A 54,325-nucleotide genomic window follows, 5' to 3' on the forward strand; every position below is an offset into this window, starting at 1 on the left:
GGGGTAGGGGGTGTCCGGACGTGGCGGCGCCCGTAACGAGCGAAGCGAAGTGAAGGTCGCAGTCCGGACACCCCCTACCCCCGCGGAGGCACCGGTCGCCGGCACGACACGGCACACGGCGGAAACAGCACACACCGGCGCACCGCGCGTGGCGGCAGGCCCTACAACCCCAGCCGAGCCCGCAGCCCCCCACCCCCCGCCCGCTCGTCCGTGGCGACGGACGCCGCCCCGTCCGTGACGGTCTCGTAGACGGCCAGGATGTCCGCGCCCACCGTCGACCAGTCGAACCGCCGCACGTGTGCGGACCCGCGGGCGCGGAGTTCCTCGCGGCGGGCCTCGTCGCCGAGGAGGCGGATGGCCTGGTCGGCGAGGTCGTCGGCGTCCTCGTTGGCGAAGAGCTGCCCGGCCGCCCCCTGGTCGAGGACCTGGGCGAAGGCGTCGAGGTCGGCGGCGAGGACGGGCGCGCCGGCGGAGAGCGCCTCGACGAGGATGATGCCGAAGCTCTCGCCCCCGGTGTTGGGCGCGACGTACACGTCGACGCTGCGCAGCAGCCGCGCCTTGTCCTCGTCGCTGACCATGCCGAGGAACTCGACCCGGGCCCGCATCTCGCGGGGCAGCGAGGCCACGGCCTCCTCCTCGTCGCCGCGCCCGGCGACGAGGAGCCGCGCGTCGGGCCGCGCGGCGAGGATCTTGGGCAGGGCCCGCATGAGCACGGGCAGCCCCTTGCGGGGTTCGTCGATGCGCCCGATGAAGCCGAGGGTGCCGCCCTGCCACTCCTTCTTGGGTTCCGCGCGGGCGAAGAACTCGACGTCGACGCCGTTGGGGATGACGACGGCGTCGCCGCCGAGGTGCTCGACGAGGGTGCGCCGGGCGTACTCGCTGACCGCGATGCGGGCACTGATCTTCTCCAGGGCGGGCTGGAGGATCGGGTACGCGGCGATCATGGCGCGGGAGCGCGGGTTGGAGGTGTGGAAGGTGGCCACGATGGGCCCCTGCGCGGCCCAGCAGGTGAGGAGCCCGAGCGAGGGCGAGGTGGGTTCGTGGATGTGGACGACGTCGAAGGTGCCGTCGTGCAGCCAGCGCCGTACCCGCGCCGCGGAGAGGAAGCCGAAGTTGAGCCGGGCGACGGAGCCGTTGTACGGCACGGGCACCGCGCGGCCGGCGGACACGACGTACGGCGGCAGCGGGGTCTCGTCGTCGGCGGGGGCGAGGACGGAGACCTCGTGGCCGAGCCGGATGAGGTGCTCGGCGAGGTCGCGGATGTGGAACTGGACGCCGCCCGGCACGTCCCAGGAGTACGGGCAGACGATGCCGATCCTCACGCGGTCCGGTCCTCCGGTCGTTCTTCCAGGTCAGCGAGCCACAGTCGCTGCAGCATGTGCCAGTCCTCCGGGTGGTCCGCGATGCCCTCGGCGAAGACGTCGGCGAGGGCCTGTGTCATGGCGGACGTCTTCTCGGCCCGGGTGCCTGACTCGGGCACGTCGACGGGTGCGTGGATCTCTCCGCGCATGACGTCGGTGTCGTCGTACCAGAGGGTCACGGGCAGCAGCAGCGCCCCGGTCTGCTGGGCGAGGATCGCGGGCCCGGCGGGCATCCGGACGGGCTCGCCGAAGAAGGAGACCTCGACGCCGGACGCGGACAGGTCGCGGTCGGCGACCAGGCAGACGAGCCCGCCGGCCCGGAGCCGTCGCGCGAGGGTCCCGAAGGCGGAGCCGCCGGTGTGCGGCAGCACCTCCATGCCGAGGGACTCGCGGTAGGCGACGAACCGGTCGAACAGCGACTCGGGCTTGAGCCGCTCGGCGACGGTGGTGAAGGGCAGGCCGAGGGCGCGGGTGACCCAGACGCCGGCCAGGTCCCAGTTGCCCATGTGGGGCAGGGCCAGGACGACGCCGCGCCCGGAGGCGAGGGCGTCCTTGAGGTGGTGGACGCCCTTGGGGTCGAAGCTGGCGGCGGCCCGCTCCTTGCTCCAGGTGGGCAGCCGGAAGGATTCCATCCAGTAGCGCATGTACGAGCGCATGCCGGCCCGGGAGAGCTCCCGCAGCCGCTCCGGGGAGGCGTCGGGGACGACCCGCGCGAGGTTGGACTCCAGGCGCAGGACGCTCTTGCCGCGCCGCTTCCAGGCGGTGTCGGCGATGCGGCGTCCGAGGGCCTTGGCGACCGGCTCGGGCAGCTTCTTCACGGTGGCCCAGCCGAGCCCGTACAGACCGTCGGTGACGGCGTCCTTGAGACCGGTCTTCCCGGCCTTCCCGGACTGCTCGCCGTTCCCGCTCTTCGTGCCGTTCCCGCCGTCGCCGCTCATCCGGTCGCCTCGCTGCCCCGCGCGGCGGCGTCCGCCTCGGCGGACTCCCGGCGTACCGTCACGACCCGCTGTCCCAGGGTGACCGCCGAGCCGACGGCCACGATCCACAGGGCGATCGGCAGCAGGATCTGGATGCCGGGCACGCCGAAGGCGTGCAGTCCGGCGAGGCCGGCCGCGACGAGCGAGATCACCAGGCGTTCGGCGCGTTCGATCAGGCCGTTGACGGCCACCGGCAGGCCGATCGATTCTCCGCGCGCCTTGGTGTACGAGACGACCTGGCCGCTGGCCAGGCAGAAGATCGCGACGGCACACAGGACGTTGTCGTCGCCCTTGCCGGCGTAGTAGAGCGCAAAGCCGCCGAAGATCGCGCCGTCGGCCACCCGGTCGAGGGTGGAGTCGAGGAAGGCGCCCCAGCGGCTGGAGATGCCCGCCTGGCGGGCCATGTTGCCGTCGACGAGGTCCGAGAAGACGAACAACGTGATGACGATCGTGCCCCAGAAGAACTCCCCCCGGGGGAAGAAGACCAGCGCGCCGGCCACCACCCCGGCGGTGCCGATGAGCGTCACGGCGTCGGGGCTGACGCCCCGGCGGAGCAGAAACGCGGCGAACGGTGTGAGGACACGCGTAAAAAAGGCACGCGCGTACTTGTTCAGCATGGCCTTCCCGAGGTTCGGTGGGCCGCGCGGCCCCTACGACCACCGGCTCACCCATCGTAGCCACGCGCGCCCCCGCGGGAGCGTCGGCACCCGCCCATGACGCCCGCGCCGTCGTATCCCGGGCGCGTCCGAATACGAGTCCGGCCCGCGCCGGGCCCCGGCCGAACCGCCTCCCGGCCGACGCCGGACCGCCTCCCGGCCGACGCCGAACCGCCTCCCACCCGGCACCGGACCGCCTCCCGCCCCGCCCGCCGCGGGTACGACGTATGGACGCACCGTGACGTCGGTGCAAAGCTCGAAGGACGACCGCGGGCACCGCCGGAGCCGCACGCGGCAGCGACACGCCGCACCACTCCCCCGCGCCCGCGCCCCACCTCACCTCACCGTACGAGCAGTCGGGAGGAAGACATCATGGGCGACAAGGCGAACGCACACTCCGGGGCCGCCGGCAGGGCCCCAACGGCCGACCGGCCCTCGGCCGTGCGGAACGTGGTGCTGGTCGGCCACAGCGGATCGGGCAAGACGACCCTCGTCGAGGCCCTGGCCCAGACCGCGGGGGCGGTCAACCGGGCCGGACGCGTCGAGGACGGCGGGACGGTCTCCGACTACGACGAGATCGAGCACCGCCAGCAGCGCTCCGTACAGCTCTCCCTCGTCCCGGTCGAATGGGGCGGGTACAAGATCAACCTTCTGGACACCCCCGGATACGCCGACTTCGTCGGTGAGCTGAGGGCCGGTCTGCGCGCGGCGGACGCGGCCCTCTTCGTCGTCTCGGCGGCGCAGGAGGCCGACGCGGTCATGGGCGCCACCCACGCGGTGTGGGAGGAGTGCGCCGCCGTCGGCATGCCGCGGGCCATCGTGGTGACCCATCTCGACACGGCGCGCACCGACTTCACCCGGCTCACCGAGGTCTGCGCCGGACTGTTCGGCGGCGACGACCCCGACGCCGTGCTCCCCCTGTACCTGCCCGTGCGCGGCGCGGAGGGCGCCGACGGGCACGCTCCGGCCACCGGCCTGGTGGGGCTGCTCACGGAGCGGATCTTCGACTACGCGTCGGGGGAACGGCGGGAGGACCCGCCCGACGAGGCGCAGCGTCCGCTGATCGCGGAGGCCCGCGGCCGGCTGATCGAGGGGATCATCGCCGAGAGCGAGGACGAGACCCTGATGGACCGCTATCTCGGCGGCGAGGAGGTCGATCTGAAGACGCTCGTCGACGACCTGGAGAAGGCGGTCGCGCGCGGCACCTTCCACCCGGTGCTGGCCGCCGCCCCGGCGGCGGACGGCGGTCGGCAGGGGCTCGGCACGGTGGAGCTCCTGGAGCTGATCACCGGGGGTTTCCCCTCGCCGCTGGAACGGGCCGCGCCGGTGGTCACGAGCCCGGAGGGCGTGCCGGGGCCGGCCCTGGCCTGCGATCCGGACGGGCCGCTGGTCGCGGAGGTCGTGAAGACCTCGTCGGACCCGTACGTCGGCCGGATCTCGCTGGTCCGGGTGTTCTCGGGCACGCTGCGTCCGGACGCGACCGTGCACGTGTCGGGGCACGGGCTCACCGACCCGGACCACGGGGAGCGGGACCGGCACGACGCCGACGAGCGGGTGGGGGCGCTGACCTCGCCGTTCGGCAAGCAGCAGCGGGCGCTGGCGCAGTGCGTGGCGGGCGACCTGGCCTGCGTGGGCAAGCTGGCCCGCGCGGAGACGGGCGACACGCTGTCCGCGAAGGACGCCCCGCTCCTGATGGAGCCGTGGGCGATGCCGGAACCGCTGCTCCCGCTGGCGATCGAGGCGCACAGCAAGGCCGACGAGGACCGCCTTTCGCAGGGGCTGGCGCGGCTGGTGGCCGAGGATCCCACGATGCGGCTCGAACAGAACCGGGACACCCATCAGGTGGTCCTGTGGTGCCTGGGCGAGGCGCACGCGGACGTGGCCCTGGAGCGGCTGCGCGGCCGGTTCGGCGTGCAGGTCGACACCGTCCCGCACCGGGTGGCGCTGCGGGAGACCTTCGGCGGCGCGGCGGCGGGGCGCGGCCGGCATGTGAAGCAGTCGGGCGGGCACGGCCAGTTCGCGATCTGCGAGATCGACGTGGAGCCGCTGCCGGTGGGCAGTGGCGTCGAGTTCGTCGACAAGGTCGTCGGGGGCGCCGTGCCGCGCCAGTTCATCCCGTCCGTGGAGAAGGGCGTCCGGGCGCAGGCGGCCCGCGGGGTCGTGGCCGGTCATCCGCTGGTGGACATCCGGGTCACCCTGCGGGACGGCAAGGCGCACTCGGTGGACTCCTCGGACGCGGCCTTCCAGACGGCGGGCGCCCTGGCCCTGCGGGAGGCGGCGGCCGAGGTGCCGATCCGGGTCCTGGAGCCGGTGGCGGAGGTGTCGGTGCTGGTCCCGGACGGCTATGTGGGGCCGGTGATGAGCGATCTGTCGGGGCGGCGCGGCCGGGTGGTCGGGACCGAGCAGGCGGGGCCCGGGCGGACGCTGGTGCGGGCGGAGGTGCCGGAGATCGAGATCGGGCGGTACGCGGTCGACCTGCGGTCGGTCTCGCACGGCACGGGCAGCTTCCACCGCGCGTACGCACGGCACGAGGCGATGCCCCCGCACCTGGCGGACAAGTTGCGCGAACAGGGCGAAACCGGGTAGCTGCTGACGGGCCGTCTACCGGCCGGCCCCGGATGCCGCCCTCCCAACTCGCTTTCGGCGGGCGGCATTCGGACGCCTTCGCCCGGTCCGGTGACGCATGCGTCGTCACCCGGTTACGCTGTGGTGCCCAGCTCAGAAGGTGTGCGGGGCGCGGCAGTTGGGAACAGCCCGCACAGGGACCGTGGTGATGGGGGCGGCAGTGACGATCGGCAGTTTCGGCATCGGGGCGCAGATTCCCCTGCAGGGCTCGGACGCGCAGACGGCGGCGACCCACGCCCTCGCCTCCGCCGCGTACCGCGACAGCCCGGTCGGGGCGATCCTGGACGCCAACGGCGAGTGGCACAAGTCCACGGTGAAGGAGGGCAAGTGGCACAAGCTGTTCCGCCCCGACCTCGGTGAGGCGTTCTCCCGCGCCGTGCAGGTGCGGATGCTGGGGGGCGCCCGCAAGCCCCTGATCCAGTCCTTCGGCGCCGAGCCGCAGCCGGTCGTCGAGCACTGCCTGGCGGCCACCCGCATCCGCAAGCAGCGCGACGTGAAGCTGACGCTGGTGACGCTGGTCTGCGGCCTGCTGTTCCTGCCGGGGCTGCTGCTGTGGCTGGGCGTGATCCAGCTGCGCCGGATCGCCGCCGGCTCCGACAACAAGCGGACCAGCGCCATCGGCACGGTCGTGCTGGTCGCCGCCGGCATCTTCGCCTTCCTCGTGCTCCTGAAGCTGCCGTTCGACGGCGTGCTGCCCAACTACCTGCGCGCCATGGTGGTGGCCCCGGTGGCCGGCTGGTACCTCGCCCGCCGGATCTGCGAGAGCACCGCCCAGGACCTGCGCGAGCGCTGGACGGCCCTGCTCAGCGGCGGTGGCATCGGCGCCAAGATCCCCGAGGCGGTGCCGCAGGACCCGGGCGAGAAGACCGCCGAGGAGCTGCGGCAGAACCTGGAGAAGCTCTCCGCCGAGCAGCAGTCCAACGTCATCTTCTACGCGGGCCCCAAGGGCATACTGGGCATGGGCACCCGCTGGGGCAGCTGGACCCTCGCCGAGGAGCTGATCCCGCAGCAGGGCAAGGAGATCCACGCCTTCCGCGCCTGGGACGTGGTCCGCGAGATCCACACCCAGCTGACGCTCCTGGAGCGCGGTTCGCTGAAGACCGGCTTCCCCAAGCCGACGGTCAAGCACTGGATCGTCTCGCCCGTCGGCGAGGGCGCGGACGAGGTCGGCCGCCCCGAGGGCGAGAACATCGTCGCCTTCCAGGTGAAGCCCCACGAGATACAGCGCATCTGCAACGACCAGCAGTTCGGCAGTGGGAACCGGCACTATCTGGGCGTCCAGTTCACCCTCTGGGACGGGCAGCTGGTCCTCACCATGATGGTGACGGTCACCTCGCTCCACCACACGCTGCGCGTCGAGGTCACCGGCCACGCCCTCGGCCCGGTCCACTCGCTGTTCACCAGCAAGCCGAAGGCGAAGACCAAGGAGGTCTCCAAGACCGTCAGGTTCTGGGAGACCCGCGAGATCAAGCTGCCGCTGACCGACACCGACGAGGTGGTGCGCCAGGCCGTCCGCGCACCGCTGACCTGGTTCCCGCCGATCCTGGACTTCCTCGGCGGCAAGCTGGTCCTGCCGGAGCCCTTCGGCCTGCGCCACCCCTGGGCGAGCCCGCCCTGGAAGAACCGCTTCATGGCCGACGACGCCATCCGCACCGCGACCCCCGTCCTGCGGGCGGTGCACGCCGCGACCATCAAGGTGCTCGACGACCACGGGGTGGACACGGAACGCTTCACCAACCGCTCGCTGGCCCTCAGCGGCGGCATCCAGGACCCGGGCCCGAAGAAGGCCGACCTGTACGACGCGTAGGGCCGGGGCGGCCCCACGCGTCGGATCGGGCAGGTGCGACGGGACGGGACGGATCAGATGCCGGCCGGCCAGGCGTCGGCCAGCATCTTCCGGGTGTCGGCGAGGAGCTGCGGCAGCACCTTGGTGTGGCCGACCACCGGCATGAAGTTGGTGTCGCCGCCCCAGCGGGGCACCACGTGCTGGTGCAGATGGGCGGCGATCCCGGCGCCGGCGACGGTGCCCTGGTTCATGCCGATGTTGAAGCCGTGCGCGCCGGAGGCGGCCCGCAGGGCGCCCATGGCCCGCTTGGTGAACTCGCCGAGCTCGGCGGTCTCGGCCGTGTCGAGGTCGGTGTAGTCGGCGACGTGCCGGTACGGCACGACCATCAGATGGCCGCCGTTGTACGGGTAGAGGTTGAGGACGGCGTACACGCTCCGGCCCCGGGCGATCACCAGGCCGTCCTCGTCCGACTTCGAAGGGATCGTGCAGAAGGGACAGCCGTCGTCGGCGCCCGGCCCGGTGGGCTTGTTCTCGCCCTGGATGTAGGCCATCCGGTGAGGCGTCCACAGGCGCTGGAACGCGTCCTGCGTCCCCACTCCGATCTGCTGCTCCGGCTCAGTCGTCATGCTGTGCAGCATATTGCTTCGCCCGTTCGGATCGTGTCGCCGGGGCGGAAGATCCGTGCAGGGGCCATGCTGAACCGATGAGAGACAGGCCCTCGGTCCCGCCCGCGCAGGAGCGCTGGGACAGCGTGATGGAGACCCCGCTGACGGTGATGGCCCTGGTCTTTCTCGCCGCCTACGCGGTGCGGATCCTCGGTCACCATCTGCCGGACCTGGTGAAGGACCTCTGCCTCGCCCTGACGTTCGCCGCCTGGACGGTCTTCCTCGTCGACTATGTCGTACGGGTCAGGCTGAGCGGCATCGGCGTGCTGCGCTTCGTGCGCCACCACCTCCTCGACACGGTGGTGCTGATCCTGCCGCTGCTGCGCCCGCTGCGGGTCGTGAGCGTCTACGACCGGGTCCAGCGCCGCCGCGACAAGCCCCGGCTGACCCTGTACGCCCGGGTCATGGCGTACGGGGGGATGACGGCGGGGCTGCTCGGCTTCGCGGGGGCGCTGACCGTGTACCACTTCGAGTACGGCGCCCCCGGCGCGACGATCCGCACCTTCGGGGACTCGGTGTGGTGGGCGTGCGCGACGCTGGCGACGGTGGGCTACGGGGACGTGACCCCGGTGACCCCGATGGGGCGCCTGACGGCGGTCGGGATGATGGGCGTCGGGCTGGCCCTGCTCGGCGCGGTGACGGGTTCCTTCTCGTCCTGGCTGATCCAGGCGTTCACCCGGGAGGACGAGAAGGGGCCCCCGGGGAACTCCCCGGGGGCCTCCTGACCGTTCCTCGGGACCGTCAGACCTGGACGCGGTCCTCGACGGCCTTGGCGATCTTGGCGATGGCCTCGTCGACCGGGATGCCGTTCTCCTGCGAACCGTCGCGGTAGCGGAAGGAGACGGCACCGTTGGCCATGTCCTCGTCACCAGCGATGATCATGAACGGGACCTTCTGCTTCTGCGCGTTGCGGATCTTCTTCTGCATCCGGTCCGAGGAGGCGTCGACCTCCACCCGCAGGCCCTGCTTCTTCGCCTTGGCGGCGAACTCCTGCAGGTACGGGATGTGCGCGTCGCCGATCGGGATGCCGGTCGCCTGCACCGGGGCCAGCCAGGCCGGGAAGGCGCCCGCGTAGTGCTCCAGGAGCACCGCGAAGAACCGCTCGATCGAACCGAACAGCGCACGGTGGATCATGACCGGGCGCTGCTTGGTGCCGTCCGGGGAGGTGTACTCCAGGTCGAACCGCTCCGGCAGGTTGAAGTCGAGCTGCACGGTCGACATCTGCCAGGTCCGGCCGATGGCGTCGCGCGCCTGCACCGAGATCTTCGGGCCGTAGAACGCGGCGCCGCCCGGGTCGGGGGTGAGCGGCAGGCCCTGCTTCTCGGCGACCTGCTGGAGGACCGAGGTGGCCTCCTCCCACGCCTCGTCCGAGCCGACGTACTTCTCCGGGTCCTTGGTGGACAGCTCCAGGTAGAAGTCGGTCAGACCGTAGTCGCGCAGCAGGTTCAGGACGAAGGTGAGGGTCTTGTCCAGCTCCTCCGCCATCTGCTCGCGGGTGCAGTAGATGTGCGCGTCGTCCTGGGTGAAGCCCCGCGCCCGGGTCAGACCGTGCACGACGCCGGACTTCTCGTACCGGTACACGGTGCCGAACTCGAACAGGCGCAGCGGCAGCTCACGGTAGGACCGCCCGCGCGCGTCGAAGATCAGGTTGTGCATCGGGCAGTTCATGGGCTTGAGGTAGTAGTCCACGCCCTCGTCGAGCTGCATGGGGGGGTACATGCCCTCGGCGTACCAGTCGAGGTGACCGGACTTCTCGAACAGCTTGCCCTTGGTGGCGTGCGGGGAGTAGACGAACTCGTAACCCTCTTCCTCGTGCCGGCGGCGCGAGTAGTCCTCCATGACCCGGCGGATGATGCCGCCCTTGGGGTGGAAGACGGCGAGGCCGGAGCCGATCTCGTCCGGGATGGAGAACAGGTCCAGCTCGTTGCCCAGCTTGCGGTGGTCGCGCTTCTCGGCCTCGGCGAGGAATTCGAGGTGGGCCTTCAGCTCCTCCTTCGACGGCCACGCGGTGCCGTAGATGCGCTGGAGCATGGGATTCTTCTCGCTGCCGCGCCAGTAGGCGGCGGCGTTGCGCATCAGCTTGAACGCCGGGATGTTCCGGGTGGTGGGCAGGTGCGGGCCGCGGCAGAGGTCCTTCCAACACAGGTCGCCGGTCTTGGCGTCCAGGTTGTCGTAGATCGACAGCTCGCCGCCGCCGACCTCGACGTTGGCGCCGTCGTCGGTCGAGGCCGCGCCCTTGATGCCGATGAGCTCCAGCTTGTACGGCTCGTCCGCGAGCTCCTCGCGGGCCGCCTCGTCCGTGACGACGCGGCGCGAGAAGCGCTGGCCGCGCTTCTGGATCTCCTGCATCTTCTTCTCGATGACCTTGAGGTCCTCGGGAGTGAAGGGCTTCTCGACGTCGAAGTCGTAGTAGAAGCCGTCCCGGACCGGCGGGCCGATGCCCAGCTTGGCCTCGGGGAACAGCTCCTGCACGGCCTGGGCCATGACGTGGGCGGTGGAGTGGCGGAGGATGTCGAGGCCGTCCGGCGAGGAGATCTCCACCCCCTCGACGACGTCGCCCTCGGCGAGTTCGTACGCCAGGTCCTTCAGCTCGCCCGCGACACGGGCGGCGATCACGGTGCGGTCGTCGGCGAACAGGGCGCCGGCCGTGGTGCCCGCGCTCACCGCCCTCTCCTCTGCTCCCGAGGCGGACTGGACGGTCACACGGACTTCAGACACAGATGCTCCATACATAGGGGCACCGGCAGACACGAAGTGCCGGCGCCTGTGGTGCGCGGCAGAGACGAGGTGCCGCGCAGACCTCGATCCTACCGGGGGTCCGCGTCCCGCCCCTCAGTCATTTTCGTCGCAGGGCTCCTCGAAGAAGTCCGCGTGCTCGATCGTCTCCCGCATCGACTTCATCAGACGGTCCCGGACCGCCTCGTCCACCTGCACCGGCACGACCCCGCTCGCGTCGGTGAGCCGCCGGAAGCCGCCGCGGCTCTCCAGCCGGCCCACGACCCGGATCGGCAGCCCGACCAGATGGGCGTGCCCGGCCGTCCGGTACGCGTCCTCGTCGAGGGTCACCCGGACGTGCCGCACGTCCGCCCCGGCCAGCACGCGCAGCCGTACGGTGCCCTCGCCGCGCGGGCCCGAGCGGCGCATCCGGACGACGCTGCCGGTGATCCGTACCGGTACGGAGGGCTCGTGGGCCAGGTAGCGGGCGGCCGCCTCGCGGAGCGCGGGCAGGTCGCCGGGCGAGAACTCGACGGGCTCGGGGCGGGCGGCGCAGCCCACGGGGGTGCCGGCCGCCGGGGACCATTCCAGGGCGACGCCGGCGCCCTCGGTGCCCCGCACCAGTGCGACCAGGGCCTCGGTGAGCTCCCGGCTCACCCCGGCCTCGACGGCGGTGTCGAAGGCGTCCATGCCGCCGGTCGCCCGCTGGTAGTCGACGGCCTCACGGGCCGCGTAGAGGGCGTGGTAAAGGCGGACGGAGACGGCCCGGCCCGGGTCGACGGGCAGGAAGGCGGTGAGCCCGCCGCCCGGTGCGCCGTCGACGACGACGCTCTCCAGGGAGGCCTGGGCCTGCCTGCGGTGCCGCGCCCCGTGGTACCCGGCGCGCCCGCGCACCGCGAGGGCGCCGGCCAGCAGCATGCCCCGGGCGGCGGACCGCAGCTGCTCCTGCACGGGCCAGGGCACGCCCCCGGCCGGGCCCGGCGGCACGTCCCGCCACCAGCGGATCTCGTCGCTGGGGACGGCGAGCCCGGTGAGCACCTCGCGGGCCGAGGGCGTGCCGCTGCGGGCGAGCGCGGTGAGCGCCTCGCCGATCAGGTCCTCGCAGTCCGGGAAGGCCCGGCTGTCGGGCACCAGGAGGCTGGTGCCCCGGCCGCCGGGCTCGGGCCCGGGCGGGGCCCAGCGGCTGTAGCGGCCCGTGGCGCCGCCGTGCCGTCGCCAGCCGTGCCGGGCGAGCAGCGCGCCGAGCACGCGGGGGTCGACCCCGCCCGGGTCGGGTTCGTCGATGGGCCGCATCAGGGTCTCCCTCCCACGCCGACCCGGGCCATGATCTCGCAGAGCGCCCGGTCGTCGAAGATCCGTGCCGTCGAGACGCGCACGGTGGTCCTGCGCCGTCCCGTGACCGGGTGGCCGGCCAGGTTGATCCAGTAGCAGCAGTGCCGCAGGTCGAGCCGGTCGTGGTCGGCCCGCAGCCAGTCCTCCCGGTCCCGTGGGACGAGCATCACGACCAGGATCTTGTGTACGGCCACGGGCGTCCGGGCCAGTTTCACCAGGTGCTCGTTGTCCAGGGTGAACGAGAACGCGGGGGCGGCGCCGGGCGTGCGCGGCGGCAGTTGGTAGGTGCACTTCAGCTGGACCTTGATGGTCACCTCGTCGTCGACGGTGTGCCCGGGGGCGCTGTGGCTGACGTGCCAGTCGATGCCGTTGTCCGGGAACGGCTGCGACAGCGAGCAGCCGGCCGCCGCCGCGACCGCGTGGAGGTACCCCACCTGGAGGGTCTCCATGCAGGCGGTGGTGGCGAGCGAGCCGCGCAGCGGTGCCGTCCGCCGGGGCGGCGGCCCTCCCCATTCGGGCTGGGCGATCGCCATGTCAATTCCCTTCCCCGTCAGCTCTGTTGTGACCGTTTTGCGTACGGTGCAAACAGCCCGGGTATCACCGTTTCGGGCAGGGGGCTGGCCATCTGCCGCGCACGTGCGAGGAGTTCGGGGATGACGACGCACTGGTTCGATGGGCCCCTGGCCGCATTCGACACGGAGACCACGGGAGTCGACGTCGAGGAGGACCGGATCGTGTCCGCCGCCCTCGTCGTCCAGGATGCCGCGGGCATGCGCCCGCGGGTGACGCGCTGGCTGGTGAACCCCGGCATCCCGGTGCCGGCGGGGGCGACCGCCGTGCACGGGCTGACGGACGATCACCTCCAGCGCAACGGGCGCTGGCCCTCGCCGGTGGTGGAGGAGCTGGCCCGGGCGATAGCCGAACAGAGCGCGGCGGGGCGGCCGCTGGTGGTGATGAACGCGCCCTTCGACCTGACGATCCTGGACCGGGAGCTGCGCCGGCACCGCGCCTCCTCGCTCGGCACCTACCTGGACGGCGTCCCGCTGTGCGTGCTCGACCCGAGGGTCCTGGACAAGCACCTGGACCGGTACCGCAAGGGCCGCCGGACCCTGACGGACCTGTGCGAGCAGTACGGGGTGGTGCTGGACGGCGCCCACGACGCGGCGGCGGACGCCTCGGCCGCGCTGGAGGTCGTACGGTCGGTGGGGCGGCGCTTCGCCTCGCGTCTGGAGCGCCTGTCGCCGCCGGAGCTGCACACCTTGCAGGCGGTGTGGCACGCGGCGCAGGCGCGTGGCCTTCAGGCCTGGTTCGCCCGGCAGGGCACCCCGGAGGCGGTGGACCCGGCGTGGCCGTTGCGTCCGGAGCTGCGGACGGCGGCGTGAGGGTGCCGGAAACGGCTGAGGCCGGTCCGTCGTGTGACGGACCGGCCTCTCCCGGTGGGCGATACTGGGATCGAACCAGTGACCCCTTCGGTGTGAACGAAGTGCTCTCCCGCTGAGCTAATCGCCCGGGAACGGGTTGAACCATACAGGGCTTTCGGGCTCTCGTTCAAACCGCCCGCAGGAGGGCCGCGAGTCCGCGCCGTCCGGAGCGCATCATCAGGGCGTGGTTGGCGCGGAACACGGGCCGCCCGGGCACGGCGAGCGCGCGCATGAGCGGGGTGCGGACCTCGACCTCCTGCTCGTGGAGGGCGCGGGTGCCGGGGCCGTCCGGGAGGAGCGTCCAGCGGGCCCAGCCGTCCAGGTCCCCGCTCAGGGCGACCTCCAGGACCCGCGCTTCGGGGTCGCGGCGCCGGGCCTCGGCGGTGACGACGAGGTCGTACGGGAGGAGGGACCGGAAGCGGGCGGTGCCGGTGCGCTCGTCGAGCGGGACGACCTCGCGCATCTGGGGCCACCAGCGGGGGTACTCCTCGGCGCGTTCGAGCACGGTGTAGACGGCGTCGGGCGGGGCGGCGAGGCGCCAGACGCTGCGGAAGCGGTAGCGGCACCAGTCCATGGCCTCAGTGTGGGCTACTCAGGCGCGGATCTGAGTAGCCGCACCCATCCCCTCCCCCCGTGTCCGGCGCCACACTCCGCCTATGGAATCCTCCCTGCCTCCCGCGGAAGAGCTGGTGCTCGTCGACCGCGAACTGGCCCGACTCGACGCCCACCGGGCCCAGTTGCTGGTCCGCCGGGACTGGCTGCTGCGGGTGCTGCACGCGCCGGTGGCGGCTCCGGCGCCGGTGCGGCCCGAGGCGACGCCGCGCAGCGCGCAGAACGTGCTGCTCAGCCTCGGCGGCGGGCTGCTGGCCGTCGCGGCGGTCGCGTTCACCCTGGTGAGCTGGGGTTCGATGGGCATCGGCGGCCGGGCGGCCGTCCTGGGTGCCGTGACCTCGGCGGCGCTCCTGGCGCCGGTGGCGCTGCTGCGCAAGGGGCTGCGGTCCACGGCGGAGTCGGTGGCGGCGCTGGGCCTGGTCCTCACGCTCCTCGACGCGTACGCGCTGCACCGGGTGGCGCTGGCGGGCACCGGCGCCCTGGCGTACTCGGCCGCGGCGGCGGGTGTGCTGGCCGCCGGCTGGGCCGGGTACGGCGCCGCCCTCGGCCGGCTGCGGATCCCGCTGCCCGCGGCCGTGCTCGCGGCCCAACTGCCGCTGCCCCTCGGGGTGCTGGCCGCCGGGGGCGGGGTGCTGTCGTTCGCGTGGGCGGCGCTGGCCACGGCCGTCCTCGACCTCGCGCTCGCCCGGCGGACCGGGCCGGCCCCGGTGCGGATCACGGCCTTCGCCACGGCGGGCGTCCTCGGCGGCTGGGCGCTCCTCACCGGTTTCGCGCTGTCGGCCGGGACGCCGCTGCGCGCGACCCCGCTGCTGCTGGCCTGCGCGGCAGTCCTGCTGTACGGGGCGGTGCGCACCGCCCCGGTCGCGCTGCCGGCGGCGGCCCTGGCCGGGCTCGCCCTGCTCGCGTCGGCCGGCGGGCTGCTGCGCTCGGTGCTTCCCGAGGTGTGGACGGTGCCGGGGTACGCGGTCTGCGCGGTGGTCCTGGCGGGCGTGGCCCTCCGGGGCCGGGGCGTGGTCCCCGCCGCGCGTGCCGTGGCGGCGGGGGCGGTGCGGCGCGGTCTGGGCCTCGCCGGTGGCGGGGTGCTCGGGCTTGCGCTGCTGTGGGCGCTGCCGCCGGTGGCGGCGGGGCTGCTGGGGCCACTGGCCCGCACCGGAGCACCGTGGTCGGGCGGGCACGCGGAGCCGCTCCTGGAGGGCTACCCGGCGACGGCGCCGCTGGTCCTGCTGCTCGCGGCCGGCGCCTTGGCGACGGTCCCGCGCGGGTGGGCGCGCTGCGGCGCGCTCGCGCTGACCTGGGCGCTGCTCACCGCGGTGCCGGTGTCGCCGGGGCTCCCGTACGCGGCGACGCTCGCGCTCCAGCTCCTGACGGCCGCGGCGGCCCTGGGGGTGGCCGTGCGGCCCGCTCTCCTGACGCGCGGGCTGCCCGGCCCGGAGCCGCTCGGCGCGCCGGTGCGGAGCGGCGGGCCCGTCGAGGTGGTGGCGTGGCTCGCGTTCGCCGGTGGGCTCATGTCCGCGCTGGGCGCGGTGGCGCTGGGGCTCGACGTGCGGGCGGCGACCTTCGCTGTGCTCGGGGTGGTTCTCGCGCTGTGCGCGGGGGTCGCGGTGCTCGGGACCGGTGCGCGGCGGCTCGTCGCGGCCTGCGGCGCGGTGTTCGCGGCGGCCGGTCTGGTCGGCGCGGGGGCCGTGGCCGCGGACGCGGGCCCGGCGGCGGCCGGGCTGGCGCTGCTCGTCGTGCCGGCCGGGACCGCCGGGGCCGGGGCGTGGCTGCGGCGGCGCCCGGTGGCGGTGGCCGTGGAGGGCGCGGGCGCCGCGGTGGCGTTGTGCGCGCTCGGGCTGACCGTGGGGCGGCCCGCGCTGCTCGCGCTCGCGCTGGGCCTGGCCGGGGTGCTGGCCGCGGCGACGGCGGTGCGGCCGGAGCGCCGCCCGGTGGCCTCGTGGGTCGCCGCCGCGCTGTTCCTGTCGGGCGCGTGGGTGCGGCTCGCGGTGTGGGGGGTGACGACGCCGGAGGCGTACACACTGCCGGTGACCGTCCCGGCCCTGGCCGTGGGCGTGCTGCGGCGCCGCCGGGACCCGGAGACCTCGTCCTGGACGGCGTACGGGCCGGGTCTCGCCGTGACGCTGCTGCCGAGCCTGCTGGCGGCCTGGACGGACCCGGAGTGGGTGCGCCCGCTGCTGCTGGGGCTCGGGGCGCTCGTGGTGACGCTGCTGGGTGCCCGGTTCCGGCTGCAGGCGCTGCTGGTGCTGGGCGGCACGGTGCTGGCCCTGGACGGGCTGCACGAGCTCGCGCCGTATGTCGTGCAGGTGGTGGGCGCGCTGCCGCGCTGGCTGCCGCCGGCCCTGGCCGGTCTGCTGCTGCTCGCGGTGGGGGCGACGTACGAGCAGCGGCTGCGGGACGCGCGCCGGCTGCGGGAGCGGCTGGGGCGGATGCGCTGAGCGGGCCCCGCGCGGAAGGTCGCGCGGGGAAACGCCGAAGGCCCGGAGACGGTGTCGTCTCCGGGCCTTCGGGCCGGGTGGTGGGCGATACTGGGTTCGAACCAGTGACCCCTTCGGTGTGAACGAAGTGCTCTCCCACTGAGCTAATCGCCCGGGCGCACCGCAAACATTACCGCATGTCAGCGGGGCTTCCTGACCATGTGCCGGTCACTCGTCGATCTTCCACGGCATGACGAAGCCGAACTTCCAGAGGTAGACGGCGCAGAGGACGGCGACGATCACCAGTCCGACCGTGGTGAGGACGATGTTCCGGCGCCGGACCTTCGGGTCGAGGGCCCGCTGGGCGGCCTCGGTGACCTTGCGCTTGGTCCAGCGGAGCACCAGCTGGGCCCAGACGAACTCGGTCGCCCAGATCGCCATGCCGCCGAAGATCACGAGCCAGCCGGGGCCGGGCAGCGGCAGCATCACGATGCCGGTGCCGACGACGGCGAGGCCGACGACGAAGACGCCGACCTGCCAGCTCAGGTGCAGGGTCCGGCGGGCCTTGATGAATTCGGGGGCCCGGGACCCCAGCGGCGCCTCTTCGCCGCCGGTGCCGGACTTCTCCGGGCCGTGCTCCCCGCTCACCGCGGACTCCCCCGTGCGCTCGTCACTCTCCGCATGCATGGCCCCAACCTACCGGACGGGTCGGCCTTGCCGGTATGGGCGTATTACCCAAAGTTACATACGCCCATACGAGCTACCTGAACGATCACAAAACAGACAGAGGGGTTTACAACGGCACCGTAGGTGGCATGTCGATTTCGCCGACGTGCGAATCCCCGAGCGCACACTGAGCGAAAGGCCCTGGCGCTTATGAACACCACGGTCAGCTGCGAGCTGCACCTGCGCCTCGTTGTGTCGAGCGAGTCCTCACTGCCTGTACCCGCGGGCCTGCGGTATGACACGGCCGATCCGTATGCCGTGCACGCCACCTTCCACACCGGAGCCGAGGAGACGGTCGAGTGGGTCTTCGCCCGCGACCTTCTCGCCGAGGGGCTGCACCGGCCCACCGGCACGGGCGACGTCCGGGTCTGGCCGTCCCGTAGCCATGGCCAGGGAGTCGTCTGCATCGCGCTGAGCTCTCCCGAGGGCGAAGCCCTGCTCGAGGCCCCCGCGAGGGCCCTGGAGTCGTTCCTCAAGCGGACCGACGCGGCCGTGCCACCTGGCACCGAGCACCGGCACTTCGACCTCGACACGGAGCTCTCCCACATCCTGGCCGACAGCTGAGCCAGGCCGAGAGCCGCACGGCGCCGTCCGACTCGGGGAGACGGCGCCGCGCGGGCAGTCACATACGGAGGGCATCGGCGCTCCCCACCGCGCAGCCGGCGCGGTGCGGGGCGCCGATGCCCGTTTCCGGGTCGCGCTAGAGTCAGCGCAATTCGCGGGCGCCCGCCCGCAGCCGGCCAGGGAGCGAAGCGTGCTCATCCCCCACGACACCCGGATCGCCCTCGACACCGTCGTCGATCTGATGAACACCGCGCCCCAGGGCGATCGCGACGACGAACTCGACGACCTCCCGGCACTGAAGACCTTCGTACGCGCCCACAAGATCAGCGACGTGGGCGAGCTCGGGGCCGGGGATCTGCGGGCCGTGCGCGACGTGCGCGACCGGTTCACCGCCGTCTTCTCCGCCCCGGACTCCCGGATCGCGGCTACCCTGATCAACCAGCTGGTCGCCTCCGCGGGCACGACCCCGCAGCTCACCGACCACGACGGCTACGACTGGCACGTGCACTACTTCGCGCCGGGCGCCTCGGTCTCCGACCACCTGGCCGCCGACTGCGGCATGGCGCTCGCGTTCATCGTCGTCGGGGGCGAGCAGGAGCGGCTGCGCCGCTGCGAGGCACCGGACTGCGGCCGGGCCTTCGTCGACCTCTCCCGCAACCGCTCCCGTCGCTACTGCTCCAGCCGCACCTGCGGAAACCGCCTGCACGTCGCCGCCTACCGGGCCCGCCGCAAGGAGGCCGCGGGCTGAGCCCGCCCGGGTCCGGCGGCACCGCCGGTCTCACAGCAGGAACAGATCGTGGAGAGCGGCCATCAGCAACAGGGCGCCGATCACCGCGAGGAAGATCATCAGCGGCGGCTGGGAGAGCGCGAACAGACAGCCGCGCGGCTCCTCCGGGGCGTTCTCCGTGGACGTGGGGGCGGGGGCGGGGACGGGGTCCCGCGAGGTATCCAGCATCTCGGGGGGATGATGGCGCACGGCCGCCCCCGAAGATCGCGCAACACACCCCGCGGCCGGGCGTGTTCACTCCATCCCGTGGACTCCGGGAGCGAGAACCGCCAGAAGCGGTCAGATCACCGTCGGATCCCGGTCAAATTCCGTGCTTCTTCAGAATCGCCTCGATGTCGCTGAAGTCCTCGTCGGGCTTCTTGGTCTGCGGCCTGGGGGTGGCTCCGCGCTGCCCCGCGCCGAGCGACGGCGCGGACGCCTGGGGCGCCACCGCCTCCGGGGCCTCGCCCCGGCCCGTCTCCCCGCGCCCGGACCGGCGGCGCTCGACGGCCCGCGTGGTCGAGAAGAGCAGCCAGGCCGCGCCGAGCACGCCGAAGCCGGCCCAGGCGGTCGGACTGAAGGCGGTGTCCGCGAGCCAGCCCACGGCACCGGTCATCACCAGTCCCAGCGGCACCAGCGCGTAGGCGGCGATCCGGGCCGCCGACAGGAACCGCTTGCGATAGGCCGTGACCGCGGCGATGCCCAGGCCCGCCACGGACACCGCTGAGCAGATGGTCTCGGCGAGCATGCGATCCTCCAGATCCCGGGTGATACGTCCCTTCCATCCTGCACCGTCCCGGCCCCTCCCGGCCATGCCCGGGCCCTCGGATCAGGGAGATCTCCGGGTCGTCCCCCAGGGAGGAGCGGATGGGAGACTCTTCCCATGAGTGAGTCCACCACCCCCGCCTCCCCCGTCGTCCTGGAGGCCTGGTTCGACCTGCAGTGCCCCGACTGCTTCCAGGCCCTCGACGACGTGCGCGCCGTGCGCGAGAAGTACGGCGAGCGCGTCGACGTCCAGCTGCGCCACTTCCCGCTGGCCAAGCACAAGCACGCCTACGCCGCCGCCCAGGCCGCCGAGGAGGCCGCCGACCAGGGCAAGGGCTGGGAGTACACCGAGGCGCTGCTCGCCAGGACCGAGGAGCTCGGCGCGCGCGGCGAGGCCGTCCTCCTGGAGGTGGCGGGCGAACTGGGCCTGGACGCCGAGGAGTTCGACACGGCCCTGATCGACGGCCGGCACCTGCTGACGGTCGACGCCGACGAGGCCGAGGGCAAGGCCATCAAGGTCACCGGCACCCCGACCTATGTGATCGACGGCGAGCGGCTCGACGGCGGCCAGAGCCAGGACGGCCTGCGCGAGCGCATCGAGGAGATCGCCGACCGCCTCCTGAAGGGCTGAGGCCCAGGACCTTCCCGGCGTCCTACCGCAGCGTCTTGGCGCTGTTGAGGTGGGTCGTGCGGTAGCCCAGCGACTCGTAGAGCCGGATCGCCGGGGTGTTGCCCGCGAAGACGTGCAGTCCGAGCAGGCTCTCCCCGGCCGCCAGCGACAGGCGCTCGGCCAGCAGCATCAGACCGCGGCCGTACCCCTTGCCGCGCTGCTCCTCGGCGACCTCGACCTCGAAGACGAATCCGCTGCGCTCCCCCGGCTCCAGTTCGAGCCCGCCGGTCCAGAGGTGCCCCACGACATCCGTGTCCCGCAGGGCGACGACCACCGAGATGCCCGGGGTCGCGAGGCCCTGCGGCAGGAATCTGCGGCGGCTGTCCTCGGCCTTGGCGCGGGCCAGCTCCTCGGGCATGCCCCGGTCGATCCAGCTCTGCGCGAAGGCGGCCAGGGACCGCTCCGACCACTCCGCGAACTCCGCCTCGGTGATCGGCCGGAACCCGAAGCCCTCGGGCAGCTCCGGCGGCCCCACGGGGAGCTCCTTCACCATGTTGCGGCTGCGTTCGGCATACCCGAGCGCCGTCGCGAGCCGCAGCCCGGCCGCCGACCCGGTGGGCACCGAGATCCGCACCTCGTCGCAGCCCCAGCCGCGCAGCACCTCCTCCGAGGCGAGCGCCGCGACCGTGCCCCGGCCCCTGCCCCGGTCCGGCTCGTCGACCGCGAGATCCTCGATCACGCCCACCGCCCCGCCGAAGGCGGCGTCGGTGGTCAGGTGGACGGAACCGACCCGACGGCTGTTCACGCAGATGTCGTAGCTGCGGGAACGACCGCCGTCGGCGGACTGCTGGAGCGGCTCGGACGGCCGCAGGGTGGTGGTCATCACGGGAGTTGTACCCATCGGACGGCCGCCCGTCATCCTGTTTTACGCGCCGGACGACGCCGCCGGGGTCCGCCGCGGGTCCCGGTCCTGCGCGGCCCGCTCGTCGAAGAGCCGCATGGCCTTGGCGGTGACCGGCCCCGGCGCCCCGGCGAGCTCCCGGTCGTCGACCCGGTGCACGGCCTGGACGTCGCGCAGGGTCGAGGTCAGGAAGATCTCGTCGGCGCTCCGCAGGACCTCCAGCGGGAGATCGGTCTCCACGGCCCCGGTCCACTCCACGGCCAGCGCGCGCGTGATGCCCGCGAGGCAGCCGGAGGAGACCGGCGGGGTGTGCACCTGCCCGTCGAGCACCACGAAGACGTTGGACCCGGTGCCCTCGCAGAGCTGCCCGACCGTGTTGCCGAAGAGCGCCTCGGAGGCCCCCTGCTCGCGCGCCCTGGCGAGGGCCACGACGTTCTCCGCGTACGAGGTGGTCTTCAGGCCCGTGAGCGCGCCGCGCTCGTTGCGGGTCCACGGAACGGTGATCACCGCGGTGGAGTCCGGGCGCCGGCCCGTCTCGCCGAGGGCCACGACGAGGCTGGCGCCCGCGTCGCCGCGCTCGGAGCCCAGCGGGGAGAGACCGCCGGTGTAGGTGATGCGGAGCCGGCCGAGCTCCATCGGGTTCGCCTCCAGGACGGCGGCGCAGGCCCTGCGGACCTCGTCGAGGTCCGGGTCGGGCAGCCCGAGGCCGCGCGCGGAGCGGGTGAGCCGCTCCAGGTGGAGGGTGAGAGCAAACGTTTCACCACGCTCGGCCTTGACCGTCTCGAAGATGCCGTCGCCCACGGTCAGACCGTGGTCGAGGACGGACACCTGCGCGGTCTCGGCATCGTGCAGTGCGCCGTTGACCCAGAGTTTCATCGAGATATGGCCCTTCCGCTCGCCTCGTACGCGCCCGACGCTATCGCGACCAGCCGCGCGGCCTTCAGCTCGGTCTCCGCCCACTCGCCCTCGGGGTCCGATCCCCAGGTGATGCCGGCGCCGGTGCCGAAGCGGAGCACGCCCTCGGCCCGGTCGACCCAGAAGGTGCGTATGCCGACGGCGAGCTCGGCGGTGCCCGCGTCCGCGTCGACCCAGCCGATGCCGCCGCAGTAGGGGCCCCGCGGCACCGTCTCCAGCGCCTCGATGATCCGCAGCGCGCTCGACTTGGGCGCGCCCGTGACGGACCCCGGCGGGAAGGCGGCGGCCAGCAGCCCGGGCCAGCCCGCGTCCTCGCGCAGCAGACCGCTGACGGTGGAGACCAGGTGGACCAGGCCGGGGTGCTCCTCGACCGCGCACAGTTCGGGCACGGTGACGCTGCCCGTCTCGCAGACCCGTCCCAGGTCGTTGCGGACCAGGTCGACGATCATCACGTTCTCCGCGTAGTCCTTCGGGAGCAGGTCGTCGGCGGTGCGGCCGGTGCCCTTGATCGGCCCGGAGGTCACCAGCGCGCCCTCGCGGCGCAGGAAGAGCTCGGGGGACGCGGTGGCGACCTCCACCCCGTGCGCCGGCAGTCGGATCGTCCCCGCGTAGGGGGCCGGGTTGCCGCGGGCGAGCAGCGCGGTGAGCGCGTCCACGTCGGCCAGGGCCGGCTCGGGCAGCGGCGCGGACATCACCCGGCAGAGGTTCGCCTGGTACACCTCGCCGCGCGCGATGTGCTCGCGCACGCGGCGCACGCCCGCCGTGTACGCGGCGCGGTCGAGGGACGACGTCCAGTCGCCGGCCGCGGGCCCGCGCCAGGCCCCCGGGACCGGCGCGGGGACCGGGTCCGGTCGTACGTCGCCGAAGCGGGCGCAGGTGAGACGGCCCTCGAAGTCCGCGCAGACGGCCCAGAAGCCGGAGGAGTCCAGGGCGGCGGGGTCACGGGTGACGTCCCGCAGGTCGGTGGCGAGGAGGCCGCCGAAGCGGGCCATGGGAGCGAGGGGGTACACGCTTGCGAGTCTAGGCGGGCGGGGAGCGGCCCGGCGGGGGCGAGCGCGGGCGCACGCGGGGGCGCGCGTGAGGTGAGGGACGTACGGGAGGGACGTGCGGGAGGACGCGGGAGTGGCGGGAGAGGGCGGGAGAGGGAGAGGGCGGTCCGGGAGGCGGCTGGGTGCCACCTCGGGGACACGTGGAGTGAACGCCGTACGAACGCTCCCGGACGCCCCGGCGGGGGCGCAGGTCAGCACGCTGCGGAAACGCGTTTTTGTACTGGCCCGGGAATCCGCTAGAGTTCAACACGTCGCCGGGACGCGCAAGCGAAACGGAAACGACAAGCGGACGTGGCTCAGTTGGTAGAGCATCACCTTGCCAAGGTGAGGGTCGCGAGTTCGAATCTCGTCGTCCGCTCGATGTGGGGGATCTTCCCGAACCCCTGTATTCACTCCTGGTGGAGTGGCCGAGAGGCGAGGCAACGGCCTGCAAAGCCGTCTACACGGGTTCAAATCCCGTCTCCACCTCCAAGGACGATTAGCTCAGCGGGAGAGCACTTCCCTGACACGGAAGGGGTCACTGGTTCAATCCCAGTATCGTCCACTGGACCTCAGGGTCCTGGATCCTCGGATCCCCCGCGCGATTAGCTCAGCGGGAGAGCACTTCCCTGACACGGAAGGGGTCACTGGTTCAATCCCAGTATCGCGCACGCAGTACCATTGGTCCGGGTTCGTCCTGTACGATCCTGACCGTCCCGCGCGATTAGCTCAGCGGGAGAGCACTTCCCTGACACGGAAGGGGTCACTGGTTCAATCCCAGTATCGCGCACCGTAGAAGAAGCCCCCGGCCGCATCTCGCGGACGGGGGCTTCTTCGTGTCGGAACGTCGGAACGCCTGGAGCGGGGTGGGCTCCGAGCTCGGGCTCAGGGCCCGAGCCCAGGAGGGCCCCCACAGGATCAGGAGGAGAAGAGCATCCGGCCGAACCCGCGGTGGTGACCGCCGTGGTGGCCGTGGTGCCCGCCGTGCTGCGGCGCACCCCACGCCGGGGCCGCCGGCTGCGCCGGGTAGGCCTGCGGGGCCGGCGGCGCCTGCTGCACCCACTGCGACTCCAGGCGGGTCAGCGCCTCCAGCTCGCCGTAGTCCAGGAATATGCCCCGGCAGCCGCTGCACTGCTCGATCTGGACACCGTTGCGGTTGTACGTGTGCATGGGCGCGTGGCACTTGGGACACTGCATGCTCGGCTCAACTCCCTGCCGTTCGGATGGTGCTCTCACCCTACGGGGACGCCGGCGGAGCCAACTCGGTTCGGAGCGAGGCGATTCGGGCACAGGTGTCGATCATCACGTCCTCCACCTCGTCCAGCGGACGCCCCTCGGCCGTCGACTTGGCCAGCGCCAACGCCGCCGTCTGCACCGTCAACGCGCGCGCCGGAACGTCCAGCCGGGCCCACGGATCCCCGCCCCGCTCCCCCGCGCCCCCGCCCCCCGTGGCCGGGCCCCCGGCCGCCTCGTACGCGCCCAGGAAACGCGACCAGACCTCCGGTGGCAGCAGCCCAGCCGCGAACCAGGCCGCCGGGCGGGCCAGGTCCCACGCCGGGTCGCCGACACCCAGGTCGTCGACGTCGATCAGGCGCCAGTCAGGAGCCCGGACCAGCTGGCCCAGGTGGAAATCGCCGTGGCAGAGCGCGGACGGCGCGGGTGCCGCGTCCGGGGGCAGGGTGCGCCAGGCGCTCAGGACCGTCGTGGTCGCCGGGTGGTCCGGGGCCGCCCGGCACATCCTCTCCACGGCCAGAGCCGCCTTCGACGGCGCGCGCATCGGCGGCAGGCCCGGCGGCGCCGGAGTCCGGTGCAGCAGCGCCAGGAGGCGGCCCGCCTCCTCCCACGGAGCCGCCCCCGGATCCTCCGGGTCGACCGGGGAACCGTACGGCCACCCCGTCACCGGACGCCCGTCGAGCGCCACGCGCGGGCCCGGCAGCGGCGGCAGCAGCACCCCCGACAGCTCCGGCAGCGCCGCGACCGCCACCCGCGACCGCAGCGCCGGCGGCTCACCGGCCGGCGCGTGCGCCTTCAGGACCAGGCCCCCATGCCGTACGACCGTGCCGTCGTCCCGGTCCGCGAGCACCCCGACCGCGCACCGGCACGCCGACGGCGCCCCCGGATGCGCGGCGGCGCGGGCGAGGGCGTGCAACCGAACGAGAACGGGCTCCTCCACGAGGAGGAGCCTAGACAACCCGCCCCGGCGGCCGGAACCGCCCCGGAAAAGCGCGAGGGCCGGTCAGCTCCCCAGCTGACCGGCCACACGCTGCCGTCCGCCGCACCCCCGTCCCCACGGGGTTTCCGGCCGGATGTCCCCGACCCGGGCCGCTCTCCCGGGTCCGGAGCGCCGCTCAGCGCCCCAGCATCACGCCCACGGACGACGCCTGAGTGACCACCGCGTCCCAGCCGCCGAAGACGACTACGAGCAGGGCCGCGAGAGGGAGGACCATGGCGGTCGCCACCAGCGGGTGACGGCGGCTGGAAGGGCGGGGGTTCATCCGCGGTACCGGGTACGCCATGGGTCCTCTCCTGTCGAGTCTGACGCGGCGGGTGCGGTGACCTCGGGGGACGAGTGCTGCACCCGCCGCTTGACCTCAACCCTAGGCAGCCGTGACGTCCCGGACGTCATGCCCGCGTACCGACTTCCGGGCCTCCGAGAGGATGACGCCCGTCCGCCCGGCGTACTCCCCAGGGTGGAGACGTCTCCCCCCGGCTCGGGGTCTTCCCTGAGGGGGTGCGTGACCTCCCTCACGTCCCCGCCCGCACTCCGGAGCGCCGCACCGACTCCCTCCCAACTGTTGTGATAGGAGCGGGTGTTGAAGCGTGTCACGGCTGACCGGGCCTCAAGTGTCGCCCGCAGCACTGACAATCGATGCGGGCCCGAGGGCGCGGCCTGTGAGCGCACCGGGGCGGGGGTACGTAAGCTGTGCCACGTCGAACGGACGAGGGGACGGACATGGCGATGATGCGGCTCCGGCGCGAGGACCCGCGGATCGTCGGGTCGTTCCGGCTCCACCGCCGGCTCGGAGCCGGCGGAATGGGAGTCGTGTACCTCGGCTCCGACCGGCGCGGACAGCGCGTCGCGCTCAAGGTCATCCGGCCCGACCTCGCCGAGGACCAGGAGTTCCGCTCCCGCTTCGCCCGCGAGGTGTCCGCCGCCCGGCGCATCCGCGGCGGCTGCACGGCCCGGCTCGTCGCCGCCGACCTGGAGGCCGAGCGCCCCTGGTTCGCCACCCAGTACGTCCCCGGGCCCTCCCTGCACGACCGCGTCGCCGAGGAAGGCTCCCTGCGGGCCGCCGACGTCGCCGCGATCGGCGCCGCGCTCTCCGAAGGACTCGTCGCCGTCCACGAGGCCGGAGTCGTCCACCGCGACCTGAAGCCCTCGAACATCCTGCTGTCGCCCAAGGGCCCCCGCATCATCGACTTCGGGATCGCCTGGGCCACCGGAGCCAGCACCCTCACCCACGTCGGCACCGCCGTCGGCTCCCCCGGCTTCCTCGCGCCCGAACAGGTCCGCGGCGCCGCCGTCACCCCCGCCACCGACGTCTTCTCGCTCGGCGCCACCCTCGCGTACGCCGCCATGGGCGACTCCCCCTTCGGGCACGGCAGCTCCGAGGTCATGCTCTACCGCGTCGTCCACGAGGAACCCCAGCTGCACGGCGTCCCCGACGCCCTCGCCCCCCTCGTCCGCGCCTGCCTCGCCAAGGACCCGGAGGAACGTCCCAGCACCCTCCAGCTGTCCATGCGGCTCAAGGAGATCGCCGCCCGCGAGGCACAGGGGCTGCCTTCCGGGCCCCGGGCGCCGGGGCAGCGCGACCGGGAGCACGAGCGGGACCGGGATCGGGAGCACGAGCGGGATCGTGACCGGGACCGGGATCGTGACCGGGTCGAGGAGCGGCATTCCGTACGGCCGGCCGCGCGGCCCACCGAGCGGTACACCGAGCGCACCACCGAGCGGCACGTCGAACGGCAGGCCGACCGGGCCACCGAGCGGTCCACCGGTACGCAGGGGCGCGCCGGGAAGAACCGGCCGTCCACCTCGCGCGCCGGTGCCCCGCACTCCCGGCCCGGCACACGGCCCGGGGCCCGCAGCACCTCCACCGGGCGGCGGCCCGCCAACCCCCGGCTGCTGCGTCAGCGGCTCTTCGTCTTCGTCGTGGTCACGCTGATCGTCGCCCTCGGGATCGCCGCCGCGCAGGCGCTGCAGGGCTGAGCCTCAGGACTGCGGGCGGCCGCTCGTCACCGCGTAGAAGGCGACCGCCGCCGCCGCGCCCACGTTCAGCGAGTCCACGCCGTGCGCCATCGGGATGCGGACCCACTCGTCCGCCGCGCGCAGCGCCTGCGTCGACAGGCCCTCGCCCTCCGCGCCCAGCATCAGCGCCACCCGGTCCAGCCGGTGCGGAGCCGCCTCGTCGATCGAGGTGGCCCGGTCCGCCGGCGTGAGCGCGAGCAGCTTGAAGCCCGCCTCCCGCACCGCCTCCAGGCCGCGCGGCCAGGTCTCCAGGCGGGCGTACGGCACCGAGAACACCGCGCCCATCGACACCTTCACCGAACGGCGGTACAGCGGGTCCGCGCAGTCCGGGGAGAGCAGCACCGCGTCCATGCCGAGGGCCGCCGCGCTCCGGAAGATCGCACCGATGTTGGTGTGGTCGTTGACCGACTCCATCACCGCGACCCGGCGGGCCGTGCTCAGCAGCTCCGTCGCGTCCGGCAGCGGCTTGCGCTGCATCGACGCCAGCGCGCCCCGGTGCACGTGGTAGCCCGTCACGCGCTCGGCGAGGTCCGGCTGCACCGCGTACACGGGCGCCGGGACCTCGTCGATCACGTCCCGCATGACGTCGACCCACTTCGCGGAGAGCAGCATCGACCGCATCTCGTACCCCGCCAGCTTGGCGCGGCGGATGACCTTCTCGCCCTCGGCGATGAACAGGCCCTCGGCGGGCTCGCGCCTACGGCGCAGCTCCACGTCGGTCAGTCCGGTGTAATCGCTCAGACGGGGGTCGTCGGGGTCGTCGATCGTGATGAGTTCGGCCACGGGGTGATACTGCCTTGTCCGGGGTGTGGTGCCAATGTGCGGGATGCAGGTGGTGCAGGTGGTGTGGGTGGGTGGGTGAGTGAGTGGTGTGGGTGCTGTACGTGCGCCTGCGCTAGTTCGTCAGTTTGTCCGGGGACTCCGCTACCACGTCACCGATGACGATCACCGCGGGCGGGCGGACCTCCTGGGTCCGGACCGTCTCCGCCACCGTCGCCAGCGTGGCGTCCACCCGGCGCTGGGACGCCGTCGTGCCCTCCTGGACGAGGGCCAGCGGCGTGTCCGGGGACTTGCCGTGGGCGATCAGGGCCTCGGCGATCTTGTCGATCTTGTCGACGCCCATCAGGATCACCAGGGTCCCGGTGAGCTTCGCCAGCGACGCCCAGTCCACCAGCGAACGCTCGTCGTCCGGAGCCACGTGGCCGCTCACCACCGTGAACTCGTGCGCCACACCCCTGTGCGTCACCGGGATGCCGGCCGCCCCCGGCACCGAGATCGAGCTGGAGATGCCCGGCACCACCGTGCACGCGATGCCCTCGGCGGCCAGCGCCTGGGCCTCCTCCATGCCCCGGCCGAAGACGAACGGGTCGCCGCCCTTGAGACGGACGACCGACCTCCCGGCCTTCGCGTGCTCGATCAGCGCGTTGTTGATGGCCTCCTGGGCCATGAAACGGCCGTACGGGATCTTCGCCGCGTCGATCACCTCGACGTGCGGCGGCAGCTCGTTCAGGAGGTCGCGCGGGCCGAGACGGTCCGCGATCACGACGTCGGCCTCGGCGAGCAGGCGGCGGCCGCGCACCGTGATGAGGTCCGGGTCGCCGGGGCCGCCGCCGACCAGGGCCACGAAGGGGGTACGGGCACGGTGCGTCGGCGCCGCGATCGAACCGTCGCGCAGACCCTCCACGATCGCGTCCCGCACGGCCGCCGAGCGGCGCGGATCGTGGCCCGTCAGCACCGCCACCGTCACGCCCTCGCTGCGGCCGGTGGCCGGGGTCCAGGCGGTGGCCGCCTCCGCGTCGTCCGAGCGGACACACCAGGTCCTGGTGCGCTCGGCCTCCGCCGACGCCGCCGCGTTGGCGGCCGCGTCCCTCGTGGCGACGAGCGCGTACCAGGTGTCCGCGAGGTCGCCCTCCTCGTAGCGGCGCCTGGTCCAGGTGATCTCGCCGGCCTCGGCCATCGCCTCGACCGAAGGGGTCGCGGAGGGGGAGATCAGCGTGACGTCCGCGCCCGCCGCGATCAGCGCCGGAAGCCTGCGCTGGGCGACCTGGCCGCCGCCGAGCACGACGACGCGGCGGCCCTTGAGGCGCAGTCCGACGGGGTAGGCGGGGTGCTCTGCGGTGGCTGCGTGGGCGGCGTTCGCGGCGTGGTCGGCCATGGGCGGGCGGCTCCTCGGAGGGGGCGGTGCGTTTGGGCACCAACGATATCGGTGACCAGGGCTTGTCACGCTGTGACGGATCTCCTGGCTGTGGGAGCTTCGTCGCTTCCCTGCCGGGGTGGGGCCTCGGCGCCGCCCGGTGGGTGGTCTCGGGGGCCCGTCGCCGGTGGGTGGCCGACGTGGGGGACGCTCCGGGGGCCGCATTCGGGACTGCATGATTTACGGCGCGGATCGGGTGACTGGAGAGTCACGGCTGCTTGTTCCGCGCCACAAATCACGCTTTACGTCCCGAACGCGGCCCCCTGCGCGGCCCCCACTCCCCTGGGTGGGCTGCCCCCGGCCCCGTCCCCACTCTCTGTGAGTGGGGACTGCGGCTTGCTGCTACTTCTCCGTTACACCTGCGGAGTCGAACGTCGCCACCTCGTGCATCGCCCTCGCGGCGCTCTGGACCAGCGGGAGGGCCAGCAGCGCGCCCGTGCCCTCTCCCAGGCGCAGGTCCAGGTCGACCAGCGGGCGCAGGCCCAGCTTGTTCAGGGCCGCCACATGGCCCGGCTCGGCGCTGCGGTGGCCCGCGATGCACGCCGCCAGGGACTCGGGCGCGATGGCCCGGGCCACCAGGGCCGCCGCTCCGGTCGAGACGCCGTCCAGGATCACCGGGGTGCGCAGCGAGGCCGCGCCGAGGATCAGGCCGACCAGCGCCGCGTGCTCCAGGCCGCCGACCGCCGCCAGGACACCGATCGGGTCCGCCGGGTCCGGCTTGTGGAGGTCCAGGGCGCGGCGGACCACGTCCACCTTGCGGGCGTGCATCTCGTCGTTGATGCCCGTGCCGCGGCCGGTGACCTCGGTCGGGTCCACATCGGTGTACACCGAGATGAGGGCGGCGGACGCGGTCGTGTTCGCGATGCCCATCTCACCGGTCAGCAGGGCCTTGTTGCCCGCCGCCACCAGGTCGCGGGCCGTCTCGATGCCGACCTCGATCGCGGCGACGACCTCTTCGTGGGTCATGGCCTGGCCGATGGTGAAGTCGCCCGTGCCCGCGCGGACCTTGCGGGGCAGCAGGCCCGGCGTGGACGGGAGCTCGCTCGCCACGCCCACGTCGATCACGCAGACCTCGGCGCCCACCTGGTTCGCGAACGCGTTGCAGACCGCGCCGCCACCGAGGAAGTTCGCGACCATCTGGCCGGTCACCTCCTGGGGCCACGCCGTGACACCCTGCGCGTGCACCCCGTGGTCACCGGCGAAGATCGCCACCGCGGCCGGCTCCGGGATCGGCGGCGGGCAGGTGCGGGAGAGACCCGAGAGCTGCGCGGCGATGATCTCCAGCATGCCCAGGGCCCCGGCGGGCTTGGTCATGCGCTTCTGGCGCTCCCACGCCTCGCCGAGGGCCTTCGCGTCCAGCGGGCGGATGTTGGCCACGGTCTCCTGGAGCAGGTCGTGCGGCTCCTCGCCGGGCAGCGCGCGCCGGCCGTACGTCTCCTCGTGGACGACCCACGACAGCGGGCGGCGCTTCGACCAGCCCGCCTGCATGAGCTCCGGCTCCTCCGGGAACTCGTCGACGTAGCCGACGCACAGGTACGCCACCACTTCGAGGTGCTCGGGCAGGCCGAGGGCGCGGACCATCTCGCGCTCGTCGAAGAAGCTGACCCAGCCGACGCCGAGGCCCTCGGCCCGGGCGGCGAGCCACAGGTTCTCCACGGCGAGGGCCGAGGAGTACGGGGCCATCTGCGGCTGCGTGTAGCGGCCGAGGGTGTGGCGGCCGCCCCGCGTCGGGTCGGCGGTCACCACGATGTTGACCGGGGTGTCGAGGATCGCCTCGATCTTCAGTTCCTTGAACTGCTTCGCCCGGCCCTTGGGGAGCGACTTCGCGTACGCCTCGCGCTGGTGCGCGGCGAGCTCGTGCATCGTGCGGCGCGTCTCGGCGCTGCGGATGACGACGAAGTCCCAGGGCTGCGAGTGGCCGACGCTGGGCGCCGTGTGGGCCGCCTCCAGGACGCGGAGCAGCACCTCGTGCGGGATCGGGTCCGAGCGGAAGCCGTTGCGGATGTCGCGGCGCTCGCGCATGACACGCAGGACCGCTTCCCGCTCCGCCTCGTCATAGCCGGGGGCCGGGGGCGTTGCCGGGGGGGCGGGGGGCTGCGTGGCCGCCTCGGCCTCCGTGTCGGCCTCGGCCTCGACCTCGACCTCGACCTCGACCTCGTTCTGATCCTGGGCCTGGTCCTGCGGGACCTCGTGGGCCGGAGTCTCCTGGGGCTGCTGGGGCTCCTCGGCCGTCTGCGCGGCCGTCTGCGCGGCCGTCTGCTGGGCCTCGGGCTCCTCCGCCGCCGGTGCCACGGGGGCCTCGGGCTGCGGTGCCGTCTCGGGCTCCACAGCCGTGGCCGGGGTCTGCTCGGCCACTACCGGGGTGTCCTCGGTCGCGGGCGTGGGCTGCTCCGTCGCGGGCGTGGGCTCCTCGGCCACGACGGGGACCTCTTCGGCCGTCGCCTCCGCGAGGGGCTCTTCCACCGGTGCCGCTGCCACGACGGGCTGCTCGGCCACGGGTGCCTCCGCCTCGGGCAGCGCGGCCTCCACGGGCTGCGGCTCGGGCTCGCGCGGGGCGGGGACCACGGCCACCGCCGGGGTCTCCACGGGCTCCTCCGCCACCGGCTGTACGGGGACGGGCTGCTCGGCCACCGGCTGCTCCACGGCGGGCTGCTCCACGGCAAGGTCCTGCGCGACCGGCTCCTGGGCGAGCGGCTGCTCTGCCACGGGGGCCTCTGCCACCAGGGCCTCGACGACCGGTGCCTCGACGGGGGCCGGGGCGTCCGCGACCGGGGCCTCGGCCACCGGCGCCTCGACGGCCACCGGTGCCTCGACGGGGGCCGGCTGCTCGACGGGTGCGGGCTGCTCGGTCAGGGGCTGGGGCTCGGCCGGGTGCTCCGCGGGGGCCTCGGCCACCGGGAGCTCCTCCGGGGTCGGCTCCGGCTCGGCCACCGGCGTCGGGGCCAGGTGCGGGGCGGTCGGGACGGAGCCCTCGACCGGGACGAAGCGGGCGACCGGCTCCACGGGGGCGGCCTCGGGCTGCGCGGTCCACGGCACGGCGCCCTGCGGGGCCGTCTGCTGGTCCTGCGCCACGTCCAGGTACTCCAGGCCGGCCGTCGGCGGGCCCTGGGTGCGGACCGGCATCGGGGCCGGGGCCGTCGCCGCCATCGGGACGGGCTGCGGGGCCGGGGCGGCGGGGCCGCGGTCGGCGAGGGAGCGGACCGCGGGGCCGGTGCCCTCGGGGACCGGCGGGCCCATGTGCAGGGGGCGGCGCGGCGGCGGCGGGGTCATCGCGGCGGCCTGCGGGGCCAGCCGGGCGCCGCCCAGGTCCACGGAGCCGGTGTCCCGGCCCGCGGCCTCGTGGGCGCCGGTGTCGAGGACGCCCGGCTCGTACCCGTACTCGGGCTCCAGCGGGATGCCGTGGGCCGGGGTGTGCGGGGGCAGCGGCACGCCCTGCGGCGGGGTGGCGGTCACCTGGTCCAGCGGGGCCGTCAGCGGGTCGACGGGCGGTGCAGGCACGGCGACGGGCGGTGCGGGCTGGACGCCCGGCAGGTGCTCGCTCCAGGCGCCCTGGGCGCCCGGCATCAGAAGCAGTTCGTCGTCCTCGGCTGCGTGCTCGGAGGGGTCCAGGAAGGTGTACGCGCCCGGGGCGGGGATGCCCGGCTGCTCGACCATGCCTGCGTTCTCCGGCAGCCCCTCGCCCGGGATCTGGCCGGTGTCCGTCATGCTGCGTACCCCTCGCCCATCGGTTGTGCTCCTTCAGACCTTCGCCCGCCACCAAACAAGAACGAGCGTGCGTGCCGTGCGGCACGAAGAACGCGCGGACACCCATGCATTGTCCCGGCCCTCGGCCATCCTGGCAGGCGGATCCGACACGGTTCGCTGTGGACTGCGCCACGTCGCGCGGCCCTCACGGCTCCGTACCACATCAGAGGCCCAAAGCGGCCCTCGGTTCAGGGCATTGGCGAACAAATCGCCGAACGTCCCGGTGCGGTACAACAATCGGCCAGCCTACCTCCCTCGCCGCTCCCCGCGATCACGGGGAGCGCTGGGCCCGGACGCCGCAGAGCAGGAACGCGACGGTCCGTTCGCGTTCGCTCCAGTCGGCCGGGTCGAGGCCCACGGTCTGCAGGAGACGGCACTCCACGGTGTAGCCGCCGTCGGCCAGGGCGGCGCCGATCGCCTCCGCCTCGTCACGCGTCGAGGCGTGCGCGACGATCCGTTCCGGCCTGCGGTCGGTGCAGGCGGTGACGACGGGGACTCCCCCGCCGCCGATGCGTACGAGGTCGGGTTCGGGCAGGCGTTCCAGTACGTGCGGGGCGCGGCCGGGGACGGCCTGGAGCAGGACGCCCGCGCGTCGGGCGGCGGCCTCGGTGCGGGCGCAGGCCTCCGGGTCGGCGTCGACGGCGATGACGGCGGCGCCGGAGCGCGCGGCGTCGACCGCGAAGGCGCCGTCGGCGCAGCCGATGTCCCAGACGAGGTCGCCGACGCGGGGGCCGAGGCGGGCGAGGTGCGCGGCGCGCAGGTCGGTGTCCTGGCCGGTGCGCCCGCCGGTCTCCGCGGTGGGCAGGGCCCAGCCCCGTACGGCGGGGGTGTCGTCGCCCATGAGCCAGGCGGGGGCGCGGCCGGGGGCGGGGCTGCCGCCGATGACGATGACGACGTTCGGGTCGCGCCAGACGTGGTCGGCGGCCCGGTCGGAGGTGAGGACGCTGACCTGTTCGCGGGCGGTGCCGAGCTCCTCGCAGATGACGAAGGTGCGGTGGACGCCGTCGAGGAGGAGGGCGAGCTCGGCGGGGCCGGCGCCGGGCGAGGTGAGGACGGCGACCTTGGGGTGGGCGCGGCAGACGTTGACGGCGCGGCGCAGGGTGCGCTGGTGGGCGACGACGATCCTGGCGTCGTCCCAGGGCATCCCGGCGCGGGCGAAGGCGGCGGCGACGGCGGAGACGGCGGGGACCACCTCGACCTCCAGGCCGTGCTCGGGCGCGCGCAGGGTGCGGACGACGCCGAAGAAGCCGGGGTCGCCGTCGGCGAGCACGACGGCGGTGCCGCGGTGGCCGGCGATCCTGCGGGCGGCGAGGTCGACGCTGCCGAGGCGGACGCGTTCGGCGGTGGGCGGCACTTCGGGGAGGGCGAGGTGGTGCGCGGCGCCGGCCACGAGGGTGGCGGCGGCCAGCGCGGACCGGGCCGCCGCGGTGAGGGGCGAGCCGTCCCAGCCGATCACCGTGACCCGGTCGGCCATCTGTCTCTGTCTCCCTGGAGGTATGTGCAGGTCGGGGGGAACGAGCCTACCCGGGCACGTTCCCGGTCAGCTCCAGTCGGCGTAGCCGGAGTAGCCGGCCTCGGCGAGCTGGTCGGCGCTGTCGAGGTCCTCGGGGAGGAGGCTGTACACGATGTAGTCGGTGCGCAGGTCCTCCCACGCGCCGTCCTCGGTGCGGGTGCGCGCTATGCAGGCGTTGCGCAGGACGCCCTCGCTGATGCAGCCGATCTTCTGGGCGACCTGCTGGGAGGCGGTGTTGTCGGCCGCGGTGCGCAGCTCGATGCGCTCGAACCGCTGGTCGCCGAAGAGCCATTGGGCGGTGGCGAGCGCCGCCTCGGAGGCGTATCCCTCGCCGCGTGCCCAGGGGGCGACGATGTAGGACAGCTCGGTGGAGCGCACCCGCCAGTTGGTCTTGGCGAGCTGGACGACGCCGACCAGGCGCTGGGTGAGGAACTCGGTGACGGCGAGGTCGAGGCCGCGGCCGGCGGCGCGTTCGGTGGGGGCGTACTCCTCGATCCAGCGCCGTGCGGCGTCCTCGGTGAAGGGCTGCGGGACCGAGGTCCAGGCCGCGACCAGTTCGTCGTTCATCATCTCGGTGAGCGCGGGCACGTCGGCCGGTTCGAGGGCGCGCAGGGCCAGGCGGTCCGTGCTGATGGAGATGGACGGGAAGGTCGTAGTCATGCTCAGCTCCATACGTGAAGACCGTGAACGCACAGCATGCAGCATGGGGCCGCCGCCGCGCATGCGCGGGTGAGCCGAAGGCCCCGCTCGCCGGACGGGGCGTGCGGGGCCTTCTGCTGGAGGACCGTACTACGGGGGCCTTCTGACGGGCCCTCGGCTGACGGGGTGTTACTTGGCCGCGCCGAAGGCGGGGATGACCGAGCCCTTGTAGGTGTCCTTGATGTACTTCTTCACCTCGGGCGAGTTGAGCAGCTTGGCCAGCTTCTGCACGCGGGCGTCCTTCTCGTTGCCCTGCTTGACGGCGAGGAAGTTGGCGTAGGGGTTGCCCTCCGCCTTCTCCAGGGCGAGGGAGTCCTTGGCGGGCTGGAGCTTGGCCTCGATGGCGTAGTTGCCGTTGATGACGGCGGCGTCGACGTCGTTCAGGGCGCGGGGCACGGTGGCGGCCTCCAGCTCCTTGAACTCCAGGCCCTTCTTGTCGCTGATGTCGGACAGCTTGGCGTCGGTGCCGACGCCCGCCTTGAGGGTGATGAGCCCGTTGTCGGCGAGCAGGTGGAGGGCGCGGCCCTCGTTGGTGGTGTCGTTGGGGACGGCGATCGTCTGGCCGGCCTTGATGTCCTTCAGCGACGTGACGCTCTTGGAGTAGAGGCCGAGCGGCTCCAGGTGGACGTTCACCACCGGGACGATGTGGGTGTTGTTCTTCTTGTTGAAGTCGTCGAGGTACGGCTTGTGCTGGAAGAAGTTGGCGTCGACCTGGCCGGTCTCGGTGGCGGTGTTCGGCAGGACGTAGTCCGTGAACTCCTTCACCTCCAGCTTCAGGCCCGCCTTCTCGGCCAGGTTGTCCTTGACGAACTTCAGGATGTCGGCGTGCGGCGTCGGGGACGCGGCGACGACGAGGGCCTTGTCCGCGGATCCGGCGGCGTCCTTGGCGGTGGACGGGTCGGAGGAGGTGCCGCAGGCGGTGAGGCCCAGGGCGAGGGCGGCGGTGGCGGCGATGCCGGCGGCGAGCTTGATGTTGTTGCGCACGAAGAGTGCCTCTTTCCGGTGGAGCGGTGGACGCCTGGACAACAAGTCCTGGCTTTTTCTTCGGGTGACGAAGTAGGGGTGGGCCCGGCCGGGTTACGCGGTGCGGCCGCGGCGGGCGAGGAGGCGGACGGCGCCGTCTCCGATGAGCTGGACGACGGTGACGATCGCGACCAGGACGACGACGGTGACCAGCATGAAGGTGGTGTCGAAGCGCTGGTATCCGTACGTGATCGCCTTGGAGCCGAGGCCCTCGCCGCCGACCGCGCCGGCCATCGCGGAGTAGCCGATGAGCACGATGACGGTGGTGGTGACGGCGGAGACCAGCGAGGGCAGGGCCTGCGGGAGCAGGACCTTGCGGACGATGGTGGGGATGCCGCCGCCCATCGACTGGACGGCCTCGACGAGTCCGTGGTCGACCTCGCGGATCGCGGTCTCGACGAGCCGGGCGAAGAAGGGGATGGCGCCGATGGCGAGCGGCACGATCATCGCGGTCGGGCCGATGAAGGTGCCGACGACGAAGGTGGTGAAGGGGATCAGGGCGATCAGCAGGATGATGAAGGGCAGCGAGCGGCCCACGTTCACGATCGCACCGACGATCTTGTTCACCGGCCGGTTCTGCAGCAGTCCGCCCTTGTCGGTGAGGACGAGGAGGATGCCGAGCGGGAGGCCGCCGAGGATGGTGACGACGGTGGCCCACAGGACCATGTAGAGGGTGTCGACGGTGCCCTGTTCGAGCAGCGGCTGCATTTCGGACCAGGTCACTTGGCACCTTCCTTCACCAGCGCGGGCGCCTGGGCGGGCACCGGCCGGTCCTGCGGTTCCGCGGCGCCCGCGGCGTCGTCGGTGGGGTCGACGGGCTCGACCTGGAGGCCCTGCTCGCGCAGGAAGCCGACCGGGACGACGTTGTCCTCGTAGCGTCCGGGCAGTTCGATCCGCATGCGGCCGATCTGCCGGCCGCCGACGGTGTCCATCGCCGCGCCGAGGATCGAGATGTCGATGTTGTACGTACGGGAGAGCTGCGAGATCACCGGCTGGGTGGCGGTCTCGCCGTGGAAGGTGACGTCGACGACCGTGCGGTCGGGGGCCGTGGCGGCGCCGCTGACCGGGAAGAGCTCGGCGGCCAGCTGGGAGCCGGGGGTCGCGAGCAGTTCGCCGACGGTGCCGGACTCGACGACGCGGCCCTTCTGCATCAGCGCGGCCGAGTCGCAGATCGTCTTGACGACGTCCATCTCGTGCGTGATGAGCAGGACGGTGAGGCCGAGCTGTCGGTTGAGGTCGCGCAGCAGCTGGAGGATGGAGCGGGTGGTCTCCGGGTCGAGGGCGCTGGTGGCCTCGTCGGAGAGGAGGACCTTCGGCTCGCCGGACAGGGCGCGGGCGATGCCGACGCGCTGCTTCTGGCCGCCGGAGAGCTGGCCCGGGTAGGACTTCGCCTTGTCGGCGAGGCCGACCAGGTCGAGGAGTTCGAGGGCGCGCCGGGAGCGTTCGGCGCCGGAGACGCCGAGGATCTCCAGCGGCAGCTCGATGTTGTCCTTGACGGTGCGCGAGGACAGCAGGTTGAAGTGCTGGAAGACCATGCCGATGCTGCTGCGGGCGCGGCGCAGGTCCTTGCCGGCGCGGCGGCCCTTGCCGGCGAGCGCGGTGAGGTCGAGGCCGTCCACGGTCACGGTGCCCGAGGTGGGGCGCTCCAGGAGGTTGACGCAGCGGATGAGGGAGGACTTGCCGGCGCCGCTCTGGCCGATCACGCCGAAGACCTCGCCCTCGCGGACGTGGAGGTCGACGCCGTCCAGGGCGGTGACCTGGCGGCCTCTCGACTCGTAGACCTTGGTCAGGCCCGAAGTGGTGATCACAGGGTTTCCGTCACTGTCGAGTGCGCGGCGCGGGGTCCGCCGTGCACGGGGCATACGTCGTTCGGACAGTCGGGCGCGGGCGGTCGCCGTCGCGGCTGGTGGCCGGGAGGCAGCGCGTGCGCGGGGCGGGCACGGTCCGACGCCGGGTGGCGTGGCGGAACGGCTGGCCGTCGGGGCTCGCTTCGGGGCGCGAGTCTCGGTCGGGGGCCCTCAGATGGCGCACATTCGACACATACAACGAGCACCGGGCGTCGTGATCGCCTCGGTCGCAAGGGTGCGGCTGCTCGTCGTGGTCATGCCTGCAAGTAAAGCATGCAAACGTGCGAACGAAAGGGGGCTGTCCGCATAGCGGACAGCCCTGAGACGGCATGCGGACGGCGCTGGGCCGGTTCGGCAGCTGATGAGGGGATCCGTTCCGCCCGTCGTGGCCTGCGCCGATACCGGGGACGGGCGGTCGCCGCGAGCCCCGCGCCGGGCGCTTCGCGGACGCGGGCTGTGGCCAAGGCCACGATTCGCGGCTGCGAGCGGGTACGGCTCCGGGCCGGCCGCGGGCCGGACCCGGCGCGGGCGCGGGCGTCGGCGGGGGGCGCGCGCATCGGGCCATTCGGCCCGTAATACCCTCGGGCGCATGCTTGACGCCCTGACGGTCGCGGTCTCGGTGACCGCGCTCGCGCTCGCCGCCTGGTGCGGCTTCGCCTTCACCCGCAACCAGTCCACCAAGGACTGGCACTTCATCGGCATGGCCGTGGTCACCCTGCTCGCCCTGGTGCAGCTGGTGGTCGGGATCGTGCAGCTGGCCCGCGGCGAGAAGGCCGAGGAGGGCACGACGATCTTCATCGCCTATCTGCTGGGCGCGCTGTGCGCGGTGCCCGCGGCGGGTCTGATGTCCCTGACCGAGCGCAGCAAGTGGGGCTCGGCGACGGTGGCGGCCGGCGCGGTCGTGCTCGCCGTGCTCGAAGTGCGTCTCTACGACATCTGGACGGTGGGCTGATCATGACCGCGACGGAGACCGGGAAGCAGGGGACGGGCCGGCTGGTCACGGGCCCCGGGATGCTGCTCGTCTGGCTGTACGGCGTGATGTCGGTGGGCGCGGTCTCGCGCTCGATCTACCAGATCGCCACCGAGTTCGACCGGGCCCCGCTGGCGTACTCCCTGTCGGCGGTCGCCGCGGTGGTCTACGCGTTCATCACGTACACGCTGGTACGGGGTGGGGAGACGGCCCGCAGGGCGGCGCTGGTGTGCTGCGCCGCCGAGCTCGTCGGCGTGCTGACCGTGGGGACCTGGACGCTGGTCGAGCCGTCGGCCTTCCCGGACGCGACGGTCTGGTCGGACTACGGCTACGGCTACATCTTCATCCCGGTGCTGCTGCCGCTCACCGGCATCTGGTGGCTGCGGCGGTCCCGCGCGGCCGTCTGACCGGCGGGACCCCCTCGGCGCCGGCCGTCAGGCGGCCTTCTCCAGGGTGACGAGCGTCAGGCTCGGGCCCACCTCGCGCGTGGAGACCTGCGCGTAGCCCTTGCTGCGGTAGAGGCGCAGGTTGCCCTCGCTGCGGTGGCCGGTGAAGAGCTGGAAGCGCTTGGCGGCGGGCGCGGGCTCCTCGGCGTAGTGGCCCTCGATGGCGTCCAGGAGACGCCCGCCGAGACCGTGGCGCTGCAGGCGCGGGTGGACGATCAGCTTGGCGATCCGCACGGTGCCGTCCTCGTCGAGCCGGCCGCGCACGGAGGCGACGACCTCGTCCCCGAGGCGGGCCACGAAAGCCTGGCCCTCGGCCAGTTCGGCGCGCAGGGCGTCGAGCGACTGGGTCAGCGGCTCGATCGACCAGTCCTGGTAGATCTCGGCCTCACGCTGATAGCAGAGGTACTGCAGCTTGAGGATGTGCTCCGCGTCCTGCGCGTCTGCCGCTGAGATGGTCACGCTCATGCCCATGTGTGCATGCCTCCCGCTCACCTGGTCCGCCGTCGGTCTACGGCACCCTTCCCCGTACGCCGGGGAGGGGAACCTCCGCAGCCAGCATTCTGCGCAGGCATCCCAGGCAACGGGAACGCATCGGGCCCAGACTCCCCTGTGAGATACCCAACGCTCCTGCGATTTCGCGGTAGGTGGGGTCCGCGGGGTGGAGCATCGCGGTCAGCAGCCGGGGGCAGTGGCCCGGGGTGCGGCCGACGGCGGCGCGCACGGTCCGGCCGCGTTCGGAGACCAGCACGGTGCTCTCGGGCGACCCGTGCGGGGGCTGCGCCGGCTCCTCCCGGTAGGGCCGCTCCCGCGCCGAGGCCCGGCGGGCGCGGCGCGCCTCGTCACGCACCGCGCGCCGCAGCCAGTCGGCCGGGTGCTCCGGCGCGCCGTCCGCCCGGAGCCGCTCCAGGAGGCGCAGCCAGACGGCCTGTTCGAGGTCCCCCGCCTCGACCCCGGCGGCCGGGGCCTCCGCGCGGGACTCGGCGGCGAGCAGGGGCGTCAGGGTGGCGAGCAGCGCTTCGGGGGAGGTCATGCCCGCCACGATGCGGGGCGGGCACGACCTGGTTGCGGATCCCGGCGGAATACACCCGGTCGGGGGTACGGGGGCCTTCGGGCCCGGTCCGGGGCCCGCCTCGGGCGCCCTGGGCGGCCCCGGACCGGCTCAGCGGCCCGTCGTGAACTCCGCGGCCGCGAGCAGCGCCGTGTCCGCGTTGTCGGAGAAGAGGCCGTCGATGCCGGTCCCGAAGTACCGCTTCAGCGCGCCGAACGCGTCGCCGTACGCCGTCGGGTCGGTGCCGCGCCGGTATTCGGCCGGCAGGAAGGTGTTCTCGTTGCGCTGGGTGTACGGGTGGAGGATCAGGCCCGCCGCGTGGGCGTCGCGGACCAGGGTGGTCTCGGCGCCGAGCCGGCCGTTCGCGTCCCGGGGCAGGATCAGGTCGAGCGTCGGTCCGATGCCCTGCGCGTACGAGGCGATCCAGCGCAGGCCCTCGGGCTTGACCAGGTCGGCGACGGTGCGCGGGTCGCCGGACACGACGAAGTCCCAGGGGCGGGTGCCCGCCGCCGACAGCAGGACCACGCGCGGGCAGTCCACGAGCCGGGCGAGCCGCTGGATGCTGCCGGGCTCGAAGGACTGGAGGAAGACCGGCGCGTTCGCGCGGTGGCGGCCGTAGCGGCGCAGCAGCTTGGCGAGGCGCTCTTCCAGGCCGAGGCCGAGGGAGCGGAAGTAGGTGGGGTGCTTGGTCTCGACGTGCAGCCACACCTCGCGGCCCCGGCGGCGGCCCTCGCGCTCGGCCCAGCGCAGCACCTCCTCGAAGGTGGGCACGTCCCAGCGCCCGTCGTAGAGGGTGTTCTCCTGGCGGGTGGCGGGAATCCGCTCCTTGGCCCGCAGGGTCTTGAGCTCGGCGAGGGTGAAGTCCTCGGTGAACCAGCCGGTGATCGACACGCCGTCGACGCTCTTGGTGGCCTTCCGCGAGGCGAACTCGGGGTGGTCGGCGACGTCGGTGGTGCCGGTGATGTCGTTCTCGTGGCGGCACACCAGGTGCCCGTCCTTGGTGGGGACGAGGTCCTGCTCGATGACGTGGGCGCCCAGGTCGAGGGCGTGCTGGTAGGAGCCGAGGGTGTGCTCGGGGCGGTAGCCGCTGGCGCCCCGGTGCCCGATGACGGTGGGGACGGGCAGGGAGCGGTAGCCGCGGCCGTCGCCCCCGTGGCCCCGGCCCCGGTCCTTGGCGGCGTCCGCGGCGGCGTCCGCGGCGACGGCCGACTGGACCGCCTGCGCGGTGCCGGCGCCGAGGACGGCCGAGCCGCCCAGGACGGCGGCGCCCGCCGCGCCGAGGACGGCTCGCCGCGCCGGAGTCCTGCTCTCACCCTGTGTCATGAACACTCCTTCGGTGTGATGTCCCGCACCTGCCAACTGATGTCCCGACGCTAGGCAGTGCCGCCCTACGGGCGGCAGACCTCGGCGGAACATGGCGGAAACACACGTCAACACCGCGTATCCACTCCGTGAACCCGATGTGCGACCGGGGGTGACCCGCGAGTATCGTCCACACCTGCACGTGCCGCTCCACCGGGACGCGCACGCCCGCCCCGCCCGACACCGGAGGAACCGTTGTCCCGTCTCGCGCTCATGAAGGCAGCTCTTGGGCCGGTCCTGCGCCTCATGTTCCGCCCCCGCGTCGAGGGCGCGGAGAACATCCCGGGTACGGGCCCGGTCATCCTCGCGGGCAACCACCTCACCTTCATCGACTCGATGATCATGCCGATCTGCCTGGACCGTCAGGTCTTCTTCATCGGCAAGGACGAGTATGTGACGGGCAAGGGCGTCAAGGGCCGTCTGATGGCCTGGTTCTTCACCAGCGTCGGCATGATCCCGGTGGACCGCGACGGTGGCCGCGGCGGTGTGGCGGCGCTGATGACGGGCCGTCGGGTGCTGGAGGAGGGCAAGATCTTCTCCATCTACCCCGAGGGCACCCGCTCCCCCGACGGGCGCCTGTACCGCGGCCGTACCGGCATCGCGCGGCTGACCCTGATGACCGGCGCCCCGGTGGTCCCCTTCGCGATGATCGGCACCGACAAGCTGCAGCCGGGCGGCGCGGGCTTCCCGCGGCCGGGCCGGGTGACGGTCCGCTTCGGCGAGCCGATGGAGTTCTCCCGCTACGACGGCATGGACCGCGACCGGTACGTCCTGCGGGCGGTGACGGACTCGGTGATGGCGGAGGTCATGCGGCTCTCCGGCCAGGAGTACGTGGACATGTACGCCACCAAGGCGAAGGCCGCGTAAGCGCGGAGCGAGCGAACGGAACGGCCGATACGGCGAAGGGCGCCCCCGGGATGGGGGCGCCCTTCGCCGTATCGGCCGTACGCGTCGTGCCGGGCGTGACGGGCTGGGCGTGGCGCCTCAGCCCGTCGGCCCGTCGGCCCGTCGGCCCCTCAGCGCGTCAGTGCTCGACGCCGTCCGCCAGCTTCTGGCCCTTCAGCAGGAACCAGGCCGCGACCGCGGTCGCGAGGAGGACCGCCGCGCCGACGCCAGCCGCGATCCGCAGGCCGTCGACGAAGGCGTCCTGCGCGGCCGAGACCAGCGCGCCGGCCTGGTCGGGGGCGAGGCTCGCGGATGCCTCGACGGCGCCGCCGAGCGAGTCGTGGGCCGCGGCGGCCGTGTCGGCCGGGATGCCGGCCGGGGCGGTGAAACCCCGGTAGACGCCGGTCACGATGGAGCCGAGGACCGCGATGCCGAGCGCCGCGCCCAGCTCGTACGCCGTCTCGGAGACGGCGGACGCGGAACCGGCCTGGTCCTTCGGCACCGTGGACAGGATCACGTCGGCGGTGACGGTGAAGGCGAGGCCCGCGCCGACGCCGACGACGAGCAGGCTCGCGCCGAGCAGCGGGTAGTCGGTGGTCTTGCCGATCGCGGTCAGGGCCGCGAGGGCCAGACCGATGGCGGCGAGACCGCCGGTGACGACGGACCGTACCGAGAACCGGCGGGCGACGTGGCCCGCGACCAGACCGGCCGTCACGGCGCCGACGGCGGCCGGCAGTTCGGCGAGGCCGGCCTCCAGCGGCTGGCGGCCCTGGACCAGCTGGAAGAACTGGGACAGGAAGAACACCAGGCCGGACAGGCCCAGGATGGTCAGCAGGTCGGCGAGGACGGCGCCGGAGAAGCCGCGGTTGCGGAACAGGCGCATGTCCAGGAGCGGGGCCGGCAGGGTGAGCTGACGGCGCACGAACCAGGCCAGGCCGCCGATGCCGACGACCGCGGCGGCGGCCACCTCCAGGGTGGCGCCGTTGGCGGCGAGCTCCTTGACGGCGTACACGACGCCGATCATGCCGATGAGGGAGAGGCCGACGCTGGGGACGTCCCAGGGGCCCGGGTTCGGGTTCTTCGACTCGGGGATCAGCTTGACGCCGACGAGGACCAGGACGGCCATGACGGGCAGGTTGATGAGGAAGACCGAGCCCCACCAGAAGTGTTCGAGCAGGAATCCGCCGACGACCGGGCCGACCGCGGCACCGGCCGAGGCCATGGCGCCCCAGATGCCGATGGCGAGGCTGCGCTCGCGCGGGTCGTGGAACAGGTTGCGGATCAGGGCGAGCGTGGACGGCATCAGGGTCGCACCGGCGACACCGAGCAGGGCGCGGGCCAGGATCATCATCTCGGGGCTGGTCGCGTAGGCGTTCAGCACGGAGACGGCGCCGAAGGCCACGGCTCCGGTGAGCAGCAGCTTCTTGCGGCCGATGCGGTCGCCGAGGCTGCCCATGGAGACGAGCAGACCGGCGATGACGAAGGAGTAGACGTCACCGATCCACAGGAGCTGGGTGCCGGAGGGCTTCAGGTCCTCGGAGAGGAAGGGGGTGGCCAGGCCCAGCACCGTGGCGTCGACCGCCACGAGCAGGACGGCCAGGACGAGCACGGCGAGGGCGAGCCACCGGCCGGGGCGGCGGACGCCCTCGATATGGCTCTCGTGCTTGACGGTGTCGGTGATCACTTCTCCACGCTCCTGCGTGCTCCGCCGAGCAGCAGCTCGGCGATCATGTACTGAAAGTCCTTGGCGGCGACCCGCCCGTCGGCGACGGCCCAGGCACCCGAGCCGATGAGCCCGTAGTAGGCCTCGCAGAGCCAGGCGGGGGTCATGTCGATCCGGAAGACGCCCTCTTCCTGGCCGCGCCGGAAGAGGGCGGCGAGCCGCTCGTCGAGGCGGGTCCAGCCGTCGTTCTGCTGGCCGTCCTCGAAGAGCTGGTTCTCGGTGTAGAGGAAGGCGAGCAGCGGGGCGACGGACTCCGACGCGCCGATCAGCCTGCGTACGGCCTCGTCGGCCGGTCCCTCGTCGAGGCGGGCCCCGTCGAGCGCGGCCTCCGCCTCCTCGATGCACAGCTGCTCCAGCGCCCGGACGAGCGCGTCCCGCCCGGCGAAGTGCCGGTGCAGGGTGGCCCGGCCGATGCCCGCGGCCCGCGCGACCTCGTCCATGGTGGCGGTCGCCTTGCGGGAGAGCAGGGCCGCGGCGGAGCGGAGCACCTCGGTGCGGTCGACTGACATGAGACGACCATACACCGAATGAGACGTCAGTGTCTCATCCAGGAGGTTGGTGACTCATTCTTGACCTCCGCCGGACGCACGACGGCGCCGCCGCCCTCCGGGGTACGGAGGGCGGCGGCGCCGTGGTGGTGCCGGGGTGCGCGCTACTTCTTGGCCTCGGCCCAGGCGTGCTGGATGACCAGGTCGGCCTTGACCTCGACCAGCTGGGCGGCGACCGCCGAGGGGGCCGTGCCGCCCCGGCCGTCGCGGGAGGCGAGGGCGCCGGGGACGTTCAGGACCGTGCGGACCTCGGGGGTGAGGTGCTCGGAGATCTTGGCGAACTGCTCGTCGGTCAGCTCGTCGAGCTCCTTGCCCTCCGCCTCGGCGACCTTCACGCATTCGCCGGCGACCTCGTGCGCCACCCGGAACGGCACGCCCTGCCTGACCAGCCACTCGGCGATGTCGGTGGCGAGCGAGAAGCCGGCCGGGGCCAGCTCCTCCATGCGCTCCCGGTGGACGGTGAGCGTGGCCATCATGCCGGTGAAGGCGGGGAGCAGGACCTCCAGCTGGTCACAGGAGTCGAAGACCGGCTCCTTGTCCTCCTGGAGGTCGCGGTTGTAGGCGAGCGGGAGGGCCTTGAGGGTGGCCATCAGGCCGGTCAGGTTGCCGATGAGGCGGCCGGACTTGCCCCGGGCGAGCTCGGCGATGTCCGGGTTCTTCTTCTGCGGCATGATCGACGAGCCGGTGGAGAAGGCGTCGTGGAGGGTCACGAAGGAGAACTCCTTCGTGTTCCAGATGATGATCTCCTCCGCGATACGGGAGAGGTTCACCCCGATCATCGCCGTGATGAAGGCGAACTCCGCGACGAAGTCGCGCGAGGCCGTGCCGTCGATGGAGTTGCCCGCCGAGCCCCGCTCGAAGCCGAGGTCCTTGGCGACCGCCTCCGGGTCGAGCCCGAGCGAGGAGCCGGCCAGGGCGCCGGAGCCGTACGGGGAGACGGCCGTACGGGTGTCCCACTGGCGCAGTCGCTCGGCGTCCCGGGAGAGGGACTGGACGTGGGCGAGGACGTGGTGGGCGAAGAGCACCGGCTGGGCGTGCTGGAGGTGGGTACGGCCCGGCATGGCGACGTCCGCGTGCGCCTCGGCGAGGCCGACCAGGGCGTCCTGGAGCTCGGCGATCAGGCCGCCGAGGATCCGGGCGTGGTCCCGCAGGTACATCCGGAAGAGGGTGGCGACCTGGTCGTTCCGCGACCGGCCGGCCCGCAGCTTGCCGCCGAGGTCGGCGCCGAGGCGCTCCAGGAGGCCGCGCTCCAGGGCGGTGTGCACGTCCTCGTCGGCGATCGTGCCGACGAAGGAGCCGTCGGCGACGTCCGCTTCGAGCCGGTCGAGACCGTCGAGCATGCGGGTCAGCTCGTCCTCGGTCAGCAGCCCGGCCTTGTGCAGCACCCGGGCGTGGGCGCGGGAGCCGGCGATGTCGTACGGCGCGAGACACCAGTCGAAGTGGACCGACGCGGACAGCTTCGCCAGGGCCTCGGCGGGACCGTCGGCGAACCGTCCGCCCCAGAGCCGGACGTCACCGTTGTTGCTGCTCACTGCTGATTGCTCCTCTGGAGGGTGGTTTCGAGCCCTGAACGAGCCGGGAACCGGCGAGGTCACGTTCCCCTCTGCCCCAGTCGATCGATACTCACTCAGCGATGGGTATAACTATGCAGACCTCCGTATGAATTTGTCAATGCGGGTACGAGGGGAGGGGGAGGATGGGCGCCATGGGAAAAACATATGAACGCATCGAGGGGCGGCTGCGCGCCTTCATCGAGGCGCAGCCCCTCTTCTTCGCGGCCACCGCGCCCCTCTCCGGCGACGGCCACGTCAACCTCTCCCCCAAGGGACGCAAGGGCACCCTCGTCGTCGTCGACGAACTGACCCTCGCCTACGTGGACTTCGGCGGCAGCACCGCCGAGACCCTGGCGCACCTGCGCGAGCCGGGCAACGGGCGGATCACGCTGATGTGGACGGCTTTCTCCGGGCCGCCGACCGTGGTGCGGGTGCACGGGGACGGCGAGGTCGTCTTCCGGGACGACCCGCGCTGGAGCGAGCTGTTCGCGCGCTTCCCCGCCGAGGCCGTCGAAGGACAGGGCAGCGCGCGGGCCATCGTCCTGGTGCACGCGCGGCGGGTCAGCGACTCCTGCGGGTTCGCCGTCCCGAGGATGGAGTACCAGGAGGACCGGCAGCTCCACGCGGAGTACTTCAACCGCAAGACGGACGAGGAGTTCAACACGTACTGCGAGGGCAAGGAGCACATCGCGACGAGCATCGACGGGCTGCCGGCGCTGGAGCTCCCGCTGCCGCCGCTCCCCCGGTCGGCTCGCTAGCCTGGCGGGGGCCGGGGCGGGCGCCTAGCGTCGCGCCATGCGACACCTTCTCGCGCTCGGCGCGCTCGGCGCCGTCCTGGCCGCCCCGCAGCCCGTCCCGGCGCCGCTGCCCGAGCGGATGGCGGACACCGGGGGCGGTACGCAGCTGATCACCGCCGAGGCGGCCGGGACCCGTGCCACCACCGGCACGCTGACCTGGTGGGACCGGCGCGGGGGGCGCTGGGTGCGGGCGGGGTCGGCGCCCGCGCGGTTCGGCGCGAAGGGGCTCGCCGAGGGGGCGCGGCGGCGGCAGGGGACGGACACGACGCCGACCGGCCTGTACCGGCTGCCGTACGCCTTCGGGGTGGAGCGGGCGCCGGCCGGGACGGCGTACCCCTACGCCCGGGTCACGGACCGCTCCTGGTGGTGCCAGGACAACGCCTCCCGCGCGTACAACCGCTGGGTGGAGGGACTGCCCGGGGACTGCCGGGCCACCGAGGCCGAGCACCTCGTCGCGTACCGGACGCAGTACGCGTACGCGCTGGTCATCGGCTTCAACTACGACCGGCCGGTGCGCGGGCGCGGGGCCGGGATCTTCCTGCACGTGAACGGGCGCGGGGCGACGGCCGGCTGCGTCTCGGTCCCCGAGGACGCGATGCGCCGGGTGCTGGCCTGGGCCGAGCCGGCCCGCCGGCCGCACATCGCCGTCGGCACGCGGGGCGGGCCGACGGCGATCACACGGTACTGACGGTGCCGGCGGTACTGACGGTGCCGGCGGTACTGACGGTGCCGGCGGTACTGACGGTGCCGGCGGCACTGCCCCTGTACCGGCCGGGTGCTCAGCGGTCCTTCTGCGCGAGGCGCAGCAGGTGGTCGGCGAGCGCCTGTCCGCCGGCCGGGTCGCGGGAGATGAGCAGCAGGGTGTCGTCGCCCGCGATCGTGCCGAGGATCGCGTGGAGCTCGGCCTGGTCGATGGCCGAGGCGAGGAACTGGGCGGCGCCGGGCGGGGTGCGGAGCACCACCAGGTTGGCCGAGGCCTCCGCGGAGATCAGCAGTTCGCCGGAGAGGCGGCGCATCCGCTCCTCCTTGGCGGACTCGCCGAGGGGGGCCTGCGGGGTGCGGAAGCCGCCCTCGCTGGGCACGGCGTAGATCAGTTCGCCGCCGGTGTTGCGGATCTTCACGGCGCCGAGCTCGTCGAGGTCTCGGGAGAGCGTCGCCTGGGTGACGCTCAGTCCGTCGTCCGCGAGGAGCTTGGCGAGCTGGCTCTGCGACCGCACCGGCTGCCGGTTGAGGATGTCGACGATCCTGCGGTGGCGTGCGGTGCGGGTCTGCGGAACGGACGGCCCGCCGTGCTCGTTCTCCTGCGCGTCGGTCATCGTCGTCTCATTCTCCGGTTCGTCCTTCCCCGTTCACCACGTCCAGGACGCCGGGCAGGGCCCGGAGGAACGTGTCCACCTCGGCATCGCCGATGACGAGCGACGGCATGAGCCGTACGACATCGGGGGCGGGCGCGTTCACCAGGAGACCGGCGTCCTGAGCCGCCTGTTGCACCTGCGGCGCGACGGGCTCGGTGAGCACGATACCCAGCAGGAGGCCCGCACCACGGACATGGGAGACCAGCGGGTGGCCCAGGGACTCGATTCCGTCCCTCAGCTTCTCGCCGAGCCGCTTGACCTCGTCGAGCGCCGAGTCGGCGGCGAGGGTGTCGATGACGGCGAGGCCGGCGGCGCAGGCGACCGGGTTCCCGCCGAAGGTGGTGCCGTGGTGGCCGGGCGTGAACAGCTCCGCGGCGGGCCCGAAGGCGACGGTCGCGCCGATGGGCAGGCCGCCGCCGAGGCCCTTGGCGAGGGTGACGATGTCGGGGTCGACGCCGTCGTGGGCCTGGTGCTCGAACCAGGTCCCGGTGCGGCCGATGCCGGTCTGGACCTCGTCGAGGACGAGGAGGGTGCCGGTGGCGCGGGTGATCTCGCGGGCGGCCCTGAGGTAGCCGGCGGGCGGGACGACGACGCCGTTCTCGCCCTGGACGGGCTCGATGATCACGAAGGCCGTCTCCTCGGTGACGGCCGCGCGCAGCGCCTCGACGTCCCCGTACGGCACGTGCGTGACGTCGCCGGGCAGCGGCAGGAACGGGGTCTGCTTGCCGGGCTGGCCGGTGAGGGCGAGGGAGCCCATGGTGCGCCCGTGGAAGCCGCCGTCGGTGGCGACCATGTGCGGGCGGCCGGTGAGCCGGCCCAGCTTGAAGGCGCCTTCGTTGGCCTCGGCCCCGGAGTTGCAGAAGAAGACCTTGCCGGGGCGGCCGAAGAGCTGGAGCAGCCGCTCGGCGAGGGCGACCGGCGGCTCGGCGACGAACAGGTTGGAGACGTGGCCGAGGGAGGCGATCTGCCGGGACACGGCCTCGACGACCGCCGGGTGCGCGTGGCCGAGGGCGTTGACGGCGATGCCGCCGACGAAGTCGAGGTACTCGGTGCCGTCGGCGTCCCAGACGCGGGCGCCCTCGCCGCGGACGAGCGGCAGCCGGGGCGTGCCGTAGTTGTCCATCAGCGCGTCCTGCCACCGCTGGGTCAGTCCGGCGTTGCTCGCCTGCGTCATGACGTCTCCCCCGTGCTCGCGTCGGGCACGACCATCGTGCCGATGCCCTCGTCCGTGAAGATCTCCAGCAGGATCGAGTGCTGGACCCGGCCGTCGATCACGCGGGCCGTGGTGACCCCGTTGCGTACGGCGTGCAGACAGCCCTCCATCTTGGGGACCATCCCGCTGGAGAGCTCGGGCAGCAGCTTCTCCAGCTGGGTGGCGGTGAGCCGGCTGATGACCTCGTCGCTGTGGGGCCAGTCCTCGTAGAGGCCCTCGACGTCGGTCAGGACCATCAGCGTCTCGGCGCCCAGCGCAGCAGCGAGTGCCGCAGCCGCCGTATCAGCATTGACGTTGTAGACATGGGCGTCGTCCTGGGAGCGGGCGATGGAGGAGACGACCGGGATGCGGCCGTCGTCCAGGAGGGCCTGGAGGGCGCCGGTGTCGATGGCGGTGATCTCGCCGACCCGGCCGATGTCGATCCGCTCGCCCTCGATCAGCGGCCGGTGCTTGGTGGCGGTGATCGTGTGGGCGTCCTCGCCGGTGAGGCCGACGGCGAGCGGGCCGTGCTGGTTGAGCAGCCCGACGAGCTCGCGCTGGACCTGTCCGGCGAGCACCATCCGTACGACGTCCATCGCCTCGGGGGTGGTGACCCGCAGGCCGGCCTTGAACTCGCTGACGAGTCCGGCCTGGTCGAGGGCGGCGCTGATCTGCGGGCCGCCGCCGTGCACGACGACCGGCTTGAGGCCGGCGTGGCGCAGGAAGACGACGTCCTGGGCGAAGGCCGCCTTGAGCTCGTCGTCGATCATGGCGTTGCCGCCGAACTTGATGACGACGGTCTTGCCGTGGTGGCGGGTGAGCCAGGGCAGCGCCTCGATGAGGGTCTGCGCCTTGGGCAGCGCGGTGTGCTTGCGGGCCGAGTTCGTGGACTCTTTGGCGGCGTCGTTCGTGGACTCGCGGGCGGAGTCGTTCGTGGAGTCGGCGGTGGACTCGTTCGTGGAGTCGCTCATGACGAGTACGCGCTGTTCTCGTGGACGTAGTCGGCGGTGAGGTCGTTGGCCCAGATGACGGCGGACTCGGATCCGGCGGCGAGGTCGGCGGTGATGACGACCTCCCGGTAGCGCATGTCGACGAGCTCGCGGTCCTCGCCGACGGAGCCGTTGCGGCAGACCCAGACGCCGTTGATGGCGACGTTGAGCTCGTCGGGCTCGAAGGCGGCGGAGGTGGTGCCGATCGCGGAGAGCACCCGGCCCCAGTTGGGGTCCTCGCCGTGGATGGCGCACTTGAGGAGGTTGTTGCGGGCGATGGAGCGGCCGACCTCGACGGCGTCGTCCTCGGTGGCCGCGTTGATCACCTCGATGCGGATGTCCTTGCTGGCGCCCTCGGCGTCGCCGATCAGCTGGCGGGCGAGGTCGTCGCAGACCTCCCGTACGGCCTCGGCGAACGCGTCCTGCGCGGGGGTGACGCCGGCGGCGCCGGAGGCGAGCAGCAGCACGGTGTCGTTGGTGGACATGCAGCCGTCGGAGTCGACCCGGTCGAAGGTGAGCCGGGTGGCCTGCCGCAGGGCGGCGTCCAGGCCCTTGGCGTCGACGTCGGCGTCGGTGGTGAGGACGACGAGCATGGTGGCGAGGCCGGGGGCGAGCATGCCCGCGCCCTTGGCCATGCCGCCGACGGTCCACCCCTCCTTCGTGGCGACGGCCGTCTTGTGGACGGTGTCGGTGGTCTTGATGGCGATGGCGGCCTTCTCGCCGCCGTGCGCGGAGAGCTCGCCGGCGGCCTTCTCGACGCCCGGCAGCAGCTTGTCCATGGGGAGCAGGACGCCGATGAGTCCGGTGGAGGCGACGGCGACCTCGCCGGCGCCGATGCCGAGGACGTCCGCGGTCTTCTCGGCGGTGGCGTGGGTGTCCTGGAAGCCCTGGGGGCCGGTGCAGGCGTTGGCGCCGCCGGAGTTGAGGACGACGGCGGTCAGTTCGCCGTCGGCGAGGACCTGCTGGGACCAGAGGACGGGGGCGGCCTTGACGCGGTTGGAGGTGAAGACTCCCGCGGCGGCGCGGCGGGGCCCGGTGTTGACCACGAGGGCCAGGTCCGGGTTGCCGTTCTGCTTGATCCCGGCCGCGATGCCCGCGGCCGTGAATCCCTGCGCTGCGGTGACGCTCACGGAGCGACTCCAATCGTGGAAAGTCCGGTCTCCTCGGGGAGGCCGAGGGCGATGTTCATGCTCTGCACCGCACCGCCGGCGGTGCCCTTGGTGAGGTTGTCGATGGCGCTGATGGCGATGATCCGGTTCGCGGCCGGGTCGTGGGCGACCTGGATCTGAACGGCGTTGGAACCGTAGACGGAGGCCGTGGCCGGCCACTGCCCCTCGGGGAGCAGGTGGACGAACGGCTCGTCCGCGAAGGCCTTCTCGTAGGCGGCGCGCAGGGTCTCGCCGGTGACGCCGGCCCGGGCGGTGGCCGAGCAGGTGGCGAGGATGCCGCGGGGCATCGGCGCGAGGGTGGGCGTGAAGGAGACGGTGACCCGCTCCCCCGCCGGTCCGCTGAGGTTCTGGATCATCTCGGGGGTGTGCCGGTGGCCGCCGCCGACGCCGTACGGGGACATGTTGCCCATGACCTCGGAGCCGAGGAGGTGCGGCTTGGCGGCCTTGCCTGCGCCGGAGGTGCCGGAGGCGGCGACGACGACGGCCTCGGGCTCGGCGAGCCCGTTCGCGTACGCCGGGAAGAGGGCGAGCGAGACGGCGGTGGGGTAGCAACCGGGCACCGCGATGCGCTTGGACCCCTCCAGCGCGGCACGGGCACCCGGCAGTTCGGGGAGGCCGTAGGGCCAGGTGCCGGCGTGCGGGGAGCCGTAGAAGGTCTCCCAGTCGGCCGGGTCCCGGAGCCGGAAGTCGGCGCCCATGTCGACCACCAGGGTGTCCGGCCCGAGCTGCTCGGCGACGGCGGCGGACTGCCCGTGCGGCAGGGCGAGGAACACCACGTCGTGCCCGGCGAGGACCTCGGCGGTCGTCTCGGCGAGCACCCGGTCGGCGAGCGGCAGCAGGTGCGGCTGGAGGCCGCCGAGGCGCTGGCCCGCGTTGGAGTGGCCGGTCAGGGCCCCGATCTCGACCTCGGGGTGCGCGAGCAGGAGACGCAGGAGCTCTCCGCCCGCGTATCCGCTCGCACCGGCGACCGCTGCTCGTACCGTCATCGAAACCCTCCTCATGGATGGCATGACTATACGCACAGCCGCAGTTTTATGCAAAGCTGGGAAAAGAGAGGCCGCGCGGTCCGGGAGCCCGGGCCGAGGGCCCGCTCCTGAACCACGCGGCCGCCCGCGCCCCGCGGGGGCGGGACCGCCCCCTACACGGGGTGGACCCACGCCTGGTAGTTGTTCTGGAAGCTTGCGACGCTACAGGTGTGCAGGCGCAGCCCATTGGCGGAGCTGTTGTCCATGCAGGTGCCGGTCGCCATGTTCTTCCAGCTCACCCGGGTGCGGTCGGCGTTCGACGTGTAGAGCACCCACATCTGATAGCCGTTGTCGAAGCTCGCTCCGCTGCACCCGTGGGTGCGCAGGCCGTAGTTGGCGCTGCCGTCGAGGCACTCCTTCGACGCGTCGTTCATGAACTGGTAGTAGCCGTTGGTGTCACGTACCGCGACCCACTTCTGGTAGCCGTTGTTGAAGCTGGCGGCACTGCACGTGTGGGTCCGGAGTCCGTTGGCGGCGCTGTCGTCCAGGCACGTACCGGAGCTCTGGCTGACGAAGTACATCTCCAGAGAGCTGACGGCGCTCGCGGACGCGGACCCAGCCGCCGGAGGGGCCTTCGACGAGGGGGCGAGCCGCGCGTAGGGGGACGGCGCGTCCGGGTTCTCGACGCCCACCGCGCTGGGCGCGGCGGCGAACGCCCCGATCATCCCGGCGACGGCGGCGGCTGTGGCGAGGGTCTTCCGCATGGGTGAAGCCTTCCTGGAGGGCGACGCGACCTGTTCGTCCGCCCGGACAGGGGCCGCCGACGGAATCGGCGGACCCTGCCGGGCACTGGAGGCGAACCTAGGTCGCCATGCGCGACCGGAGGGAGGGCCGGGCGCGCCACGCACGGGACACCTCGTGCCACTCCCGGCTGCGCGGCCGGCAGGCCACCGGCCAGGCCGGCCACCGCGTCTGGGGCCCGATCTTCCTCTGCGAGCCCTTCAGCCAGGAGCGCCCGGACATCATCGTGCTCTGGGTCAGATACTGACGGGAACGGCCGGCTCCGGGAGGGGGAACCCCGGGGCCGGCCGCGTGCCGTGCCGGGCGCCGGCCTTCAGTCAGGTCAGGCGCCGACGTACGCCGCCAGGTGTTCGCCCGTGACCGTGGAGCGGGAGGCGACGAGGGCGGCGGGGGTGCCCTCGAAGACGACCGTGCCGC

Annotated in this window: 53 protein-coding genes and 7 tRNA genes (1 of these 60 cut by a window edge); 20 read left to right on the forward strand and 40 right to left on the reverse strand. The window is 73.0% G+C overall.

Features of this window, described 5'->3' with window-relative positions; translation table 11 throughout:
• Positions 1–161: 161 nt before the first annotated feature.
• The 3 genes from AB0Q96_RS24410 to pgsA are packed head-to-tail and all read right to left on the reverse strand — an operon-like array spanning position 162 to position 2,955.
• Complete coding sequence (locus tag AB0Q96_RS24410; RefSeq protein ID WP_365328869.1) at positions 162–1,322, reverse strand: glycosyltransferase family 4 protein; 1,161 nt, start codon at positions 1,320–1,322, stop codon at positions 162–164.
• A complete protein-coding gene (locus AB0Q96_RS24415) occupies positions 1,319–2,299 on the reverse strand; it encodes a phosphatidylinositol mannoside acyltransferase (RefSeq protein ID WP_365328871.1) in 981 nt (326 codons plus the stop codon). Before AB0Q96_RS24415 ends, AB0Q96_RS24410 begins: the two co-directional genes overlap by 4 nt.
• Positions 2,296–2,955, reverse strand: a complete 660-nt coding sequence (gene pgsA / locus AB0Q96_RS24420; protein WP_365328873.1) for a phosphatidylinositol phosphate synthase — start codon at positions 2,953–2,955, stop codon at positions 2,296–2,298. The genes AB0Q96_RS24415 and pgsA overlap by 4 nt, the downstream gene beginning before the upstream one ends.
• 411 nt (positions 2,956–3,366) lie before the next feature.
• Here pgsA and AB0Q96_RS24425 point away from each other — a divergent pair, with 411 nt between their 5' ends.
• Positions 3,367–5,580, forward strand: a complete 2,214-nt coding sequence (locus AB0Q96_RS24425; RefSeq protein WP_365328875.1) for an elongation factor G-like protein EF-G2 — start codon at positions 3,367–3,369, stop codon at positions 5,578–5,580.
• Between the two features lie 187 nt (positions 5,581–5,767).
• Positions 5,768–7,426 (forward strand): hypothetical protein, encoded by a 1,659-nt coding sequence (locus AB0Q96_RS24430; protein WP_365328877.1) that lies wholly within the window; start codon positions 5,768–5,770, stop codon positions 7,424–7,426.
• Between the two features lie 53 nt (positions 7,427–7,479).
• On the opposite strand, the gene AB0Q96_RS24435 is transcribed toward AB0Q96_RS24430, so the two are convergent.
• A complete protein-coding gene (locus AB0Q96_RS24435; RefSeq protein ID WP_365328879.1) occupies positions 7,480–8,043 on the reverse strand; it encodes an HIT domain-containing protein in 564 nt (187 codons plus the stop codon).
• 65 nt (positions 8,044–8,108) lie between these two features.
• Here AB0Q96_RS24435 and AB0Q96_RS24440 point away from each other — a divergent pair, with 65 nt between their 5' ends.
• Positions 8,109–8,795, forward strand: a complete 687-nt coding sequence (locus AB0Q96_RS24440; protein ID WP_365328880.1) for a potassium channel family protein — start codon at positions 8,109–8,111, stop codon at positions 8,793–8,795.
• Between the two features lie 16 nt (positions 8,796–8,811).
• Here the strand turns inward: AB0Q96_RS24440 and thrS are convergent, their stop codons facing one another.
• From thrS to AB0Q96_RS24455, 3 genes are all read right to left on the reverse strand, one after another.
• Positions 8,812–10,788: a threonine--tRNA ligase gene (gene thrS, locus AB0Q96_RS24445; RefSeq protein ID WP_365328882.1), complete on the reverse strand. Its 1,977-nt coding sequence runs from the start codon at positions 10,786–10,788 to the stop codon at positions 8,812–8,814.
• Positions 10,789–10,902: 114 nt separating this feature from the next.
• Positions 10,903–12,078 carry a hypothetical protein gene (locus AB0Q96_RS24450; RefSeq protein WP_365328884.1) on the reverse strand — a complete coding sequence of 392 codons (1,176 nt, stop codon included), beginning with the start codon at positions 12,076–12,078 and terminating at the stop codon, positions 10,903–10,905.
• Positions 12,078–12,650, reverse strand: coding sequence for a DUF4365 domain-containing protein (locus tag AB0Q96_RS24455; protein ID WP_365328886.1), 573 nt, complete (start codon positions 12,648–12,650; stop codon positions 12,078–12,080). The genes AB0Q96_RS24450 and AB0Q96_RS24455 overlap by 1 nt, the downstream gene beginning before the upstream one ends.
• Before the next feature lie 120 nt (positions 12,651–12,770).
• Between AB0Q96_RS24455 and AB0Q96_RS24460 the strand changes: the two genes are divergently transcribed.
• Positions 12,771–13,499, forward strand: a complete 729-nt coding sequence (locus tag AB0Q96_RS24460; RefSeq protein ID WP_365328887.1) for a 3'-5' exonuclease — start codon at positions 12,771–12,773, stop codon at positions 13,497–13,499.
• A gap of 55 nt (positions 13,500–13,554) precedes the next feature.
• Here AB0Q96_RS24460 and AB0Q96_RS24465 read toward each other — a convergent pair.
• Positions 13,555–13,626 (reverse strand) — tRNA-Val (locus AB0Q96_RS24465).
• A gap of 39 nt (positions 13,627–13,665) precedes the next feature.
• Positions 13,666–14,112 carry an SRPBCC family protein gene (locus AB0Q96_RS24470; protein ID WP_365328889.1) on the reverse strand — a complete coding sequence of 149 codons (447 nt, stop codon included), beginning with the start codon at positions 14,110–14,112 and terminating at the stop codon, positions 13,666–13,668.
• An 82-nt stretch (positions 14,113–14,194) separates the two neighbouring features.
• On the opposite strand from AB0Q96_RS24470, the gene AB0Q96_RS24475 reads away from it, so the two are divergent.
• Complete coding sequence (locus tag AB0Q96_RS24475; RefSeq protein ID WP_365328891.1) at positions 14,195–16,582, forward strand: hypothetical protein; 2,388 nt, start codon at positions 14,195–14,197, stop codon at positions 16,580–16,582.
• A 78-nt stretch (positions 16,583–16,660) separates the two neighbouring features.
• On the opposite strand, the gene AB0Q96_RS24480 is transcribed toward AB0Q96_RS24475, so the two are convergent.
• Positions 16,661–16,735 (reverse strand) — tRNA-Val (locus AB0Q96_RS24480).
• Between the two features lie 54 nt (positions 16,736–16,789).
• Entirely contained in the window at positions 16,790–17,248 is a 459-nt protein-coding gene (locus tag AB0Q96_RS24485; protein WP_365328893.1) for a TIGR02611 family protein, read from the reverse strand.
• 189 nt (positions 17,249–17,437) lie between these two features.
• On the opposite strand from AB0Q96_RS24485, the gene AB0Q96_RS24490 reads away from it, so the two are divergent.
• Entirely contained in the window at positions 17,438–17,851 is a 414-nt protein-coding gene (locus tag AB0Q96_RS24490) for an SsgA family sporulation/cell division regulator (protein ID WP_015032345.1), read from the forward strand.
• 190 nt (positions 17,852–18,041) lie between these two features.
• Complete coding sequence (locus AB0Q96_RS24495; RefSeq protein ID WP_365328895.1) at positions 18,042–18,599, forward strand: CGNR zinc finger domain-containing protein; 558 nt, start codon at positions 18,042–18,044, stop codon at positions 18,597–18,599.
• 30 nt (positions 18,600–18,629) lie between these two features.
• Here the strand turns inward: AB0Q96_RS24495 and AB0Q96_RS24500 are convergent, their stop codons facing one another.
• Together AB0Q96_RS24500 and AB0Q96_RS24505 are read right to left on the reverse strand one after the other, a co-directional pair.
• Positions 18,630–18,806, reverse strand: a complete 177-nt coding sequence (locus AB0Q96_RS24500) for a hypothetical protein (RefSeq protein WP_365328897.1) — start codon at positions 18,804–18,806, stop codon at positions 18,630–18,632.
• A gap of 133 nt (positions 18,807–18,939) precedes the next feature.
• The gene (locus tag AB0Q96_RS24505; RefSeq protein WP_365328899.1) at positions 18,940–19,365 is read right to left on the reverse strand and encodes a hypothetical protein; all 426 of its coding nucleotides are present in this window, start codon (positions 19,363–19,365) and stop codon (positions 18,940–18,942) included.
• 135 nt (positions 19,366–19,500) lie between these two features.
• Between AB0Q96_RS24505 and AB0Q96_RS24510 the strand changes: the two genes are divergently transcribed.
• Positions 19,501–20,013, forward strand: a complete 513-nt coding sequence (locus AB0Q96_RS24510; protein WP_365328901.1) for a DsbA family protein — start codon at positions 19,501–19,503, stop codon at positions 20,011–20,013.
• Between the two features lie 22 nt (positions 20,014–20,035).
• On the opposite strand, the gene AB0Q96_RS24515 is transcribed toward AB0Q96_RS24510, so the two are convergent.
• Genes AB0Q96_RS24515 through AB0Q96_RS24525 form a run of 3 tightly spaced genes read right to left on the reverse strand, consistent with a single transcriptional unit; the run spans position 20,036 to position 22,818 of the window.
• Positions 20,036–20,875 carry a GNAT family N-acetyltransferase gene (locus tag AB0Q96_RS24515; RefSeq protein ID WP_365328903.1) on the reverse strand — a complete coding sequence of 280 codons (840 nt, stop codon included), beginning with the start codon at positions 20,873–20,875 and terminating at the stop codon, positions 20,036–20,038.
• A gap of 42 nt (positions 20,876–20,917) precedes the next feature.
• A complete protein-coding gene (locus AB0Q96_RS24520; RefSeq protein WP_365328905.1) occupies positions 20,918–21,769 on the reverse strand; it encodes an aminodeoxychorismate lyase in 852 nt (283 codons plus the stop codon).
• The gene (locus tag AB0Q96_RS24525) at positions 21,766–22,818 is read right to left on the reverse strand and encodes a chorismate-binding protein (RefSeq protein WP_365328907.1); all 1,053 of its coding nucleotides are present in this window, start codon (positions 22,816–22,818) and stop codon (positions 21,766–21,768) included. The genes AB0Q96_RS24520 and AB0Q96_RS24525 overlap by 4 nt, the downstream gene beginning before the upstream one ends.
• A 324-nt stretch (positions 22,819–23,142) precedes the next feature.
• Between AB0Q96_RS24525 and AB0Q96_RS24530 the strand changes: the two genes are divergently transcribed.
• The 5 genes from AB0Q96_RS24530 (at position 23,143) to AB0Q96_RS24550 (ending at position 23,626) form a co-directional block, all read left to right on the forward strand.
• A tRNA-Gly gene (locus AB0Q96_RS24530) sits at positions 23,143–23,215 on the forward strand.
• Between the two features lie 39 nt (positions 23,216–23,254).
• Positions 23,255–23,328, forward strand: a tRNA-Cys gene (locus tag AB0Q96_RS24535).
• Position 23,329: 1 nt separating this feature from the next.
• Positions 23,330–23,401: transfer RNA gene (locus AB0Q96_RS24540), tRNA-Val, on the forward strand.
• 34 nt (positions 23,402–23,435) lie between these two features.
• Positions 23,436–23,507 (forward strand) — tRNA-Val (locus AB0Q96_RS24545).
• A 47-nt stretch (positions 23,508–23,554) separates the two neighbouring features.
• Positions 23,555–23,626 (forward strand) — tRNA-Val (locus AB0Q96_RS24550).
• 128 nt (positions 23,627–23,754) lie between these two features.
• Here the strand turns inward: AB0Q96_RS24550 and AB0Q96_RS24555 are convergent.
• From AB0Q96_RS24555 to AB0Q96_RS24565, 3 genes are all read right to left on the reverse strand, one after another.
• Complete coding sequence (locus AB0Q96_RS24555; protein ID WP_329419054.1) at positions 23,755–24,033, reverse strand: zf-TFIIB domain-containing protein; 279 nt, start codon at positions 24,031–24,033, stop codon at positions 23,755–23,757.
• A gap of 40 nt (positions 24,034–24,073) precedes the next feature.
• The gene (locus AB0Q96_RS24560; RefSeq protein ID WP_365328909.1) at positions 24,074–25,009 is read right to left on the reverse strand and encodes an aminoglycoside phosphotransferase family protein; all 936 of its coding nucleotides are present in this window, start codon (positions 25,007–25,009) and stop codon (positions 24,074–24,076) included.
• Between the two features lie 175 nt (positions 25,010–25,184).
• A complete protein-coding gene (locus AB0Q96_RS24565; protein WP_365328911.1) occupies positions 25,185–25,352 on the reverse strand; it encodes a hypothetical protein in 168 nt (55 codons plus the stop codon).
• A 437-nt stretch (positions 25,353–25,789) separates the two neighbouring features.
• Here AB0Q96_RS24565 and AB0Q96_RS24570 point away from each other — a divergent pair, with 437 nt between their 5' ends.
• Positions 25,790–27,046, forward strand: coding sequence for a serine/threonine-protein kinase (locus AB0Q96_RS24570; RefSeq protein ID WP_365328913.1), 1,257 nt, complete (start codon positions 25,790–25,792; stop codon positions 27,044–27,046).
• A gap of 3 nt (positions 27,047–27,049) precedes the next feature.
• Here the strand turns inward: AB0Q96_RS24570 and AB0Q96_RS24575 are convergent, their stop codons facing one another.
• The 8 genes from AB0Q96_RS24575 to AB0Q96_RS24610 form a co-directional block, all read right to left on the reverse strand.
• Positions 27,050–27,868, reverse strand: a complete 819-nt coding sequence (locus AB0Q96_RS24575) for an RNA methyltransferase (RefSeq protein ID WP_365328915.1) — start codon at positions 27,866–27,868, stop codon at positions 27,050–27,052.
• A 112-nt stretch (positions 27,869–27,980) separates the two neighbouring features.
• The gene (gene cobA / locus AB0Q96_RS24580) at positions 27,981–29,240 is read right to left on the reverse strand and encodes a uroporphyrinogen-III C-methyltransferase (protein ID WP_365328917.1); all 1,260 of its coding nucleotides are present in this window, start codon (positions 29,238–29,240) and stop codon (positions 27,981–27,983) included.
• A 381-nt stretch (positions 29,241–29,621) separates the two neighbouring features.
• On the reverse strand, positions 29,622–32,984 hold the full coding sequence (gene cobT, locus AB0Q96_RS24585) for a nicotinate-nucleotide--dimethylbenzimidazole phosphoribosyltransferase (RefSeq protein WP_365328919.1): 3,363 nt from the start codon (positions 32,982–32,984) through the stop codon (positions 29,622–29,624).
• Between the two features lie 310 nt (positions 32,985–33,294).
• Positions 33,295–34,497: a precorrin-6y C5,15-methyltransferase (decarboxylating) subunit CbiE gene (cbiE, locus tag AB0Q96_RS24590; protein ID WP_365328921.1), complete on the reverse strand. Its 1,203-nt coding sequence runs from the start codon at positions 34,495–34,497 to the stop codon at positions 33,295–33,297.
• 66 nt (positions 34,498–34,563) lie between these two features.
• Entirely contained in the window at positions 34,564–35,196 is a 633-nt protein-coding gene (locus AB0Q96_RS24595) for a GNAT family N-acetyltransferase (RefSeq protein ID WP_365328923.1), read from the reverse strand.
• Between the two features lie 168 nt (positions 35,197–35,364).
• Positions 35,365–36,219: a MetQ/NlpA family ABC transporter substrate-binding protein gene (locus AB0Q96_RS24600; RefSeq protein ID WP_365328925.1), complete on the reverse strand. Its 855-nt coding sequence runs from the start codon at positions 36,217–36,219 to the stop codon at positions 35,365–35,367.
• Positions 36,220–36,312: 93 nt separating this feature from the next.
• Positions 36,313–36,981: a methionine ABC transporter permease gene (locus AB0Q96_RS24605; protein WP_365328926.1), complete on the reverse strand. Its 669-nt coding sequence runs from the start codon at positions 36,979–36,981 to the stop codon at positions 36,313–36,315.
• Positions 36,978–38,066, reverse strand: coding sequence for an ATP-binding cassette domain-containing protein (locus tag AB0Q96_RS24610; RefSeq protein WP_365328928.1), 1,089 nt, complete (start codon positions 38,064–38,066; stop codon positions 36,978–36,980). Before AB0Q96_RS24610 ends, AB0Q96_RS24605 begins: the two co-directional genes overlap by 4 nt.
• Positions 38,067–38,694: 628 nt before the next feature.
• On the opposite strand from AB0Q96_RS24610, the gene AB0Q96_RS24615 reads away from it, so the two are divergent.
• Together AB0Q96_RS24615 and AB0Q96_RS24620 are read left to right on the forward strand one after the other, a co-directional pair.
• Entirely contained in the window at positions 38,695–39,057 is a 363-nt protein-coding gene (locus AB0Q96_RS24615) for a hypothetical protein (protein ID WP_365328930.1), read from the forward strand.
• 2 nt (positions 39,058–39,059) lie between these two features.
• Complete coding sequence (locus AB0Q96_RS24620) at positions 39,060–39,482, forward strand: hypothetical protein (RefSeq protein ID WP_365328932.1); 423 nt, start codon at positions 39,060–39,062, stop codon at positions 39,480–39,482.
• Between the two features lie 27 nt (positions 39,483–39,509).
• Here the strand turns inward: AB0Q96_RS24620 and AB0Q96_RS24625 are convergent, their stop codons facing one another.
• From AB0Q96_RS24625 to AB0Q96_RS24635, 3 genes are all read right to left on the reverse strand, one after another.
• Complete coding sequence (locus AB0Q96_RS24625; RefSeq protein ID WP_365328933.1) at positions 39,510–39,992, reverse strand: GNAT family N-acetyltransferase; 483 nt, start codon at positions 39,990–39,992, stop codon at positions 39,510–39,512.
• 37 nt (positions 39,993–40,029) lie between these two features.
• Entirely contained in the window at positions 40,030–40,551 is a 522-nt protein-coding gene (locus AB0Q96_RS24630) for a sigma-70 family RNA polymerase sigma factor (RefSeq protein WP_365328935.1), read from the reverse strand.
• 129 nt (positions 40,552–40,680) lie between these two features.
• Positions 40,681–41,892, reverse strand: a complete 1,212-nt coding sequence (locus AB0Q96_RS24635; RefSeq protein ID WP_365328937.1) for a glycerophosphodiester phosphodiesterase — start codon at positions 41,890–41,892, stop codon at positions 40,681–40,683.
• A gap of 234 nt (positions 41,893–42,126) precedes the next feature.
• Between AB0Q96_RS24635 and AB0Q96_RS24640 the strand changes: the two genes are divergently transcribed.
• Entirely contained in the window at positions 42,127–42,798 is a 672-nt protein-coding gene (locus tag AB0Q96_RS24640; protein WP_365328939.1) for a lysophospholipid acyltransferase family protein, read from the forward strand.
• Between the two features lie 157 nt (positions 42,799–42,955).
• On the opposite strand, the gene AB0Q96_RS24645 is transcribed toward AB0Q96_RS24640, so the two are convergent.
• The 3 genes from AB0Q96_RS24645 to argH form a co-directional block, all read right to left on the reverse strand.
• The gene (locus AB0Q96_RS24645) at positions 42,956–44,500 is read right to left on the reverse strand and encodes an MFS transporter (RefSeq protein ID WP_365328941.1); all 1,545 of its coding nucleotides are present in this window, start codon (positions 44,498–44,500) and stop codon (positions 42,956–42,958) included.
• Positions 44,497–45,048 (reverse strand): helix-turn-helix domain-containing protein, encoded by a 552-nt coding sequence (locus AB0Q96_RS24650; RefSeq protein WP_365328943.1) that lies wholly within the window; start codon positions 45,046–45,048, stop codon positions 44,497–44,499. Before AB0Q96_RS24650 ends, AB0Q96_RS24645 begins: the two co-directional genes overlap by 4 nt.
• Before the next feature lie 143 nt (positions 45,049–45,191).
• Positions 45,192–46,619: an argininosuccinate lyase gene (gene argH, locus AB0Q96_RS24655; RefSeq protein WP_365328945.1), complete on the reverse strand. Its 1,428-nt coding sequence runs from the start codon at positions 46,617–46,619 to the stop codon at positions 45,192–45,194.
• Between the two features lie 173 nt (positions 46,620–46,792).
• On the opposite strand from argH, the gene AB0Q96_RS24660 reads away from it, so the two are divergent.
• Positions 46,793–47,398: a pyridoxamine 5'-phosphate oxidase family protein gene (locus AB0Q96_RS24660; RefSeq protein WP_365328947.1), complete on the forward strand. Its 606-nt coding sequence runs from the start codon at positions 46,793–46,795 to the stop codon at positions 47,396–47,398.
• A gap of 37 nt (positions 47,399–47,435) precedes the next feature.
• A complete protein-coding gene (locus AB0Q96_RS24665) occupies positions 47,436–48,125 on the forward strand; it encodes a L,D-transpeptidase family protein (protein ID WP_365328949.1) in 690 nt (229 codons plus the stop codon).
• Positions 48,126–48,216: 91 nt separating this feature from the next.
• Here AB0Q96_RS24665 and AB0Q96_RS24670 read toward each other — a convergent pair whose 3' ends face one another.
• The 6 genes from AB0Q96_RS24670 to AB0Q96_RS24695 all read right to left on the reverse strand — a co-directional run bounded on the left by AB0Q96_RS24670 (position 48,217) and on the right by AB0Q96_RS24695 (position 53,871).
• The gene (locus tag AB0Q96_RS24670) at positions 48,217–48,753 is read right to left on the reverse strand and encodes an arginine repressor (RefSeq protein WP_329419089.1); all 537 of its coding nucleotides are present in this window, start codon (positions 48,751–48,753) and stop codon (positions 48,217–48,219) included.
• Positions 48,754–48,760: 7 nt separating this feature from the next.
• The gene (locus tag AB0Q96_RS24675; protein ID WP_365328951.1) at positions 48,761–49,966 is read right to left on the reverse strand and encodes an acetylornithine transaminase; all 1,206 of its coding nucleotides are present in this window, start codon (positions 49,964–49,966) and stop codon (positions 48,761–48,763) included.
• Positions 49,963–50,955 (reverse strand): acetylglutamate kinase, encoded by a 993-nt coding sequence (gene argB / locus AB0Q96_RS24680; protein ID WP_365328954.1) that lies wholly within the window; start codon positions 50,953–50,955, stop codon positions 49,963–49,965. Before argB ends, AB0Q96_RS24675 begins: the two co-directional genes overlap by 4 nt.
• The gene (gene argJ / locus AB0Q96_RS24685) at positions 50,952–52,103 is read right to left on the reverse strand and encodes a bifunctional glutamate N-acetyltransferase/amino-acid acetyltransferase ArgJ (protein WP_365328956.1); all 1,152 of its coding nucleotides are present in this window, start codon (positions 52,101–52,103) and stop codon (positions 50,952–50,954) included. Before argJ ends, argB begins: the two co-directional genes overlap by 4 nt.
• Positions 52,100–53,128: an N-acetyl-gamma-glutamyl-phosphate reductase gene (gene argC / locus AB0Q96_RS24690; RefSeq protein WP_365328958.1), complete on the reverse strand. Its 1,029-nt coding sequence runs from the start codon at positions 53,126–53,128 to the stop codon at positions 52,100–52,102. The genes argJ and argC overlap by 4 nt, the downstream gene beginning before the upstream one ends.
• A gap of 152 nt (positions 53,129–53,280) precedes the next feature.
• Positions 53,281–53,871 (reverse strand): RICIN domain-containing protein, encoded by a 591-nt coding sequence (locus AB0Q96_RS24695; protein ID WP_365328960.1) that lies wholly within the window; start codon positions 53,869–53,871, stop codon positions 53,281–53,283.
• Between the two features lie 107 nt (positions 53,872–53,978).
• Here AB0Q96_RS24695 and AB0Q96_RS24700 point away from each other — a divergent pair, with 107 nt between their 5' ends.
• The gene (locus AB0Q96_RS24700; RefSeq protein ID WP_365328962.1) at positions 53,979–54,155 is read left to right on the forward strand and encodes a hypothetical protein; all 177 of its coding nucleotides are present in this window, start codon (positions 53,979–53,981) and stop codon (positions 54,153–54,155) included.
• Between the two features lie 75 nt (positions 54,156–54,230).
• Here the strand turns inward: AB0Q96_RS24700 and AB0Q96_RS24705 are convergent, their stop codons facing one another.
• Positions 54,231–54,325, reverse strand: partial view of an excinuclease ABC subunit UvrA gene (locus tag AB0Q96_RS24705; RefSeq protein ID WP_365328964.1) — the 3' end only. The gene runs 2,272 nt beyond the window's last position; only the last 95 of its 2,367 coding nucleotides appear in the window; its start codon lies off the right edge, out of view; the stop codon is at positions 54,231–54,233.

The sequence above is a fragment of the Streptomyces sp. NPDC093111 genome, from assembly GCF_040683955.1.
Classification (GTDB): domain Bacteria; phylum Actinomycetota; class Actinomycetes; order Streptomycetales; family Streptomycetaceae; genus Streptomyces.

Coding starts and splice junctions, on each gene's coding strand:
- argB (WP_365328954.1), bottom strand. CDS start 50,955: ATGAGCGACTCCACGAACGAGTCCACCGCCGACTCCACGAACGACTCC.
- AB0Q96_RS24460 (WP_365328887.1), top strand. CDS start 12,771: ATGACGACGCACTGGTTCGATGGGCCCCTGGCCGCATTCGACACGGAG.
- AB0Q96_RS24500 (WP_365328897.1), bottom strand. CDS start 18,806: ATGCTGGATACCTCGCGGGACCCCGTCCCCGCCCCCGCCCCCACGTCC.
- AB0Q96_RS24620 (WP_365328932.1), top strand. CDS start 39,060: ATGACCGCGACGGAGACCGGGAAGCAGGGGACGGGCCGGCTGGTCACG.
- AB0Q96_RS24440 (WP_365328880.1), top strand. CDS start 8,109: ATGAGAGACAGGCCCTCGGTCCCGCCCGCGCAGGAGCGCTGGGACAGC.
- AB0Q96_RS24485 (WP_365328893.1), bottom strand. CDS start 17,248: ATGCATGCGGAGAGTGACGAGCGCACGGGGGAGTCCGCGGTGAGCGGG.
- AB0Q96_RS24475 (WP_365328891.1), top strand. CDS start 14,195: ATGGAATCCTCCCTGCCTCCCGCGGAAGAGCTGGTGCTCGTCGACCGC.
- AB0Q96_RS24555 (WP_329419054.1), bottom strand. CDS start 24,033: ATGCAGTGTCCCAAGTGCCACGCGCCCATGCACACGTACAACCGCAAC.
- AB0Q96_RS24635 (WP_365328937.1), bottom strand. CDS start 41,892: ATGACACAGGGTGAGAGCAGGACTCCGGCGCGGCGAGCCGTCCTCGGC.
- AB0Q96_RS24660 (WP_365328947.1), top strand. CDS start 46,793: ATGGGAAAAACATATGAACGCATCGAGGGGCGGCTGCGCGCCTTCATC.
- cobT (WP_365328919.1), bottom strand. CDS start 32,984: ATGACGGACACCGGCCAGATCCCGGGCGAGGGGCTGCCGGAGAACGCA.
- AB0Q96_RS24425 (WP_365328875.1), top strand. CDS start 3,367: ATGGGCGACAAGGCGAACGCACACTCCGGGGCCGCCGGCAGGGCCCCA.
- pgsA (WP_365328873.1), bottom strand. CDS start 2,955: ATGCTGAACAAGTACGCGCGTGCCTTTTTTACGCGTGTCCTCACACCG.
- AB0Q96_RS24450 (WP_365328884.1), bottom strand. CDS start 12,078: ATGCGGCCCATCGACGAACCCGACCCGGGCGGGGTCGACCCCCGCGTG.
- AB0Q96_RS24430 (WP_365328877.1), top strand. CDS start 5,768: ATGGGGGCGGCAGTGACGATCGGCAGTTTCGGCATCGGGGCGCAGATT.
- AB0Q96_RS24665 (WP_365328949.1), top strand. CDS start 47,436: ATGCGACACCTTCTCGCGCTCGGCGCGCTCGGCGCCGTCCTGGCCGCC.
- AB0Q96_RS24625 (WP_365328933.1), bottom strand. CDS start 39,992: ATGGGCATGAGCGTGACCATCTCAGCGGCAGACGCGCAGGACGCGGAG.
- AB0Q96_RS24510 (WP_365328901.1), top strand. CDS start 19,501: ATGAGTGAGTCCACCACCCCCGCCTCCCCCGTCGTCCTGGAGGCCTGG.
- AB0Q96_RS24470 (WP_365328889.1), bottom strand. CDS start 14,112: ATGGACTGGTGCCGCTACCGCTTCCGCAGCGTCTGGCGCCTCGCCGCC.
- cbiE (WP_365328921.1), bottom strand. CDS start 34,497: ATGGCCGACCGGGTCACGGTGATCGGCTGGGACGGCTCGCCCCTCACC.
- AB0Q96_RS24515 (WP_365328903.1), bottom strand. CDS start 20,875: ATGACCACCACCCTGCGGCCGTCCGAGCCGCTCCAGCAGTCCGCCGAC.
- argC (WP_365328958.1), bottom strand. CDS start 53,128: ATGACGGTACGAGCAGCGGTCGCCGGTGCGAGCGGATACGCGGGCGGA.
- AB0Q96_RS24630 (WP_365328935.1), bottom strand. CDS start 40,551: ATGACCTCCCCCGAAGCGCTGCTCGCCACCCTGACGCCCCTGCTCGCC.
- AB0Q96_RS24695 (WP_365328960.1), bottom strand. CDS start 53,871: ATGCGGAAGACCCTCGCCACAGCCGCCGCCGTCGCCGGGATGATCGGG.
- AB0Q96_RS24490 (WP_015032345.1), top strand. CDS start 17,438: ATGAACACCACGGTCAGCTGCGAGCTGCACCTGCGCCTCGTTGTGTCG.
- AB0Q96_RS24615 (WP_365328930.1), top strand. CDS start 38,695: ATGCTTGACGCCCTGACGGTCGCGGTCTCGGTGACCGCGCTCGCGCTC.
- AB0Q96_RS24415 (WP_365328871.1), bottom strand. CDS start 2,299: ATGAGCGGCGACGGCGGGAACGGCACGAAGAGCGGGAACGGCGAGCAG.
- AB0Q96_RS24455 (WP_365328886.1), bottom strand. CDS start 12,650: ATGGCGATCGCCCAGCCCGAATGGGGAGGGCCGCCGCCCCGGCGGACG.
- AB0Q96_RS24505 (WP_365328899.1), bottom strand. CDS start 19,365: ATGCTCGCCGAGACCATCTGCTCAGCGGTGTCCGTGGCGGGCCTGGGC.
- AB0Q96_RS24700 (WP_365328962.1), top strand. CDS start 53,979: ATGCGCGACCGGAGGGAGGGCCGGGCGCGCCACGCACGGGACACCTCG.
- AB0Q96_RS24595 (WP_365328923.1), bottom strand. CDS start 35,196: ATGACTACGACCTTCCCGTCCATCTCCATCAGCACGGACCGCCTGGCC.
- AB0Q96_RS24675 (WP_365328951.1), bottom strand. CDS start 49,966: ATGACGCAGGCGAGCAACGCCGGACTGACCCAGCGGTGGCAGGACGCG.
- AB0Q96_RS24565 (WP_365328911.1), bottom strand. CDS start 25,352: ATGGCGTACCCGGTACCGCGGATGAACCCCCGCCCTTCCAGCCGCCGT.
- AB0Q96_RS24520 (WP_365328905.1), bottom strand. CDS start 21,769: ATGAAACTCTGGGTCAACGGCGCACTGCACGATGCCGAGACCGCGCAG.
- AB0Q96_RS24435 (WP_365328879.1), bottom strand. CDS start 8,043: ATGCTGCACAGCATGACGACTGAGCCGGAGCAGCAGATCGGAGTGGGG.
- cobA (WP_365328917.1), bottom strand. CDS start 29,240: ATGGCCGACCACGCCGCGAACGCCGCCCACGCAGCCACCGCAGAGCAC.
- AB0Q96_RS24570 (WP_365328913.1), top strand. CDS start 25,790: ATGGCGATGATGCGGCTCCGGCGCGAGGACCCGCGGATCGTCGGGTCG.
- AB0Q96_RS24650 (WP_365328943.1), bottom strand. CDS start 45,048: ATGTCAGTCGACCGCACCGAGGTGCTCCGCTCCGCCGCGGCCCTGCTC.
- AB0Q96_RS24670 (WP_329419089.1), bottom strand. CDS start 48,753: ATGACCGACGCGCAGGAGAACGAGCACGGCGGGCCGTCCGTTCCGCAG.